Here is a 57,671-nt window from a genome sequence, read left to right as displayed (position 1 = left end):
AAGCGCTCGTTCAGGTCGTGGTTGTCGAGGAAGGTCACGTAGTGGCCTCCCGCCTCGCCGTGGGAGCTTACTATCTTCTTGAGGGTCTCCCTGCGGTTGTCGAAATGCGCCGCAAGCTGCGCCGGGGGGGCGAACCCCTTGCACACGTCCCACAGCCGCCTGCGCATGGGGAAGTCTATCGCGGCGTCCACGCCGATAATATCGTCCCCCTTTGTCGTATCCCTTCCGACGAACCTGGCGATCTTCGCCTCGTCGTCGTCCTGCCAGACCTCGCCGAAGGTGAAGAAGTTGGTCTTCCCTATAGAAAGGGCGTATTCGCGCATGGCGTTGCCGAAGGTGCGGGCGAAATCCTCCTCGACGTACTGGAGGGTGTCGATCCGGTAGCCGTCGATGTCGAATTTGGCGATGAAATACTGGTAAATACGGATGAGTGCGTTTCGCAGGCGGTACTCCTGAGTGCCTCCTTCGACGTACCCGGTGTCGAACTCCTTCAGGCTGCCGAAATCGCCTTCCGTTATCGCTCCGCTCTCGTCGACTTTGCCGCGTCTGCGGAAAAAGCAGTTGCACTGGAGCTCTTCGGGCCAGATGCCCTCGTCGGGAGTGAGGTTCTGAAGCTTTTCTATCTCTTCCCACTCCTTTTGCGCCACTCCCTGGCCGTCCTTCCACCTTATGGAGTACTGCCCCGCCTTGTTGAAGGGGGCCTCGTCTCCCATTCCCTCGTAGCTAAAGAGGTTTCCCGCGTGGTTGAGGACGATGTCGAGGATGACGCTCATGCCCTTCGCATGGGCGGCGTCCACCAGAGCGCGGAATTCCCTGTCGGCGATTGCGGGATTTTTCGCCGCCGCTTCCGGGTCTGAGCAAAAGCGCGGTTCTATGTGGAGAAAATCGTAAGCTGCGTAGCCTCCCCAGAACTTGTCGAACCACGGGGGGTTGGCAGTGACCGGCGAAAGCCAGATCGCTCCCGCTCCGAGCTTCTTGATGTAGTCGAGGCGCTTTTCAATCCCCGCGAAATTACCGCCCTGGTATTTTTCGCAGGGCTCGAAGAAGCGGGGCGGAGAGGAAGGATTGTCGAAGCGGTCTACGAGGATGAAATAAATCCAGTTGTCCCGCCAGTCGCCCGGACAGGCGTGGGTAGCGGGAGCCCTGGAGGCATTTTTAGCTCCAACCGGAGTCTCCCAAGCCTCAATTGCGCTTACAACTTCAGGATCGTAAAGAGAATTCATCTCGGCATACTCCCTCGCGTCGCCCATTGTCCGAAGAGAATGAAAGGGTAGCCCCCCCATCGCTAATAACTAGTACCGGTGGCCCAAATGTCAAGGCGAAGCGGGTTTTTTTCAGAAGAACGGAGAAACAAAAAAACCCGCGCTTGCGACGCGGGTTTTTTGCGGAAAAAGGGTCGCTCAGTTGACCTTCAGCTCGACGCCCTTCGATATCGCTTCCGGCTTTTTCGGAAGCATGACGACAAGGACGCCGTCCTCCATTTTGGCGGTCGCTTTTGAGGCGTCCACCGTTCCGGGCAGGGGCAGGGTGCGCTCGAAGTAGCCCTGATAGGTCTCCCTGAGGTGGTAGCGCTCCTCCTTCTTCTCTTTTTCTTCCTTCTGCTCGCCTCTTATGGTTATGGAGTCTTCCCGGACGGAGATGGTCACATGGTCCTTCGATATCCCCGGCATTTCGGCTTTAACCATGAAGCCGGTATCGGTTTCGGTAAGGTCCACGGCGGGCATGATCATCCCCTTTTCCGACAGCTCGGCGACCCAGCCGGCAGGCCTCTCGATGATTCCCCTGCCGAAGGGGTCGAAACCGAGCATGAAGTCGTCGAAAAGCCGGTCGACCTCGTTCCGGAGAGAACGCACGGGGGTGACGCTTTTAGGGGAGAGAAATTTTCCGATAGCCATGTTCAATCCTCCTCGCCCGTCAGGGCTGCTTGATTTCCCCCTTCGGAATTTAAAATTAATCAGAGTTTTTGGGCTGTCAAGGCGGACTTTCGCCACAAAAAAACCGCCGGTATTTCCGGCGGTTTTCAGGGCTTGCATAAAGGTGACGGGGCCTTTTTAGTAGCGGTTCGCGCTTCCCAGTACGTTCATGTTCTTATGCTTCAAGACTTCGACGAGGGCCGACCTCGCCGCGCCGATGTACTTTCTCGGATCGAACTCCCTGGGATTTTCTTTCAGGTATTTGCGGATTACGGCTGTCATGGCGAGCCTGCCGTCGGAGTCGATGTTTATCTTGCAGACCGCGCTCGCGGCCGCGCGGCGAAGCTGTTCTTCGGGCACTCCGAGCGCCCCGGCGAGATCGCCGCCGAAATCGTTTATCATCTTTACGTACTCGGGCATGACGCTCGACGCGCCGTGGAGGACAATGGGGAAACCGGGGAGGCGCTTTTCGATCTCTTCGAGGATGTCGAAGCGCAGCGGGGGAATCTCCGCCTGGCTCTTTACCTTGAATTTGAACGCGCCGTGACTGGTGCCGATGGAGATGGCGAGGCTGTCCACCTTCGTGCGCCCGACAAAATCCTCAACCTGCTCGGGGTGGGTGTAGTGGCTCTCCTCGGAGGAAACGTGCTCCTCGATCCCGGCTAGGACCCCCAGTTCGCCCTCGACGGTGACGTCGCGGGGGCGGGCGTACTCGACGACCTTTCTGGTGAGTGCTATGTTGTCTTCGTAGGAGAGCGAGGAGCCGTCGATCATCACCGAGGAAAAGCCGCTCTCGATGCAGGAGACGCAAAGCTCGTAACTGTCGCCGTGGTCGAGGTGAAGGCAGACCGGTATGCTGCTGCCCATCGCTTTCGCCATCTCGACCGCTCCCGCCGCCATGTGGCGAAGGAGTATCTCGTTGGCGTAGTTGCGCGCCCCTTTCGAGACCTGGATGATGACGGGGCTCTGGGTCTGCGCGCAGGCGGTGATAATCGCCTGGAGCTGCTCCATGTTGTTGAAATTGTAGGCGGGAACGGCGTATTTGCCCTCCATCGCCCTCTTGAACATCTCGCGGGTGTTGAAAAGCCCCAGAGTTTTGTAATCGACGGACATGGAAACCCTCCTTTTGCAGTATAATGCTCAAAAGAATAATTCATGCATTTTACCCCAACGCGGCGCTTTTAACCACCTGTGAGCCGCATCAAATAAATTCTAGTTTTAAAAGGGCGTAACGGTAAGAGGCATGGAAATAATATTTTTGACACAATTGTCAGAACTTTAAATTCCAAAGCTGCATAATTGTATCAAAAACCACCCTCTGCAATCGCAACATCACGTAATAACTGGCTTTTATATTTTGGCACCAAAGTTGCGTGTCAATTAGCAGGTATTGCTGCCAACTTCGCGACGGAGGAAAAAGGATGAAAAAGATTGAGGCTGTGATACGGCCCGCGAATCTCGAAGCCACCGTCTTCGCCCTGCGGGAGGCCGGGTTCAGATGTTTTTCGGTCACCGAAACGAGGGGCTACTGCAACGGCAAGCGGAAGATAGCGCACGCCGGAGGCGAGGAGTTTGAAATAAACTTCTTTGAAAAGGTTAAAATCGAGCTCGTGCTGGACGATTCTCTCGCCGAAAAGGCCATCGAGGTCATAACCGTCGCCGGTTACACCGGGAAGTCGGGAGACGGGATGATCTTCGTTCTCCCCGTGGACGAGGCGGTACAGATAAAGAGCGGCGAACGGGGAGTATCAGCACTTTAACCTAAGAGGCTGTTTAAAAAACGTCGAGAGAAGGCGGGGCTCGCAACAGTTTTTCAACAGCCGACTAAACAAAAAAACGGGCTCCCTCGGGAACCCGTTTTTCGCTTTTGGATTTTGGTTTTAGTTGCGGACGTTCGAGGCCTGGAGGCCCTTGGGGCCGTTCACCAGGTCAAACTCCACAGCCTGCCCCTCGCTGAGAGTCTTGAAACCATCCATCGTGATTGCGGAGAAGTGGACGAAAACGTCCGGCCCGTCTTCCTGAGAGATAAATCCGAAACCCTTCTGATCGTTGAACCATTTCACTATTCCCTTAGCCACGGCGTACCTCCTTTTGCAAAAGCCATGGGTAAGTCCTGCATACTACCTGCGCCGTTTTAAACGACGCATTGTACTTCGGGCTTACTTACATAAACGCCCGCTTCGGCGGGCGGCAACATGAGTAAAACGCGGTTTAATTCCCGAGGTAGATACTAATTCACCGGCGAGCCGAAATCAAACGAAAATATCGGGCGAGGCAGTAGCGGCGCTACGGCGAAGACATGACGACGCCGGGGAGCGAAAGGACGCGCCGGACCCTACTTCCAGTGAATGCAATGCACCGGGCATACGTCGATGGCCGCCTCGATCTCACTTTCCGTCGCCCCGTTCTGATTGTACACCTCGGATTTGTCGTTCTCGTCGAACCTAAAGACGCTGGGACACTCGTCGATGCAGGCCCCGCAGCTTATGCACACCTCTTTGTCCACCCAGAGTATTCTTGCCATCGCTTTTCTCCCTTACTCAAAGCGAGATTTATTTGAATAAACATTACCTCACAGGAAAAGGTTACCGTCGTCCACGCAGGGCGCAAGAAAGGCTGACGGATAAACTCGCGGCTAGGCCGTGCGGAATTCCGGTATTTGGCTATTGTTGGACACAGTCTACATTTTGCGGATCGGTAAAGAGGTTTCTGACGAATGAAACCGGCGAAAAATCGGTAATGCAATTGTATTCAAGACTTAAATAATCCGGGCGAATTTTGGACAAGGGCGCGACGTCTTCGATAAGGTTGTGTGCAAGATACAGACTGCCCAGATTATGGAGCCCGGAAAGAGGCGACAGGTCTGATATCTGATTGTTCTCCAGCGTGAGGGACGTTAAAGAAGTCAAATTTGAAAACGAGGACAAATCCGTGATGCCGTTGTCGCTCGCGTCCAGCACTTGTAATCCATGAAGGTAGCCGATGTCGGCGAGCAGGGAAAAATCGGTGACCCTGCATGACTTCAGCTTGATTATCGTCAGGATTGGCTTAGGCGTACCTGCGAGCGGCGACAGGCTTGTAAGCGGGTTTCCATTCAGTTCGAGGAGTTGAAGCCTGGACATTCCGCCAAGCGGGGTAATGTCTGCTATCTGGTTATTGCCCAGATAGAGTCTTTCCATCGAGGTCATATTCGCCAGCGGCGACAGGTCGGTTACGAGGTTGTCGTTAATTCTTAGATATTCAAGATACTTGAACCTCGCAAGCGAAGACAGATCCGAAATACGGTTGTAAGCAGCGCTCAGCCCCAGCAGAAAGGGCATTTCGCCCAGCGGCTCCAAGCTAAGGTTTAGGCCATCGAGACTCAGCATCACCAGAGGCAGCCCCTGAAGAGGAGCTAGGCTCATTATAGGGTTGTAGCCAAGGTCAATGTTTTTCAGTTTTGGAATTCTGCTCACGGGAGTGAGATCGGAGATCAGGTTATTTGAGAGCCTGATTTCGCCAAGACTGACTATTCCGCACGCCGGTGAAAGGTCCGTGACCCGATTGTAGGAGAGGTCTACCTTGAGAAGAAGGGGAAGTCCTTGCAGCGGGGCCAAGTCCGAGATGTTGTTGTGGCTGAGCCATAAAATCCCTGCCTCCGGCAGACCGGGCCCGGAAGGAAGGGCTTCGATCTGGTTGTACGACACATTGAGCATCCGGAGCTTCGGCAATTGCCATATCGGCCCGAGGTCAGTGATCCTGTTATTTTTAGCAGCAATAAACCACAGTGCAGGAAGACCGGCAAGAGGGGACAGATCACTTATATCGTTGTTGCTCAGTTCCACGTAACCCAACTCTTTTATCCCGGAAAGCGCGGCAATGTCGGATATGTTGGCTTTTTCGAGATACAACCTTTCAAGATGCGTTCGCGAAAGCGGGGTTATGTCCGTGATGGGGTTTGAGGAAAGCCCCAGTTCTTTCAAGGATGTATTTCCAGCCAGGGGCGAGATGTCGGCTATCCTGTTCCCTCCGAGAAGAAGGTTCTCGATGGGGCACAAAGCTAAAGGGGATATGTCGGTTATAAGGTTGTCTCCCAAATCGAGATATTTGTATCCCGTGCCATATAGCCCATCTCCTACTCTTTTCTGAAGTGGGGATATGTCTACAATCCTGTTTTGTCGCAACTCAAGATTGGTTAGTTGATTGCCCGCCAGAGGAGAGATGTCCGTAATCATGTTGCCATTCAATTTCACGTCACCCAAGCTGGACAAGTGCAAGGGAGGCAAATCGGTGATCCGGTTATTTCTGAGATAGAGATTTTTAAGGGTAACAAAGTCCGAAAGCGATTCGACCCGGCTAATGTTGTTATTGTCCAGCCAAATGGTAATGAGGGAAGGCAACTCGCGTAGCGATAGAACTTCAACCTTGTTGTGTGATGCGGCAATTTCGGATAAAAATTGTAACCCGTATACAGGAGACAGGTCCTTTACCTGATTTTCTTCAATACCAAGACTAATTAAATTGTCCAATCCGGAGACGGTGGAGATATCAGTTATCTTATTCTGGCGCAGTTCAAGCCATTTAAGAAACTTCATACCTGAGAGCGCGGAAATATCTACTATATCGTTGCCCCAAAGACACAGGTATTCAAGAGAGGTCAGCCCGCTCAAAGGCGAGAGGTCTTCAATTTTGTTATACCAGATGCTGAGGAACTTCAGATTCTCCAGCCCCGCGAGGGGGGAAAGATCCGTGATTTCGCCGCCACCTATGATCAACAGTTTATGCAGAGAGGGAATTTTTGAAAGGGGGTGCAAGTCATTTAACTTACCGTAATAAATGGACAATACGCCAAGCCCGGACAATTGCTCCAGTCCGTCGAGAGAATTTATCCCAACTTCAGAGCAATAAAGCTCCGTCAAGCCTGCAAGAGCCTCAGTGCTTGTATCTCCGCGGGTAGCTTTCATTACGCATGCGTCGAGGTTTGGGTCCGGGAAGTGGCCGCTGACGATTGGCGGAGGTTCAGGATTACCCAATTCTCTTACGAAATATTCGCTTGCAATCGAGGAATCGGCCATTCCGCTTTTTGCGGCAATGGCCTTTACGGTAGTTGTGGAGCTTACAAATATTACGTCTTGGAACACGGCCGATGCGGTTGTTGGATTCGTGCCGTCGGTGGTGTAATAGACCGACGAACCCGGGGTAGCGCTGGTTATTCTTACGGATACCCCCTCGTCGTAAAAATGCACTGGTCCAGGCTCTTCGGAAGGATCAATAACCGGGGTGGCAACCTTGTCCATGCCGGCTGTGGTGAAGGTCAGCACTTTGTCGGAAGACAGATGGTTCCCGGCGATGTCACTCACCCCTGTAGTCACCCTCGCGGTGTAACCGGTTGAATAGGCCAGAGGCTGGCCGGGGGTAAAGGTCGCCTTCTTTGTGTTTGCGTCGTAGCTTACAACTCCAGGAACCGGGTTTGACCCGATTACGAGGGTGAAGGCGGAAGAGTTTATGGTGGAACCATCCATCGCCTCGTTGAAGGCTATGATGACGCTGCTCTTCACATCTATATTATATTCGTTGGGGATCAGGTTGACAAAACGGACAAGCGGGGGTTCGTGGTCGGCATCGTCATTTATGATAGTTACTGAGGAACTGCAGGTGCTGCCCGAAGTATCCGTCACAGTGACGGACAGTTCGTTCGCACCCGATTGAAGAGGTATCTCGCCGGAGGCGAAAAAGGAATTGACCGTTGCTTTGCAGACGCCGCTTTCACCTCGGCCGGTAGACCATTTTATTTCCTGAACCCCATCCGGGTCCGTCGCGGTTCCGGTTAAAATAAAGCTGCTGCTCTTCAATACTGTAAAGGGACTTTGGGGAGGCCAGCTGAAAACTATCTCCGTGGCACCCGTATCGGTAGGTTTGCCCAGTGAATCCTGGGTTTCAATGTCCGGGGGCAAGTAGCTCTTGCCGCCTTCGACGCCGGTGCAGCCTGCGGCAATGATAAACAGAGCCAGAGAAACAAGCATGAAAACGATAGATCGATTGCCAGCCATGATGACTACCCTCCAAAAATTAATTTTTGGCCGCCGAAACATTGGGCTTCCTTAAGCGGACAACTATGGTCTTTTTTTTAAGCAATCACGCTAAACTTCTTTCTGCATACAAGCGCCAAAAAATAACTCAATACCTTACTCGTATCATTTTTTGGTGGATATTACAAGGAAAGCAATACCTTTAAGGGCTGCTTTTTTATGCTTAATATTATATGGGACATCATTAACCTAGGGATGCATTAAAGTTCACATGAAAGGGCACCTCCGATAAATGCAACTACTTGTTTTGCCGCTCTACGCAACTCAGTACCACTTCATCTCCCGCACTTCAATATTCTTGTCCTTCGATACCAGCTCCCTGAACTTCGCGATATTGCTCATGCCGTCCTTGCCGCGGTAGTGGTACGGAATGACGACTTTCGGCTTTACGGCGAGGACAAGCGAGGAGGCCTGCTCGACGCTCATGGTGTAGGGAAGGTTCATGCAGACGAAGGCGTAGTCTATCTTTTTGAGCGCGCGAGCCTCGGGGGTATCCTCGGTATCGCCGGAGATATATATCCGCTTTCCTTCCAGCGTTATCACGTAGCCGTTGTCGCGCCCTCTGGGATGAAACTCCTTCTTTTCCGGGCTGGTGTTGTAGGCGGGGACGGCCTCGATAGTTATCGTACCGGCCTTTACCGTCTCGCCGTTCTGAATCACCTCGCCGAAGCCGAGCTTGTCGATTACGGACTTCGGGCCGTAGACCTCGGCCCCGCGCATCCGAAGGGAGGTCAGGAGCTCGGGAACGAAATGATCGTAGTGTCCGTGGGTTATGAGAACCACCGCCTGCGGGCTCTGCCCGGCGTAGGAGGCGATGTCTCCGGTGGGATCGACGTAGATCACCTTTCCCTGCGCCTGTATGACGACGCTCGCGTGGGTTACCGGGGAAAAGGTTATCTTCTCGGCGGCCTCCGAAAGGGGCGCGAAAAACATCAGAAGAAGGATCATGGCTGCGATACCGATGATCGTGCTCATGGGACGCCTCCTGGAATGCTGGATACTTTGCCTCCCGGCAGCTTCACCGTACATTTTAGCGCAAAACCTCCCTGTTGCAGAAAAGGCGGTCCAATACGTTCCGCCGCCTAGTCTGGATTCCTTTACTTGAACTGGGCCAGAAAAGCCTTCGTAGAGCGGTCGTAGGTGCGCTCGGCCTCGGGGGTGAAGTAGCAGGCGACCATCTGGCCCTTCGCCCGGTGGTAGGCGACGCACTTGCAGCAGACTCCCCGCTTGTCGCAGGAGGTGTAGGTGCAGGGGCAGTCCTTCAGGTTTTTGTCTTTAGTACACTCCATTTTAATCCCCAAAAGGCTGTCGAAAAACGTCGAGAGAAGCCCCGGTTTCAAGGAGACGCGGAGCGAGAAGCGAGACATAACCGTTTGTTAGGCGAGCGCCCGAGCGAGCATGCGACGCAGAAAACACAGGCTCGCAACAGTTTTTAACAGCCTTTAGTCCTGAATCCTGAAAAGATCGTCAAGATCCGATTCCTCGATGAGAGGGCCGGTCAGGTCGCCGGGGCGTACGAATTCGCTGGTGAGCTTTCTCTTTTTGCCCGCCAGCTCCTGAATTTTCTCCTCGACGGAGTTCTTGGCTATCATCTTGTAGGAGAAGACCGTCCTCGTCTGCCCTATCCGGTGGGCGCGGTCGGCGGCCTGCTCTTCGACGGCGGGGTTCCACCACGGGTCGAAGAGAATTACGTAATCCGCTCCGGTGAGGTTGAGGCCGGTGCCGCCCGCCTTAAGACTGACGAGAAAGGCCTTGACCGATTCGTCTTCCTGAAACCTTCTCACGCGGGTTTCGCGGTCGCGGGTGCGGCCGTCGAGATAGAGGTGGCTTATGCCCGCCTCCTCGAACCAGGCGCGGAGAATCTTGAGCACCTGCACGAACTGGCTGTAGACCAGTATCTTATGTCCCTCTGCTACTACCTCGGTGACGAAATCGCAGAACTGGTCGAATTTGGCCGAGCCGACCCCCGCGCCGACCCCGCCGGGGATTACCGCCGGGTGGCAGCAGACCTGCCGGAGGCGCAAAAGCACGTCGAGCACGCAGTTTCTCGCCTTTGAGAAGCCCGTCTCTTCGACGGCGCGGAAGACCTTCTCCCTCCCCGCCAGAAGCAGGGAGCGGTAGAGCTTCGCCTGCGCCGGGGTGAACTCGCTGTAGAGGAGGTTCTCGATCTTCTCGGGCAGCTCAGGCGCTACCTCGGGCTTTAGCCTTCGGAGGATGAAGGGGCGTATCTTGCTCCGCAGCGCTCCGGCGGCGCTCTCGTCGCCCTTCGCGATGGGCTTGAGGTAATGCTCGGTGAAGTGCCGCTCGGAGCCGAGAAGCTCCGGCATGAGAAAACAGAACTGGCTCCACAGCTCGCCGAGATTGTTTTCAAGGGGCGTGCCGGTTAGGGAGAGCCTCCTTCGCGCGGGGAGCTTCCTCGCCGATTTGGCGGTGAGGGTCGCGGCGTTCTTTATCGCCTGCGCCTCGTCGAGCATCACGTAGTTCCACTCCACCGACTGGAGAAACTCTATGTCCCGCCGCATAACGGCGTAGCTTGTTATGACGATGTCGGAGGAGAGAATCTCGTCCTTGAGGAAGGCTCGCTCCGCGCCGTGGTAGCGCAGATAGGTCAGCCCCGGCGCGTGGGCGCGTATCTCCGCCTCCCAGTTGGGGACGACGGAGGTGGGCGCGACGATGAGGGTCGGGGCCTTTATTCCCGTTTCCCGCAGGTGGAGGAGCAGCGCTAGCGCCTGCACCGTCTTTCCGAGGCCCATGTCGTCGGCCAGCACTCCGCCGAGGTCCATCGATTCGAGAAACAAAAGCCAACGGTAGCCGCGCACCTGATAGGGACGAAGCTCACAGCCGAGCCCCCTGGGCAGCGGCGTCTTGTCGGATTCCCCCGCGAAAAACCCTTCCGCCAGCTTTTTCCACTGCTCTTCGTTTTCAATCTGGAGGTCTTCGGCGAGGGAGGCGAAATCCATAGCGGTCTGCGCCTGATAGTTCTTTATCCTCGCCTTACCGCCGGAGAGGTCGAGATGTCCCACGGCGGAAAGCCGGGTAAGCCACTCCTCCGGGAGGACGGCGCGGCTGCCGTCTCCGAGGCGCACGTAGCGGGAGTGGCGTTCGAGAGCCTTCATTATCTCCTCGAAGCGGGCCTCCTCGCCCTCGACGCTGGCGGTGGCTTCGAGGTCGAGCCAGTCGATTCCCGAGGATATCTTCACCCGAAGGCTGACCGGGGAGGAGCGGACGCGGTGAGTCTTCAGGGATTCCTTCCCGAAGACCTCCCAACCCTCGGGCAACGTCTTTATGCCGGTGAGGATGAAATCGAAGGCCTTGTCCCCCTCTATCTCGAATTTACCGGGCTCCGTGAGCTTGAATCCCAAGGCCCGCAGGGTCTTCACCGCCTCGAACTCGGCTTCGAGATCCCGCCGGAGCGACGGCCTCACCTCACCGGCTCCGAAGAGTATCACCGGGTCGGGATTGTCGGCCAGAACCTCGCAGTCGCCGTAGAAAAAGGAGAGCGAACCCTTTAGGACTCCCTCCTCCTCGTCCAGATAGAGGCGGGGAGAGGGGGTCTCGGAGATGCCGAAGGTTCTGCCGGATTCCAGCAGAAGGTCGATCTCGACCCCCCAGCCGTCGAGGGCGGAAATGCCGCTGGTGAGGAAGGAGGGGACTTCCGCCTGGGGGACCACCGTGCCTTCGGTGAGGAGGATGGAGAGGGAAAGGCCGTCCGCCGCTCCGATTACGCGCCGGAGTGTGCCGTCATACTCCGCCCACGGATAGCGCGAGCCGATTATTCTCGCCGGGGCGTCCCAGGGGCGGCCGCCGGGGAAGGCCAGGGAGCAGTCCACGAAGAGCCCCTGCTGGGTTTCCCTCACCTCCATGTGCGGCAGCACCGGCTTGGGCTCGAACGCCGCGCGCTCCCCGGACCCTTCCCAGTAGACGTAGAGAGTCTGGGAGAGGGCGCGAAGAGTGGGCTCGACGAGTTCGTTCGGTATGGGGACCTCGGCTTTGGATATGGGGCGCTCCGGATTCCTTCCGAAGATGACGTCGAAGACTCTGCGGTCGAGAGGGGTCATGGAAACCGGGGGATTTACGAAAATCTCGCCGGGAGAGAGCTTTCTCCCACGGCCGAGGGTACGGGCGTTTGGCCGGTGCTCGCGCCAGGAGATCGAGAGCGTCCAGAAATTCCCCCTGTCAAGCGAGAGCGAAAGCCAGTGGATGAAGGCGCGCTCGCCCTCCATCGGCACGCGGTAGGCCTTGCGGGGTGCTATGCGCTCGATAAGCGCGCGCCACTGGCTGCCCCTCGGCTGCCCCTCTCTGGCTCTGGCCCATTGCCGTGCAAGCGCCACCGCGTGGCTGCAGGGCTGTTCCCCGTTGCAGGTGCAGGAGGTTTTTGCGTATCGAGCCTCGATGCTGAGGGAGACGCGGTAGCTCTCTCCGTCGTCGAAAACCTTTCCCTCCACAAGCGACGCCGAAGGCCCCGCGTGCTCCGACATCTCCGCAACGCGGCCCGACTGCTGGAGGGAGCGTCCCCTCGCCCGCACCGCCGGGGAAGCGAGGGCTTCAATCTCAAGGGCCGTACGCCGCTGATCAACCGCCTGGGGCACCTGTGAACCTCCGATCGATTAAGGGTTTGTCCGTAAATAAAACCTTCGTTCTCGCATCCGGCTTTTGGCCCGCTTTTGCCGCTCATCAATCGCAAAACCTCGACGTAGAACAACTACGCCTGCGGTTTTGCTCAGTCTTCGCGACAAAATCGCTCTCAAAATCCGGCGCGATCTCCGAAATGCCTATTTACGGACAAGCCCTGAATGAGCAATTAGACATGATAGAAGAGGGAGGCGAAAAGGGCAACCCGCCCGGCCGGGTTTGCCGCTCCCCGGCAAATAAAAAGAGGCGGCTCCGCTGGGGGCCGCCTCCTCGTATTTCAATAAAGACCTTACTTTGAGCTTTCTTCGAGATATTCGGAAATGAGCGCGGCGCACTCCCTGTCGACGCTCAAAAAATAGATGGCGATATTATAATCCCCGTCATCCTGTCTCTCGCTGCGGACGACGACGCCTTCGCATTCGAGCCGTCCCTTCCCGCCGCTGTCAAGTGGAAGCTCCATCGCCACCTTCAGCTTGCTCATCGCGGGAATTTCATGCGAAACGACGCAGCTTAGTCCGCGCGTGGAGATATTTACCGATCTGGCCGGCAAAAGCTCGCCGCCGAGACCCTTAATCCCGAATTCAAGCTCCCTGTCGTAACGGGGATCTCTTCGTCTGTCCATCTTTAACGGTCCTCCGGCGGGTGGCCTGCCCGCACTAGGTTACAGGAATTTTATAATCTTATAATCGGTGGTGCGCTGGGCGGCCCTGAACCCGGCGTCTTTTATAATGGCCGTAAGGCGCTTTATATCGAGGCGGAAGCGCACCCCCGCCGCCGCAACGACGTTTTCCTCAAGCATGGTCGAGCCCAGATCGTTCGCGCCGAAGCTGAGGGCGACCTGCGCGACCTTCTCTCCCTGGGTGACCCAGGAACCCTGAATGTTCGAGAAATTGTAAAGCACTATGCGCGAGAGGGCAAGGACTCGTAAATATCTCACCGCGCTCGCCGGTCCCTGACCGGTCTCCCGGCCGAGTTCGGTATGAGAGGGCTGGAAGGTCCAGGGTATGAAAGCCGTGAATCCTCCGGTCTTTTCCTGAATTTCGCGAAGCCTGAAGAGGTGGAGGACGATATCCTCGTCGCTTTCCGAGGAGCCGAACATCATCGTCGCCGTGGTTCCCATCCCCATCGTCTGGGCGGTCTCCATCACCCTCGCCCAGTCCTTCCAGCCGATCTTGTTGGGGCTAATCTTCTCCCGGACGCTGTCCACGAGGACCTCCGCGCCGCCGCCGGGTATCGATTCGAGTCCCGAGGCGCGAAGCCTTCTCAGGCACTCTTCGAGCGGTATTCCCGAAATCTTCGAGATGTGAAGTATCTCGGCGGGGGAAAGGCTGTGGATGCGGACGGCGGGGAAGCGCTCGCTTATAGCGCCAAAAAGCTCCTCGAACCACTCGATCGCGAGGTCGGGGTGGAGCCCGCCCTGCATGAGAATCTGGGTTCCCCCCTGCTCGACCAGTTCCTCTATCTTTTTGAAGATTTCGTCCCGCGCGAGCAGGTAACCCTCTTCGGAGCCGGGGGCGCGCCAGAAAGCGCAGAATTTGCACTGGCAGACGCAGACGTTCGAGTAGTTTATGTTCCGGTCCACCACGAAGGTGACGATCCCCTCGGGGTGCTTTTCCCTGCGCACCTCGTCGGCCATTTTCGCAAGCTTCAGAAAGGGCTCCTCGCGAAGCAGGCGGAGGGCTTCTTGCGAATCTATTATCTTCATCCCTCCCCCCTTGCTACCGGCCTGTAGAGGGAATCGCGCTCTACGGCGGTCTTCCCCGCCTCCTCGATGAGGGCCACCAGCCCCGGGCGGGTCATTCCCTCCCTGCTGGTCGCACCGGCGTCGTGGGCAATCTTCTCCTCCACCACGGTGCCGTCGAGGTCGTTGACCCCGAAGTAGAGGCTTATCTGCGCTATCTTTTCCCCCAGCATCACCCAGTAGGCCTTTACGTGGCGGAAGTTGTCCAGAAAAAGGCGGGCGACGGCGAGGGTCTTGAGGTCGTCGCAGCCGGTGGTCTGCGAACCGCTGGCGAGATCGCTCCCCCTGGGCTGGAAAGCGAGGGGAATGAAGACCTGAAAGTTGCCGGTGCGGTCCTGAAGCTCGCGGAGGAGCACCATGTGGCGCACCCTGTCCTCCAGCGATTCCACGTGGCCGTAAAGCATCGTCGCGTTGGTCATAAGACCGAGGTTGTGCGCGGTCTCCATGATTTCGAGCCAGCGCCTGCCGGAAATCTTCTCCGGGCAGATTCTTTTTCGCGTTTCTTCGGCCAGTATCTCCGCCCCTCCGCCGGGCATCGAGCCGAGCCCGGCTCCGATGAGCCTTCTGAGCACCGTTTCGGCGGACACGCCGGTGATTTTCGCGAAATGGTCGATCTCCACGGCGGTAAAACCCTTTACGTGGAGGCCCGGATGGCGCGTTTTTATTTCGCGGATAACGTCGAGATACCAGTCGAGCGGAAGGGTGGGATGGAGCCCGCCGACCATGTGAATCTCCGTGGCCCCCTCGCCCGCCGCCTCTCCGGCCTTTCGGAGAATCTCTTCGGCGGTCAGGAGGTAGGCCCCCTCCTCGCCCTCGCTACGGCTGAAGGCGCAGAAACGGCAGCGGTTGACGCAGAGGTTGGTCGGGTTTATGTGGCGGTTGACGTTGTAATAGACGGTCTCGCCGTTCTTTTTGGCGTTAACCTCTCCCGCAGCCTCGCCCAGAGAGAGAAGGTCGTCCGTCCGGAAGAGGGCAACCCCCTCCTCCTCGGTGAGCCGTCCGCCGTCCAGCGCTTTTTTCAGAATATCGCCGGTGTTCATTTCGCGCCTTTAAGAATCAGCACGTCCAGAAGAACCGAGACGAAGACGACGACGCTTATTACCCCGTTCATGTTGAAAAAAGCGGCGTCGAGCTTCGAGAGATCGTCCGGTTTCAGGAGGGAGTGCTCGTAGATGAAGAGAGCGGCGACGGCAAGAAGCCCCGCGCCGTAGATATATCCCAGCCCGAAGAGGGGAATCTGCCATATCAGGATTCCCATCATCAGAACGTGAAGGATTTTCGCCAGAAAGAGCGATCCCTGGACGCCGAGGCGGGCCGGGACGGATTTAAGCCCCTCCTTCATGTCGAAATCGAGGTCCTGGAGGGCGTAAAGGATGTCGAAGCCCGCCACCCAGACCACCACCGCCACCGCGAGCGGCACGATCTCGAAGTTCCACTCGCCGCGCACGGCTATCCAGGCCCCCAGCGGCGCTCCGGCGAGGCAGACGCCAAGGAAATAGTGGCAGAGCGCCGTGAAGCGCTTGGTGAAGGGGTAGAGAAAGACAGCGCCGAGGGCCACCGGCGAAAGCTTGAGGCAGAGAGGGTTCAGCTTCCAGGCGGCGATTTCCAGCAGCACTGCGCCGCCTAGGGCAAGGAGCCAGGCGTCCACCATCGAGACCTTGCCGCTGGGGATATGGCGCGAGGCGGTGCGCGGATTTTTCGCGTCGATCTCGCGGTCGGCTATGCGGTTCCACGCCATCGCCGTAGTCCTCGCCCCCGCCATCGCTACGACCACCCAGAAAAGGACACGGACCTCCGGCAGCCCCCGCGACGCCAGCACCAGAGCGGTGAGCGCGAAGGGCAGCGCGAAGATCGTGTGCGAAAACTTAATCATTTCGAGCAGTTCCCGAACCCTGCCCGCGACTCTGGAGGCCATTTTCTTTAACTTCGTCCCGCTGAAATTCGAGGTTGGTTTTACGGGTTAAAATGATACCCGGTCTGGGCAAGAAGAGCCAAGGAAAGAAGTAGGGGGATGTTTTGGGGTTTTGGAACGCCGTCATTCCCGCGAAAGGCGGAAAGCAAGGATAGTTGCGTAGGTCGCGCTTGAGGAACGAAAGCCGACAAATTTTCCTTCGTCATTCCCGCGAAAGCGGGAAACCAGTGACTTTTTTTGTGTGCTTCGCACTTTTACAATTTGCGGGGCTTAGCGCGCCCCGCACCCGCGCCCCACTTTTTGTCGAAAAAGTGGGACAAAACTCGGCCCGAGAGGTTCCGCTCGCTCTTCGAGCGACCGGTCGCTGCGGCGGGGGCGTGAGGGGGCACTCGTTCGCTGCGCTCACTAAGACCCCCCCGCCGCCCTTTCCGCCTCCGCTCCCTGCGTCACCTACGGGCCATGGGGGGAACGTAAAGAAGGCTCGTCCAAAAACGAAATAACGAAATGTTTTTGGACTCGAAGGCAGATTGTCTACACGTATTCTTTGATTTGGATAGTTGTAAAAAATTTACCTTCGAGAACAAAAGCTCAAAACGATTTCGCTTTTGTTCGAGCCTTCTTTTCGTCTCCTTCGGGGCCCGTACGCGGCGCAACGAGTAGAGGCGTCGGGCCGGCGCGGGGTCTTAACGGAGCGAAGCGAAGTGGGTGCCCGGCATCCCCGTCGGTCAAAGAGGCGCAAGCACAGAGGGCCGCGATTCGCCCGAGCCGCTAGAAGCGAAGAGCCAGAATAGCAAGGGCGATGAGCGACAACGCGGCTCGGGATGAAGCGTGGCACGAATGCAGCCTCCTTGACCGACGGGGATGCATTGCCCAGCCGGAACGAAGTGGTCGCGCTTTTTAAAGCGCGAGCGACGAGTCCGGGCTGAGTTTTGGGCCACCTTTTACTCACTTAAAAGGTGGCTAGGAGCGCGAGGCAAAGCCTCGCAAGTTGTAAATCGGCGGGCCGAGCCCGCCCTACAAAACAAATATAAAAATTGCTCACGATGGATATTTCCAGTAAAATCACACGAAAATTCAAGATGGTGGGCCGAGCCCACCTAGGCTACACGGTTTATAAGTTGCCAACAAAAAAGGTAAAAGAATGAAAACTCCTACACATATTGACTCTTTTTATGAGAAATATGGTTATAAGATTGCAGATACGGTTCCGGGTATAGGTATTTATGAATTTAATAGAGGTGTTTATTACGGTGTAGATATCGTTGTATTTGATAAAACCATAAACGTAGAAATATATGAAAACAAATATAAAAGTGCTGGATACGCCGTCAGAATTGTAGAGTATAACAGCAAAGAAGATATTGCCAAACTGTTATTCAACTCGTTTTTTACGCCCGGTATAATCCACGAGAGATTGCGAAATCAATATAATAACTATATCGATAAACGATCATTAACAATAGGAGGTAAATATGAATATATACCATGTTTGTATACAATAGACAACGTTAAGTTTGATGATAAAGGGATTATTAATAGGATTGCAAGTTTTCTTTTTGATAATGGTCCTCAGTTAGTTATAATAGAAGCTGCGGCTGGTTACGGCAAAACCTCTACTGCCTATGAAATTATGAATGATATGCTTTCAAATCAAACAATAGGCAATCCAATATTTGCCGAGTTAGCTCGCAATAGATCTGCGAGAATATTTAAATACGTTCTTTTAGATGAAATAGATTCTATGTATCCAACTTTGAACTCAGGCTTAGTAAAAACGCAGATACAGGAAGGACTTATTCCTGTAATTATAGATGGTTTTGATGAATTACTAAAAGTTAACATAGCCGAGGGACGGCAAGCTGATTTTGAAGATGCACAGTCGATGCTTGACACAATAGCCGAGATGCTAGTAGGGCAAGCAAAAATTATTCTAACAACACGAAGAACAGCTATTTTCACTGATGATGGTTTTGAGGCTTGGATTAACCGTTGCCAAGAATCATGTTCTTTTGGACTCCATATAATTGAATTAGAAGCACCTTCAACAAACGATTGGATCGGCCGGGAACGGTCTGAAATTCTTAAAAAAACTAATTTTCCTTTGGAATCTTTGTCCAACCCGGTACTGCTATCCTATATACGCAATATGCCAAAAGAAAAAGTGGAGGAAGAAGCGAAGGCACCTGATGGATTGGTTGAAAGCTATTTTTCATTTATGTTTGAACGAGAAAGAGAAAGGCAAGTATTGCCTTTAACTAGCAGTGAACAGAAAGAAGTTCTTACGGCTATAGCCAAAGGAATGGTGTTAAACAATTCATCGGCTTTAGATAGATCATTTTTTAAATTGCTTATCGAAGAGCACAACATTGTCATTACCTTACAGAATGCCATCGATCGTAGCGGACCTAGTGAAGTACAAAAACTTGATGAATTAATAGATAAGATAATAAATCATGCCTTTTTTGATAGAATAAGCACTGCCGACAGAAGGATAGGGTTTTTAAATCAATTTTTATTTGGTTATTTTATTGCACACGCAACCATTAATAGTGACGAAGAATTCTTATTAGAATTAGCGGTTACGCCATGGCTAGAACTTGGGCCAATGTCATTCTCAACAAAATCGTTTGAGCTAAGAAAGAGATTGCATGATAAGGTTATGCTTACCCTCGATACTTTACTGCCTGCCAAATTGAAGATTACGATTGATGACAAGTTAATAAAATTTTTAAGTAGTAAACTATACAACGATACGATAAATAGCCTTTCATTAGATCAATTCGACTTCTCAACTAATACTATAGAAACATGCACCTTCTTGGATACTGTTTTTACTAATTGTAAATTTGATTTTAAAAACTTTATAAATGTTAATTTTATATCCTGTTCATTTCATAATTGCTATTTTGAAAATGTCGAACTTCTTAGGCATGAGGATTTTATTGGTTGCAATGAAACTGGAACAAAGTTATTTGAGATACAATATACGGACAGATCTATCACTGAGCAGCATGACGAAACATATACAGATTTGGAAATAAAAGTTTTAGAGCAATTTTGGCGACCTGGTAGAGCTCAAGCAGAAATGAGAAAAAAGGTTAGAACTCTTTTTGCAGGATTTAGCTCAAAAGAAAAAAACAATCTTCCAGATGCAATTAAGAAACTTCAGAGAGAGAAGCTGATTAATATCGATCAGAATGATGCAAATTTAATTATAGAAAATATTGGTAAAATTGCAGAAATTTTGGGAAGGAATTAAACCATGGGACTTGAAAGAGTGAGAAAATCCCTAGAGAGTGATATGCAATTAAAGCTACAGCAAAGCGGCCTTTTTTACAGAATATTTAGTAGAGAAAAATCAAAGGAATCCGCAGAAAGAAAAATTGACAACAAAAACTATAAAATTACTGGAAAAAAAATAACAGACATTATCGGTTTACGTATAATGCTATATTTTGCAGATGATGTTGATGCAGTGAGGGGTTATTTAAAAAGAAAATTTTTTCAGGTTGAAGAAGTTTATGACAAACCAGAGAAAGATGTGTTTGGACCGGTTAGGCTAAACATTTTATTTAAAATACCTGAAGACTTAGAAAAAGAATTCAAAGCCATAATGAAATTAGAATTTTGCGAATATTCAGATATAATTGAAAGTTGTTTTGAAGTCCAAATACGCACCATTCTTTCCGAAGGCTGGCATGAGATAGAACATGATTTAAGATATAAACGCATTAATGATTGGGCAGGGCATGATGACATTAGTAGATTGTTAAACGGAGTATACGCTACACTAACAACAAGCGAATGGTCAATGATAGAAATGTTTAACAAGTTATCATACCTATATTATAAAGAAAAAAAGTGGGAATCAATGTTGTGGCATAAGTTTAGGCTAAGGTTTAATAGTAACAAATTATCAACCGAGCTTAGCGAATTGTTCGATAATGATAACGAATTTGCAAAAAAAGTCTATAGACTGGAGAGAGAAGAGGCGATTAAAGTATTTTTGGACCTTGGTGTTTCTTTACCCTTCAACATTAACAATTTTATATACATACTTAACGAAAAATTAAATTTATCAGATAGCCTATCTATACATGTTCCGGTTTTGATAAAAGAAAAGCTGAATTCTCCTTAAAGCCTCTGTTTCTACAGCATAACATTCCGATTCTATTAAGAGGTAACAGATCACACGCCTTCATCTTTATATGTTTTTACTGTACTTCCCCACTACACCCGCAAATTTGAGTCCGGTTTTTTCCCCGGCATCTGAACAGGCGCTCAACCCAGCCTTTTCCTCCTACCCCCTCGGCGCGTAGAGTATTACCGCGACTCCAACCAGGCAGATTCCCCTATTTCCCTATGAATATCTGCAATTTGAGCCCGAGTTTTTTTACCCGGTAGCTGAACTGGCGTTCGCTGAGGCCGAGTTCCTTGGCGGCACGGGCCTGTATCCAGTCGTTTCTTTCGAGGGCGCGGAGCATCTCGTCGCGTTCGAGCTCCTTTAGCGATTTTTGCGCGGGGGATCTGGGGGCTTCTTCTTCGGCGGGTTTCGGGGGGGCGGGCGCTTCGACGGCCACGGCGGAGGCGGGCAGAGGGAGGTCTTCCAGACCGATTACTTCGCCTTCGGCGAGGATTGCGATTCTCTCGACGAGGTTTTCAAGTTCGCGCACGTTTCCCGGCCATTTGTAGGAGATCAGCGCTTCGCGGGCCTCCGGGGTGAGTTGCAGCGGCTTGTTGTATTCCGTCGCGAACTTTTTCAAAAAGAGGTCGATGAGGGAGGGTATGTCGCCCCGGCGCTCGCGCAGGGCGGGGATGTGCAGGGGGATTACGTTGAGGCGGTAGTAAAGATCGCCCCGAAAAGCGCCTTCCTTTACGGCTTCGACGAGGTTTTTGTTGGTGGCGGTGATTATTCTCACGTCTACCTTGCGGGTCTGGTTCGAGCCGAGACGCTCGAACTCGCGCTCCTGCAAGAAGCGAAGGAGCTTGGTCTGCAGCACGAGGGGCAGTTCGCCTATCTCGTCCAGAAAGAGGGTTCCCCCGCAAGCCTCCTCTATCCTGCCGGGCTTTGTCTTGTCCGCGCCGGTGAAGGCCCCCTTTTCGTAGCCGAAAAGCTCCGATTCGAGGAGATTTTCCGGCAGGGCGGCGCAATTGAGCTTCACGAAGGGATACGAGGCCCGGTCGCTCATCTCGTGGATTATTCTGGCCACAAGCGTCTTTCCCGTGCCCGATTCGCCGAGAAGGAGCACGGAGGCCTTGCTATGCGCCACCTTCTTGATGATGCTTTGCACCTCCTGCATCGAGGGGCTGGAGCCGACGAGGAAGAAGTTGTGGTATTTCTCGGATATCTCCGCCCTGAGGGACTTGTTGGCGATGACCAGCCGCTCTTCGCGCTCCTCGACCTCCCTGTTCAGCCGTACTATCTGCGCGATAAGCGCCGAGACGACGGTGAGAAACTCGATGTCCTCCTCGAAGGAGACTTCGTTGCCGAAGAGCCTGTCCACGTTCAAAACGCCTATCGGAACCCCGCCGAGCAGAATCGGGACGCCGAGGAAGGATATGCGCTCGCGGTTTATCTCCCTCGCCCCGGTGCGGTTCAAAAAAAGCGGCTCCTGACGGATGTCGGGGATGATGTAGGGCTGCGCGGTGCGGAAGATGTGTCCCGTCACGCCCTCGTTAATCCTGTAGACGCCCCTCTGGCGCTCCTTTTCGGTGAGGCCGTGGGAGGCGACGATGGCAAGGACGTTTGACTCCTTCCGGCGAAGGGTTATCGTCGCCCGCTTCATCGAAAGCGATTCGGAAAGAACCCGGAGCATGTCGCTCAGGGTGCGGTCGAGATCGAGCGCCTGCCCGACCAGCTTGCTGAACCCGTATAAAACGCGCAGTTTTTTGGCGTTCAGATCCGATTTCATGGCTGCCTTTTTTCCGCCGGATAAAAGCCCAGCGCGAGATTTTGGATTTCAGCGGTTTCGAGAGAGGTTTTTTGCGCCTGCGATATAGTCTTCACCCGGAAAAGCAGCGACGCAAGCTCGTTTTCATTCAGCGCTATTCCGGACTCGAACAGCTTTGACCGAAGGCCCGCGCGCCCCGAATTTTTGCCGAAGACAATCTTCCGGCTCCGGCCGACGATCGAGGGGTCGAAGGGCTCGTAGGTCTCCGGGCAGCGAAGGACGCCCTGCACGTGCAGCCCCGACTGGTGGGTGAAGACCGCCTCCCCCGCCACCGGCTTCGAGGGGGAGATTTCGCGCCCGGAACTCCTCGAAACGACGCTGAAGAGCTCGGGAAAGAGGGTTTTCGCCAGCCCCGTATCTATCTTCTTCAGCTTTTCGAGCGCCATCACCACCTCTTCCAGCGCGGCGTTCCCCGCCCTTTCCCCCAGCCCCAGAACGGTAACGCTGAGGTGCGAGGCCCCTCCGTCGAAGGCGGCAAGGGCGTTGGCGGTGGCCAGCCCGAAATCGTTGTGTCCGTGAAATTCGACGGGGAGCTTAACTTCATCGAGACAACCAGCAACCAGACTTTTCACGCCTTCGGGCAAAAGAGCCCCCACGGTGTCGGAGAGGCGGATTCTGTCGGCCCCTGAGGAAGCCGAGACCCCGATAAAGCGCCGGAGATCTTCCCACTCGGCGCGGGAGGCGTCCTCGAACGCCGCGCAGACGGTAAGCCCCAGCCCTTTCGCTCGCGCCACCGATTCCCCTATTCTCCCGAGAGCCCACTCCACGTCCTTCCCTAGCCTCTCCCTGAGGTGAAGCCGGGAAGCGGGGATGCAGATTGAAACCGCCTTTACCCCGAGACAGGCGGAGGCGTCGATGTCCTCGTCCCGCGCCCTGCACCACGCAGAGACGGTTGCCTTGAGGCCGAGATTCGCCAGCCTCTTCACCGCCCCGGCCTCTTCAGCTCCGCCGACGGGGATGCCGGCCTCGATCTCGCTCACCCCCGCCGCGTCGAGAAGACGCGCTATCCGCACCTTTTCCTCCAGGGAAAAGGCGACTCCGGGAGCCTGCTCGCCGTCCCGAAGGGTGGTATCGCTGAAAAAAACCTTGCGTTCACCGGCCTTTGTCATCTTTCATCCTGATAAGTCGAAGGGACGACGTGATCGCTGCAAAACCTGGCGACCTTGCGTTTCCTGCAGATATCCCGGAAGGACCAGACCCGGCTGACCGTCCCCTTCCGTATGACCACGACCTCGTCGGCGAGACCCTGCAAATCGTCCGGGTCGTGAGTGACGAATATGCAGGGGACGGAAAAACGCTCTACGACCTCGCGCACCTGCTTTCTCACCCTGCGGCGAAGCTCCTGATCGAGGGCGCAGAAGGGTTCGTCGAGGAGCAGGAGAGAAGGATCCGGTGCAAGCGCTCTGGCAAGCGCCACCCGCTGCCTCTGCCCTCCCGAAAGCTCGCAGACGCTTCTGCCGGAGAGGGCTGAAAGCTCAAGAACTTCGAGCAGTTCCCTCACCCGCTCTCGCCCGGCGGAGTCGCACCGGCCGAAGATACCCCGGGAGACGCCGAAGGAGATGTTTTTTTCCACCGAAAGGTGGGGAAAGAGAGCGTAATCCTGAAACACGTAGCCGATCGAGCGGTTTTTCGGCAAAACGTCTATCTTCTGCTCCGAATCGAAGAGCACTTTGCCCTTCACGGAGATTTTTCCGGCGTCGGGGCGCGCCAGCCCGGCGATGGACTGGAGGGTCATCGTCTTTCCCGCGCCGGATTCGCCGAAGAGGGCGACCACGTTCGATCTGGCGCAAAAATCTATGGAGAGGTCGAACTCTCCTACCCGTTTCTTAATGTCGATTGCGATATCCACGAAATTCCTCAGGGGACCTTGAAACCGTGAGAGGAAAAGACCGCGGCCCCTTCCTTCGAGGTTAAAAATTTTATGAAACTTTCTAAACCGCCGCTGTTTTTTGAAGAACTGACCGCACCGGCGACGTAAAGCACCTCTTTAGCGCTCTTGACGGGAATAATCCTGTAGCCCGCGTCGAGCTTCTTAGCGTCGGAGAGGTAAATGAAAGCCGCGTCCGCCTCTCCGCTCTTGAGGTACTGCACCGCATGCTCGGCGGAAGAGGCCAGAACCGTCTTCCCGGAAATCCCCTCCCATATCCCGGTTCCAGCAAGGGAGTCGCGCGCGTAGCGCCCGAGGGGGACGTACTCCGGGTTTCCGGTGGTGATTCTCTTGACTTCGCTTTTGGTCAAATCTTCAGCCGAGCTCACCGAATCCCCGAGAGAGGAATTAACGGCCAGAACGAGGCTGTTTTTCGCGACCGTCACCGGGCTGCCGGAGACGAGACCCGCTTTTACAGCCTTTTCCCAGGTTTCCACATCGGCGAAGATGACGCCGTCCATCGCGCCGCCCTCAAGGAGCTGGCGGTAGAGCGCGCCCGAAGCCCCGAAATTGAAGCTGATTTTCACCTCCGGGTTTGCCTTCTCGAATAATCCTGCCTCTTCCTTAAGCACGGTGGAGAGGCTCGCCGCCGCGCCTACCCTCACCTCTTGCAACTTTGCCGCCGAAGAGGGAAGGGCAGTTCCAAAGAGGGTGAAAGCTGTTAGTAAAAGCACCGCGGACTTCATTTTCCCCATCTCAGTGGGTCTCCTTCGTTTCGAGCTGATCTACCAGCAGCAGCATCGCCATTCCCACGGCGGCGATAAGGGCGCTGAGGCCCAGCGCCTCCATATCCCGCCCGCCCTGCACCGCCTCGTAGATGGCCAGCGGCAGGGTCTGGGTGAGCCCCGGTATGTTTCCCGCGACCATGAGGGTCGCGCCGAATTCGCCCATCGCCCGCGCCGTACCGAGGACGGCTCCGGCAACGATTCCCCGCCGCGCCAGCGGAAAGGAAACGCGCCAGAAAAGCTCGGCCTCGCTGACGCCGAGGGTGCGGGCCACGTCCTCCAGCCGGGGATTCACCTTGTCGAAGGCGGTGCGGGCGGAGCGGTAGAGAATCGGAAAGGAGACTACCGAAGCCGCGATGACTGCCGCCCAGACGGTGAAGACAAGCGACGACCCGGTAAGCTGAAAGATAATCTTTCCTGCGGGCCCCCTTCTCCCCAGCGACCACAGGAGCGCGAAACCGACGACGGTGGGCGGCAGGACCATCGGCACCGACAGGAGAGCGTCCACGAAGCGGCGCCCCTTGCTTTTCCACCTGCTGACGCGATAGGCCAGAGGGGTTGCGACCAGCAGGGTCAGAAAGACCGCCGCCGCCGCCACGAATACCGTCCTCCAGACCGCGTCCAGCATTTAAAAAATCTCCGGCTGTTTCAAAATACGAACGTACCCACACCCATCACTATTTCAAGAGTCGTGCCCAATAGCCGCAACCCATTGTTTTATCAGCCATTGCGCGCGAAACGGCCCGGAAAGTTAATTTCACTTTTTAGTAGATTTGGTGGCTTCTTACGTCATTTTTGTATTTTTTGAATTGTCGAAACACACAATTGTAGCAATGGCGGGCGCTTCGTTCCCGGCCCGCAGGAAAGAGAAAGAGCTTACTTATGGGTGGTTTTAATCAAGCGGGAGGTATCGTAACCGTTGGCGGTGAGCTTTTTGATTATGTCCTTGTAGGCCCTCTCCGGCAGAGTCTTTTCCCTGGCCAGAATCCAGAGTTTTTCCCTACCCGGCTCCGAAATGACGGCGTACTTGTAATCCCTGTCAAGGACCACGATCCAGTAGTCGCCGGTCAGCGGCCAGAGGAAGGTGACCTTGAGCTTGGCGTTGGTTGCCGGGTCTTCCACGACCGCGCTTCCCGTAAGGCTCTTCTCCTCCCCGTGCACGTCGCACAGATTGCTAACCTCCACGGTGCCGTCGGGGTTGACGGTGTAAGAGGCGCGGGAATTTATGCACCCCTCCTGATAGGGATTGGGAAAGCGGGCTATTTCGTACCAGAGGCCGGAAAACCTCTTCAGATCTACGTACTTTACGACCTCGGGCGGGTTCTCCGGCGGAGCGTTGAAGATAGAGGGTATCGGAAGAAACGCCAGGGCGGCGCCGGAAATAACCAGAATGACAAACGCTACGAAAATTGACCTGCGGAGGTTTTTCAAACACGCAACCTTTCGGGAACGATGTTATGCCGCATATTTTACCCAAATCATCCGCAAAGTCACTCCATTAACCCGCAGAAAAATTTCGGGCCCTGCCTTCCACCGCTCTCAAGCGCCCGGCGCGCAACCCTTCGGTCCGCCTTTTTTCAAAACTGAAATGCCTCTCCTAAAGGCCAAAGGGCCAGAGATAAAGGCAAAGCTCCCGGTGACCGATTCACACACCTTTGATTAAAACCAAGTCGCGGGTTTTTTTTGCATTTGGATACATTCTACTTTTGCATCTTTACATTCAGAATGCCGATGCTATGGTCTACGCATAAGAATTATACTTTTTAATTATAATATATTATATTTAAATATTAATTATTTAAAATAAAAGACTAAACCTTATAACAATACGGTCGGCAGACTATTTAATTGTTTTTTTGCCAAGCTGCATTCTCCCATTTACTTGCGTCCGCTTCGGAAACAAAACTGCTTCTCACCTCAAAAATCACGAAAGGAGTAAACATGGCTAACATTTCAAACGTAAGCCTTGCCGTAGTTACAGGAACTGGCGGGGCAAGCCGTCAGGTCACCGTCTCCTACACCATTTATTTCACCTCGTGCGAGGTAACCGCCAAAAGCGCTTTTGTCGAAAAAGTCATTCTTCGCGCCAGCGATGTACCTGAGGGGGGCGCGGATTCCGACCTTGCCACCCTTAAAAATGCTTGCGTGCGCGCAGACACCGCCTCTGTCTCCAGGACAGTGACAGTTTCGGTAAGCAGGTCGACGCTGGACGAAGACAAGGATATTTTGGTCCTCCCCTTTGTAAGGGCAAATGCGGATGAGATTTACGCGCACGTTTCTTTGACCCCGTTCGTCACGAGAGGCGCAACCGGAAACTCGAACACTGTTACGGGTCAGTTCGGCTTACTGGGAAGGGACTGATCTCCATACAGCGCGGACGCTTACTGCAACGGCCTCTCTGGAGGCCGTTTTTTTTATATCGTAAGCCTGCGGGGGGTATGCGCCCTTCGCGGCGCAGGCAAAAAAAATCAGCCGCTGCGAAGTAAAATTTGTTTTATTCGTGTTGCGGGAGGGCTTCGGTAAGGAGTATATTTTTCCAGGAATATTTCCTTCAGCGGCAACCCGAAATCCCCACATTCGGAAGCTGTTTTCTATGGAGAGCCGGCCATGAAGCTGGATACTTCTCAAGCCCCTATTGGGCTAAGAGTCCTTGTAGTCGACGACGAGCCGGCCGTGCGCGAGGCTACGGCCGCCTGCCTCCTCGAAAGGGGCTGGGGCGCGACGGCGGTCACCGACGGGAAGACTGCTCTGGAGGCCCACGCCAGGGAGTGCTTCGACCTCATCTTGATGGACGTGCAGATGCCGGGGATGGACGGCTTTGAAACCACCAGGCGGATACGGGAGCTGGAAGCCAAAACCGGTGGCCATGTGCCCATAATCGGCCACACCGCCCACGGCCACAAGACGGGAGTGGAAAAATTCAGCGTCGCGGGCATGGACGACTGGATAGCGAAGCCCGTGGCGGCGCAAGACCTTTACTCGGTAATCGAAAGATGGCATTCAACCGGGCTCAGGCCGCCTTTGCAGGACTCGGCCCAGAAAATTCTGTCGGATATGATGGACCGCAAACGAAAAAAACGCGAACTCGTGGTGACTCTCATAAGCAGCATGAGCGAAGGGCACAAAGAGGCTTGCAAGTCCTTTTCAGAGGGCGATTGCGAGCAGGTGGAGTTCTGGTCGCACAGGATGGCGGGGGCGCTTGCCGTCTTCGGCTTCGACAGGGCAAGGGATATCGCCCGCCAGATCGAGGCGCTGGCGGCCGGTTCGCGCCTCGACGGCGTCGGCGAACTGCTGGGCGGCCTTAACGAAGAGCTCGAAGCTATTAAAATTTCCCTGGCGGAAAACAACAGCTAGACGACCCTGCCGTCGCGCCGCCTCGCGGGGAAGCGGCGCAACGTCCGGAGATTTAACGGTTACCGGTTCATCGGCTCCATCTTTTCCATGGACGATGACTCGGGCTTCTTCTGCATTCTTCTCTTTATGTCCTGCATGGCCCTTTTCATGGCTTCTTCGTAAGTTATCTTCTCGCCGCCATGACTTTTTATGAAGTTATCAGCGCCCTCGTCGGAGGCGAAGGCCCACTTGGGCTCTTTGGTCATTACCCCTCTTTCGCTGCCGCCGGCTACCCAAAAAGCCTTGCTCGCATCGACCAGTTCCTTCGTATCGTAGTCGGCCACCATGATCCTCTTTACCTTCAGCGCGGGCGCGGGATCAAGTTTCGCGGCAACGCAGTTGAGGCTGCAAAGAGACGTTTCGGTGCCGTCCTCCCACTCGATGACCGCCCTGCTGTGAGAGAACTTATCCCGGCTCATCTCGCAAAGTTCGCAGGAGGGCCCCTTTTCGATGTCGGGGCGGCCCTCGGCCAGCGCGAAAGAGGCCGAAAATAAAATCAGTACGATTCCTAAAAGCCGTGAGATTTTCATGTGTCTTTTTCTCCCTGGGTTTTGGCCGAAAGGCTACACTTCCTGTTCACACGAGCATATCTGCCCGTCCTTCATTTCAACTATCCGGTCCGCCATCTTCGCTATCTCGGGGTTATGGGTGACCATCACCACGGTAAGCCCCTGGTTGACGTTGAGGTCCTTCAGGACCTGACCTATTTCCAGCGAGCGCTTTGTGTCCAGGTTCCCGGTGGGCTCGTCCGCCATGAGTATCTCCGGATCGTTCACCAGCGCGCGCGCTATCGCCACCCTCTGCATCTCTCCGCCGGAAATCTGGTCGGGAAGGTGGTTTTTGCGGTGGTCGATGCCGAGAACTTCCAGAAGGCGGGCGGCCCTGTCCTCGACTCCGGGCTTGCGGTAGAAGGTGAGCGGCAGGATGACGTTTTCCCAGACGGTAAGGGTCGGTATGAGATAGAAATTCTGGAAGATGTACCCGAAGACCTCGCGCCGTATCAGGGTAAGATCGCTCTCGGAGAGGCGTCCGGGAAGGCTGAATATGGTCTTCCCCGAGAGCGCCAGCTCCCCGCCGGAGGGGTTGTCGAGACAGCCGAGAAGGTTGATGAGCGTGGTCTTGCCCGAGCCGGAAGGCCCTACGAAGGAGACGAACTCCCCTCTTTTTATCTGCAGGGTGACATCGCGGACGGCGTAGACCTCCTCGCTGCCTCTGCGGTAAGTCTTGGTCAGGCCCTTCGCCTCAAGTGAATATCTGGAGCAGATCATCTTCCCGCCTCGCTTCTTATGGCTTCGAGCGGCCTGACCCTTCCCGCCCTCCATGCCGGGTAAAGCCCGCTCAAAAGGCCGATGACGACAATCGCGGCGAGGGTTACCCCGGCGTGGACCGCGTCTATCTGGACAAGCCCGCCGCTCGGAGCGTAGGGAAGTATTCCCCTTATGAGCACCTCGGTTACCTTTGAAAGGGCGAGGGCGAAGAGTATCCCGAGCACTCCGCCCGTTGAGCACAGGATGAAGGTCTCGATCCAGATGAGCTTGAAGATGTCCCGGGGCATCGCTCCCACCGTCTTTAGAATCCCTATCTCCTGCACCCTTTCGAGAACGGACATGAGGATAGTGTTTATGACGCCGACCATCGCAATCGCGACGGCGATAATCGCAATCGAAAGGACCATCACCTTCGCGGTGGAGACCAGCCCCATTATCGTCTGCTTTACCTGCGCCATGCTGACCACCTGGACGTCGGGAAGGGCGTAGAGTTTGTCCTCCAGCTTGGTCGGGTCGGCTTCAGGCTTCACCTTTATGCCCAGCGCGGTCAGTTGCCCCTCCTTCTGGAAAAGTCTCTGGACCGTGCGGAGGGGCAGAAAGGTCGTTCCGTCGTCCTGCGTCCCGGTTCTCTTCAGTATACCCACGACCTTGAACTCGGCGTTCTTCTCGGGGATGAGAATCATATCTCCCACCTCCCGCTGCTCGAGTTCCGCCGCCTCGTAGCCCATTACCGCTTCGGGAACGTCCTCGCCGGTGAACCACCCGCCCTTCTGGAAGTGCAAAAAGGGCTTCATCGAGGGAAAGGTTTTGGGATCCACCCCGAGATAGGCGTTTATTCCCCCGCTTTCACCCTTGTCGGGGTCGAAGACAGCCTGCATCAGCATCGGGGTGGTCTTGTCGACCTCGGGCTCCCCGGCCACGGACCCGATGGCGTCCTCCTGCATGTAGCGAAGGCCGGTTCCCCCCTTGAGCATCATCGTGGCGGCTTCGTAGGGGCAACCCTTTGCGGTCAGCAGCACCTGAAACCCCATGTTGTCGATGTCGCGGGCCAGCGCCGCCTCGAATCCCCTGTTGAAGCCGAAAAGGCTGACGAGGACCCAGCCGGAGAGGGCGATTCCCAAGATGGTGAGAAGGCTTCGCGCCTTTTTCCGCCAGAGGTTTTTATAGGCTATCTCAACGCTTCCTATCATCGGGCGGACTCCTTGGGGGTATCTTTGTCGAAACGGTTTCCGAGTACGAATTCGTCCATGAGAATCAGGTTTTTCTTTACGGCGCGAAGAGCGGCGCGAAAGTCGGTCTCCGCCTCGGGCTCGGGGTTTTTAATCTCGGCGACCTTGCCCGAGGCTTTGTGGGTGACGACGTCGTAGAGGTAGAAATCGTTCAGGTTCAGCCCGGCGAATTTCTGACCGAAGGCCGGGTCGCGAAGCCCCTTCGCATAGCGGCTGGTGAGCTTTTGTATATAGAAGCTCTTTATCGAACCATTCAGGTCCAAAGCGAGAAAGACCTGTATCCCGCCGAACTGCCCCTTGTGGTTGACCCCGTGGATGTAGCCCACCTTTTCCTTGCCCGAAAATATCTCATAGATGGTGTAGGGAACGTCGGGGGTCTCGTAGAGCCCCTTGAACTTGTCTCCAAGCCTTTTTTCGATCTTTTCGAGGAGCTTTTCGCCCCCGAGTTTCTCAATCGACATGTAAAAGGTCTTGTAGCCCGTCGAACCGGGGAAGAGCCTCGCCACGTCCCTGTCGGGATCGTTCAGGTCGCAGCCGACGGCTGCGAAAGCCGCGGGGCTGAAAAACAAAAGCAGAAGAAATGCCGCAACCAGAAAACGGAGCCCGCAGCAGCTTTTCAGCAATTCTCTAGAGTTGCGCATAGTAATAAGCCTGCACCAAAAATCTGTTGTCGTCGGTAAGCTCGTCATAAACGTACATTCCACGAAGGGTGAGATCGGCGGTGGTCTGGTTCGAGACGCACAACGACGCCTGACGGGTGGTTTCGCCGCCGGTAAGGAGCCAGGCGGGCTGGAGTTCGACCTTCCACGCCCCCTCGCCGTCGAGAATAAGCCCGATGCGCCAGGAGACGCCGTAAGCCTTCTCGTCCCAGAGTTCGCCCGCGATCATGTCCAGGCGGTGCTCGAAATTGTCGGCGAGGACAGTGAGGTCGAAGGCCGCCAGACGAAGCGGTTTGGGCTCCGAATCCAGCAGCGTGTAGCCCATCGTCTCCAGCGTTTCGCCGAAACCGAACGAAATGCCCGCGTTGTGGTTGTCGCGGGTCAGAACGCCGTAGGAAACCCTTCCGGCTCCGAAGTAATTGCCGCGAAGATAAATCGGAGCGCCCGTCCCCGTCGTCAGGCTGGCAGCAACGTTGCCCCATTCAAGGTCCCGGTATATCCCGGCCCCCCAGTCGCGGTCGAAGCCGAACCCCTGCATCGCCAGCGTGCGGAGCAAGAGGCCGTGGCTGTCGAAATAGGAGGAGATGCCGAGCGCCGGGCGGTTGTGCCCAATCCAGAGGTCAGTAAAGTGGGATTTGAGCTTTACGTAGGCGTTGTAGACCTGGGGCTCGAAGCGGTCCTCCCCCTCCTTGTTCCAGGCCAGCCGCACCTGAAGCGCCGCCGTGGCGAAGTCACCCTCCTCCCCCGAGAAACGGCCGAGATAATCGAAACCCACGCTGGGCTTTTGCATTATCTCTTCCTGGGTCATGGAGTAGTAGATATCCTCCTCGGCGTCGGAGGAGTAGCCTCCCACCATCTGGGCCTCGCCGTAGAGGAGATAGCTCGAAGCCACGGCGGGAGACGAAAGGGCGATAAGTCCGAGAACGGATAAAACCAGCCGCCTGGTGTCCCGTGCGACTAGTGGCTTCCGGTAATATGGGCGTCGATTCGCCCGATCCGGCCCGCTCGGCGGTCGTTTGAAAAGTTGAAAAATCAGTCTCTCGACCATTTAAATCTCCTGCCATACATCATAAAAGCGGGCCGGGAACCGCGCGAAGTGAGGAGTCCGAATACCCGGCTGTATTCGGGCGACGAACGACAAAGCGGATCGGGATGAAGCGACGTCCATACAGGAAGAGACTAGCCGCATGGGACACTAGACATCGAAGTCGATATGCCCGCGGAAGATTACCGTCTCACCGGAGAGGAACATTATCTGTATCTCCCAGTCTCCGGGCATGACGACATCGACGGGGAGCAGATAGTCGCCTTTTTTCGAGATTTTAAAGGGGTGGTCCCCCGTGTAGTGGGCTCCGCGCATGGAGGGCATATCCGAAGAGCCTTTTATTACGAGCGCCGTCGTCCTCTCTTTGTCCGCCCCGTAAAGCTTTATCTTGAGGACGAGCGGCCCCATCGCCGGAGTCTTGTCGAACTCCCAGGTGAAGTAGAAGTTGTCGTTGATTTCTATCTTGTCGCCCGCGTCGCCAAGCTTGACGGATTCGGGCCCCCCGCTCTTCGCGGGCTCGACCTTGTCCGCCGCGCGGCACTCCGAAAGCGCCAGAAAAAAGGCCAGAAACAAAAGTGCGAATCCGGCGAGCAAACGTGAACCAACTCCGGTTAACTTCATTTTCAACATTCTCCGCAAAAATAAGGTGAATTGAATAATACCAGTTTACACCCTGGCGCAGGAAAGGGAAGCAACCCCTTTCCTGCGCTTTCTTGAATTTTCCGGCTTTGAATTTATCACACTCTTTTAGTGGCAGTCGTGGCAAGCCGCGGGAACGCTGTTGTACTTGCGGGTGTAGTTGTGGCAGCGGTTGCAGACATCCCCCACCGCCGAATTGAGACTGAAACCTACACCGGTGTGAGGATCGCCGTGGGTCCAGGTCACTCCGTCGGGAACGCGCGCTCCGGAGGGGCCGAAGTGGCACCTGGTACAGTTGCCGATGGTTCCGCCGTGGCAACCTTCGCAGTCAAGGGTGCTGTCGCCGTGGAACTGGGTTCCGGTGGCCATGAAAAATTCGCGGCCGAGTGAGTGGGGGGCGCCGTCGTCTTCTCCACCGCAGGCTGCGACAAACACCAGCGACAACAGGGCCAGGATTCCAAGTAATTTCTTCGTTCTCATTTAGTCACCTACCTTTTGCTGCCAGCCCCGGACTTCCCGGGGCCGACGCAAGTTCGAGGATTAATTTTTAATGGCAGTTGTGACAACTGCTCGGCGGATTGCCGTAAGTTCTGTTGGTGTTGTGACAGGCGTTGCAGACCGACGCAAAAGACCCATAGTTGTCGTGGCTACCGAAAGTGACGTGGCTGCCCGCGGGTGAGTAAGTCGGGTTGGTTATGGTCCCGAAGTGGCACTGCGAGCACTTGTTGGCGAAGGTGTGGCAGTTCGAGCAGACCAGAGAGCTAAGGCCGTGGAACTGCGGGTTGTTGCTGCTGTCCATCCAGGGCTGGCCCAGCGGATGGGTGGCTCCCGGCCCGCCGGGGTGGCAGCTTCGCGTCTGCCCGAGAGCGTTTGTAAAGGAGGCGGCGAAACAGCTCGGCGACCCCGCCATCGGCGGGGTTCTCCCCTGGGTGTAGTCATGGCAGAGCGAGCATGTCGTGGGCATATTGTCCGCGTTGCGGTGTGAATAAGTGCCCGCGCCCTGCCAGTTGGTGGGATGAGCCTTGGCCGCGGTATGGCAGGCTGCGCAGGCTGTGGCGCTGCCGCCCTCGAAGAACCGCGTTCCGGGCTGGCCGTGGCATTTCTGGCAGTAGGCCAGGTCTTGCTTGGCCACGGGGCCGTGGGCGGAGGGCAGCGCGAACTGGGCGGGAGGCGCGTGGGGAATCCCCGGGCCGCCTTCGTGGCAAGGCCGCGTCTGGCCGAGCGCGTTGGTGAAGGTGGAGTTAAAGCAGCTGGGCGCGCCGGAAAGCGGTCCCGTTCCCGCCCCGGTAGTCCTGTGGCAGAGACCGCAGGCCGCGGTCAGATTGCCGGCCGTCTGGTGCGAGTAGGTCCCCGCGCCCTGCCAGTTGGTCGGGTGCGCTCTTGCGGCGGTGTGGCAGGCGGAACAGGCGACCTCCGCCGTGCCGCCGCCGAAATTCGTCGAACCCGGCTGCCCGTGGCAGAGTTGGCAGTAGGTCAGGTCCTGCTTGGCGGGGACGCCGTGCAGGTTCGCGGCCGCGAAGGGCATCGCGTGGGGCACGCCGGGGCCGCCGGGATGACAGTCGCGGGTCTGGCCGTTGGCGTTGGTGAAGCTAACTGCGAAGCAGCTCGGAGCGTCGGGGTTGGGCGGCGTCCTCCCCTCGGTTACGTCGTGGCAGATGGTACAGGCCGTTCCGGCGTTGCCCGCGGTCCGGTGCGAGTAAGTCCCGGCTCCCTGCCAGTCTGTGGGATGGGCGTCGGCCGCTGTGTGGCAGGTCGAGCAGGCGGTGTCGGCGGAGCCGCCGCTAAAGCTCGTCGTCCCCGGAGTCCCGTGGCATATCTGGCAGTAGGAGAGGTTTTCCTTTGCCGGACCGCCGTGCAGTTCCGGGGCCGCGAAGATCCTGGCGTGGGGAATAAACCCGTTGGGATGGCAGGTGCGGGTCTGGCCGTCCGCGTTGGTAAACTCGGCGGAGAAGCAGCTTGGCGAGCTCTCCAGAGGCGGTGTCCGTCCCTGTGTCACGTCGTGACAAAGTACGCAGGCCGTATCCATGTTGCCAGCCGTGCGGTGAGAGAAGGTTCCGTCGCCCTGCCAGTCCGTGGGATGGGCTTTCGCGGCTTCGTGACAGGTGGAACAGGCGACAACCGACACCCCTGACTCGAAGCTTGTGCCCGGCCTTCCGTGGCACAACTGGCAAAGCTTCAGGTTTTCTTTCGCCGGGGCGTAGTGCAGGCTGGAATCTGCCGGTGCATAGGATTCATGCATCGGAAAAGCGCCGTCGTGACAGCCTGTGCAGGTAGCGTTGCCGGGCCCCTGGCCGAAGGAGCGGGTAAGTTCGTGGCAGCGCACGCAAACCGCCGCAACGTCAACGAGCGCGCTCTGGGTGTGGCTCATCCAGCCGTGAGGCCAGTCCACGCCTTCCGGCACCTTCGCTCCGCCGGGGCCGAAGTGGCATTCCGAGCAGAAGGTGGAGATTTCGTGGCATTCCTGACAAAAGGGAAGGTCAAGTATTTCGGGATTGCCGTGAAACTGCGCCCCTTCGGAAGAGAGCCACGTTCGCCCCATCGGGTGGGGCAGAGGGGCCGCTTCGTGGCAAAGGTGGCACTGGTCAGGCTGATCCGTGTAGCGTTTCGTTATCGCGTGGCAGCGGTCGCACACGTCGCCGACGGACTTCAGAAGGTCGAGGTCGTGGGGGAAGCTGCCGTGAGACCAGCCGGAATCCGGCGGAACCTTCGCCCCTCCGGGTCCGAAGTGGCAGGTGAAACAAAAACTCTCCGGGTCGTGGCAGTCCGAACAGTTAAGTGAACTGCTTCCGTGGAAATCCGCGCCTCCCGTTATGAGCCATTCACGCCCCAGAGGATGCGGAGCGCCGATCGGGACTTTCGTGTCGGAACAGCCAACCGCAAACGCAAGGAGGAGGAGAGCTGTAAAGCCGAAAACAAGTCTGTTTCTCATAATAACCCTCCCCTTCTACTTTCCGTGGCAGACGGCGCAGGAGGCGGCCGCCCTGGGGTTACCGTGGCAGGAAAAGCAGGACGCGGGATCGAGCCGCCCGTCAATCCTGTGGCGGGTGCGGTAGTCGCCCCGGTGAGGCATCTGGCGGTAGGTCTCGTCTGCGCGTTTCGTGGAGGGCTTAAGCTCGGTGCTGGTGACGTGGCAGTCGTTGCAGTAGCTCTGGGCATGGCACATCCCGCAGACCCTCTCCTCCTGATACGCTTCGTTCTTGTGGTTCCCCTGAGCGAAGGCCAGGGTGTGGTCAAAACGCTTGTAGACAAGCCCCCCCTTGCTTTCTTCGTGGCAGGAGGAACAGACCGGGCGATTCTTCGAGAGTTCCTCGGGGTGGCTGGCCGGAAGGGAGTAGCCGCCCTTGAGACCCGCGCAGGCGCAAAGCAGAAATAACGCGATCGCTGTCGCCGTGAATGCTTTTATCCGCATGTCGATGCTCCCTCTATTTAAAAATCTCTCTTTCGGCATGGCAAAATCCCTCCTACTTCGAGAAGGCGTAGTCGACGGTGAACTGCCCCCTCACGTCCTTGTCGAAGTTCGGATCCTTGCTGTACTCGCCGGAGAGTTTTAGCGCCAACGAATCGCTGAGGAGTCTTGTCCCGCCTCCGAGTGAGACGAAGATCGACCTGTCGTCCCCGAGATCTCCGTAAATCTTCTCGCCGTACTTGGCGTAGACCGCCTCCCCGGAGACAAAGAAGGGGGCCTGATCGTAGTAACCGTAGATGCGGCCGAGGCTGTACTGGTCCTCGTCTGCGTCGCCCTGCATCCTTCCCGCTTCCGCTCCGAACTGCGTCAGTCCGGAGAATCTCTGACTCCCCGTAACGGCGTAGTACCTCGCCCCGTCGTCGCGGACTTCGTACTCGTACTGCTTGTACTTTGCGCCGAGTCCGGTTTTGGAGGTCACGTCCCAGAGTATCTCCAGACCGGCGATTCTCGCCTCCTCCCCGCTTTCGTCAAAGGCCGGGATTCCGCCGAGAGGATCGGTAAAGGGCGTCGAGCTTCTGGATCCGGTGTCGAAGAAGGAGTCGTACATGACTTTCTGGTAGAAGGGCTTGAGGGTCAGCGAGGCGAGGCGCAGGCGGGCTTCGTAATAATGCTCCTGCCACTCTTTTTCCTCCTGGTTTCTCACCGAGCGGCCGTAAATGGAGAGCGGCCCGAGAGCGGTGATCGAGGAATCCACGCCGACAAGCTCCTCCTGTTTTTCGCCGTCGTCCTCCACCCGCTTGTAGGAGACGCCGATGTCGTAATACCCCCCGTAATGATGTGAAACTCTTCCGCCGAAAACCTTGTCCCCGGTGGTTCCCTCTACGGTCTCAAGCACGACCGGCTTGCCCGCGTACGCGGAAACGGTGAAAAATCCGGTCAGGTCGCTCCCCACTTTCAGCCCGTCGATACTTACGTCCGACACACCCTCGAAGACGTACTGGCGGCCGAGTTTTGCGTCAAAGTTGCTCTCCTTCGCCCGGTACTGAACGTAGCCGTACAAGATCTCGCCTTCGGAGGCGTCGTCGTAGAAATCCCCGAAATCGTAGCGGCCCCAGCCGTACAGATGGGCGGAAAGGCCGTTGGAGCCGAGGTTTCCCGCGTCCACCTGGAGGTATTCATAGCCGGGAATTCCGTTTTTAGTGTCGCCGCCGGGCAGTTCCTGTTCAAAAAAGCGGACAATCAGCTCCGAGTCGATCTTCACCTCTGCCGCGTTGGCGACCGTTAGCCCCAGTGAAGGAGCGGCGGCCACCACCGCGAGTGCAAAAAGCGCTGATGATTTTTTTGTCATGACTGCCTCCTGGAAACACCTTGCAAACGACAAGTTAATTTAAAGAAAACAAACCGTATGAAAACTCATTTGGCCGCATCCCCCCCAATCCTGATTTCAATCGCGACGTTTGCGCCCGCGTATTTTGCGTTGACCAGGTCGCCGATCTTGATGTCGGAGAATTTCGCGGGCTTGCCGTCTTTGGTCAGCGCCGTTTCTTTCTTTACGTAAAGGAGCGTGGTCTTTCTGGATGCGTCGATTATTACGAGCGTACCGTCCGCCTCTATCAGCGATACGGCCCCCGAGAGAACCGTAGTCTTGTATTTCTCCGTGGGAGGGGCTGCCTTCGGATCCTGCGCTACGGAGGGCTGGCCTCCCGCGCCGGTGTCGGAATATCCCCGAAGCGCGCAGCCGCATACCGCAAAGTTTACCACCAGCAATACCAATGCAAGGTTGACCCCTTTAAATAGGGGTGTTTCGATCGTTTTTTTCATGCTTTGCCCTTTCAGGCAAAAAAAGGGCGGACCCCTGAGGGCCCGCCCTTTGTGAAACAGAGGCTACTAAACCTTTCTTTCTCTGGCGCGAAGGGCCATGGCAAGGGCGAATACCATCGCCATGAAGCCAAGCGCCATCGGAGCGGAGGCTTCACCCTCATCCGAGCCGAAGCCAAGCGAGGAGATGAAGCACCAGCCGTTGCTGCTGTCTGAACCGTCTCCGGTTTCGACTTCAACTGCGGCTTCAAGGTTGATGTCGGCGGTGACCGTCTCCCCCGCGCCTACGACAGCGCCGGTGGTGATCGTCGGAGAACCTGCGGCCGTAGCCGCCGAGGTGACGGTAAAGGTTCCGGCGGGGACGGTAATCGTGAATACGCCAGCCGCATTGGAAACACCGGTGAAACCGCCGGGATCAGCGGTAACTGTGACGCCGGCAACGGGCAGGCCCGTTACGGGGTCGGTGACGGTGCCGGTGATGGTTCCGTTGGGGGCGGGAGTAATAGTGGTAGTGCCGGCGGGAACGGTGGCTCCAGCGGCTACGGTTACCGGGGTGGCGGTGGTTACGTTGCCGAAGCCGAGTACCGTCGTGGTCACGGTGTAAGTTCCCGGCGGGACGGCAAGAGAGAAACTGCCGGTGGCGCCGGTTACGGCGGTGAAGCCGCCGGGGTTGGCGGTGACGGTGACGCCGACGGCGGGAAGACCCGTGGCCCCGTCGATTACCTGACCGGTAAGTATGCCGTTTGCGGCGGCGGTAACGGTTACGTTAACGGCGACAGCGCCTCCGGCGGCCACGATGGCGGTGCCGGGAACGGCGGTAAAGCCGAGCGCAGTGGCGCTAACGGTGTAGGTCCCGGCGGGAGCCTGTATGGAGTAGGCGCCCGTCGCGTCGGTAATCCCGGTGAAGCCGCCGGGGGTAAGGGTAACGGTAGCGCCGACAACCGGAAGCCCGGTGACGGGGTCGGTGATTACGCCGGTGACGGTGCCGTTAGCGCCCGCGGTAAGAGTCACGTTGGCGGGGGCGGCGTTGGCTCCGGCGGTTACGACGGTAGCCGTGGCGGTTGTGGTGGTTGCAAAGCCGAGAGCCGTGGCGGTTATGGTGTAGCTGCCGGCCGGGACGGCTATCGCATAGTTGCCGTTAGCGTCGGTGACCGCCGTAATCGCGGGGGTGCCGGCGGCGGGGGCGGGAACGGGGTTGGCGGTGACGATGACTCCGGCTACCGGAAGACCGGTGGCGGCGTCGGTTATCGTTCCGGTAAGTACGCCGTTAGCGGCGGCGGTGATGGGCAGCGGAACGTTGACGGCGGTGGCGGCTCCGGCGACGATGGTGGCCGCGCCGGTTGCGGTTCCGAGACCGGTAGCGGTGGAGGTTACGGTGTAGGTCCCGGGGGCCAGGGCGAAAGCGAAAGCGCCCGCGGCGTCTGTCATAGCGGTGATTGCGCCGGGATTGACGGTGACGGTAGCCCCTAAGACCGGAAGCCCGGTGGCGGGGTTGATGACGGTTCCCGTCAGGTTGGCGTTAGTGGTGTAGTTAACGGGCGCTGAAGCGGCCTCGAAGGCGGCGACAGAACCGAAGGCGCGAGCCTGCGCGACGACCGCGAAGGTGCCGGGCGCGGTCGGGATCCACATGAAATTGCGCATCATCGAATAAGGCTGGACGACTACGCCGTTGACCAGGAACTGGTACTCGAAAGCGTCCGCCGAGCGGAGAGTCGGCTGAAGGCTGGTGGTTCCCTCGGCCGTAAAGGTGACCGCCGCGTTGCCCGCGGTTACGGGAACGGCGGGATTGGCGGTGGCGGTAACCCCGGTCGCGGGGGTTACGACGATGAGAGGTCTCATCATGTCGTGCTCTTCGTGCGACAGGATGTGGCAATGCCAGACGTAGTTACCCGCGATGTCGAACTTGGCGATGATGCGGGTGACGGTGTTCGGGAACATCTGGATGGTGTCCTCAAACCCCGCTTCCTGAGCGGGAGGAGGCACCACTGTGCCTGGTACGAGGGTCCAGCTCGGGGGAACGAAGGGCGTAGCCGCCGTGGCGGCCACGGGGGGCACGAAGGACAGGGGATCGAAATCCTGCCTCTCTATGACCTGAAAGTGCACCAGATGCAGATGCATCGGATGAACGTCGGGGGTGGTGTTCGCGACTTCCCAGATCTCCGTGTCGTTAAGGAGCGGCAGTTCGGTCGGGTAGGCCATGAACTCGATGCCGTTAAGGGTCAGCATCAGCCTTCCGTAGATGTCGGTCCCCTCCATGAGGGCGAGTTTGCGGGGAGCGGCGGCGGTCGCTACGGGAAGCGTGATCGGCGTAGTGCGGAGCGAAGTTATTAAAGCCGGTGACGTAGTATCGGGCGTAACGCTAAGCGGTACGGTGACGTTGAAGGCCATGATCCGGCCGGTGGTGGCAGGATTCGCGACGAGCAGCGGATCGACCGGGAGTCCCATGAAGGGCGCGTCGGGGCCGACGTTCTGCAAGATGACCTGGCTGCCGGGGACGGCGTTCTTGAAATCGACGAGCACGTCAACGCGCTCGCCGGGCATCAGGATAATCTGGCTGAGGGCGACGGGAGCGTTGAGGAAAGCCTGATCGGTTCCTATCTGGTAGAAAATTACCCCCGGATCGCTGAACTGGAGGATATAGGCGCGGGAGTCGCAGCCGTTCAGAAGGCGGAGGCGATAGACGCGGGGCTCGACGTCCAGCTTGGGCCATACTATGCCGTTGGCGAGGTTGATGTTGCCGAAAAGCTCCGGGGTGATGGAGGGAATCGGCAGGCCGGTAACCGGATCGGTAACCACCGGGCAGGTCGCGGGATCGACCACGGGAAGACCGGTGACGGGATCGATGACGGTTCCGCAAAGGGGGCTGAGAAGATCGCGGACGGGCATGTCGGGAATGGCCAGAGAGCCGTCGGCGTAGAAGTTGCGGTCCTGAATGGCGATCGGAACTTCGTAGGGGTACACCGGCAGGGTTCCCGCCAGCTGTAGCGCATCTTCGTTGGCGTCGCGTATCAGGTAAAAACCCGCAAGACCCGCCCAAACGTTGGTGTGGGTGGTGCCCATAGCGTGGTCATGGTACCAGATCGTTCCGGCTTCCTGGGTATTGGGATATTTGTAGGTGCCGGGAAGGCCGTAAGGATTCGGATCCCAGAACGGGGAGACCTGTGCGAAATTGGGGCCAAACCAAGGGAGAGGACCGCCGTCGCTGTCGCCTGTTACGTGCGCGCCGTGGACGTGAGTGACTATGCGCACCGGCGGGCAGGGAATGCCGGGAGTGCCGCAGCCGATGGTGGTGTCAACGGGCAGAAGGCTGGTCGCGGGAAGTTCGTTGAGCCAGCGGACGCGGGATTCGACGCCGGAACGAATCTCGAAGGTCGGGCCGGGGTAGGTGTGCAGACCTGTGGTAGCGCCGACCCTTGCGTCGCCGTAGCCCCAAAAAGTGGTGCTGAGAGGAAGTCCCGTCACTTCGTCAATGAGGCCGGTTTGCTGCACTATCTGACGGGCCGAAACCTCGTAGTAGTCAACTCCCGGAAAGGTAGTCGTGTCTTTGGTCAATATAAAACCGGGTATGAGGGGATTGGGAAGAGCGGTTGCGAACTGCGGCTGCAGGGCCGGGTCCAGCAGCGGCTGCGAGTGGTCGGGATCGATTATCGTCCCGTGTGCGACGGTCCCGATTCCGCCCGAGAAAAGCATGGCCGCGCATAAGCCGACCATAGACTTTCTCCACCTTGGCAATCTGTTCATCTTGTTCCTCCTTGCAGTCATTCTGCCTGTTACCGGCGGGTGGCCGCTGCCCCCTTGGGCCTTTGAGCGCACCTCCCGGTTTTTTTTCCGCTTCCACGGTTTTTAAATGTAAAGCGACGCGCAGGAAATGTAAGGCCGGGAAGGATGATTTTTGTGTAGGAATATTCAGCCCGCTGTAGGAATTTTCCTACAGCGGGCCGGGAATTGAAGCGCTACGAAGTGGAGCGAAAGGAGATTATTTACGGGCCGGGTTTGCCGGAAAACCTAAGAAACTTTCAGGATCCGGGATTTACTGCAAAAGTTTGTTCGTAATTCCGTAGTGGATGATGTCGGCGTTGTTTTTCATCTGCATCTTGGCGAGGAGCCGGGTCCGGTAGGTGCTCACCGTCTTGACGCTCAGAGACAGCTCAATGGATATCTCCGTTATCGTCATGCCGGAAGCTATCATCTGAAAGACCATGAACTCCCTGTCGGTCAAACTCTCGTGAGGCGGCTTTTGGGTATCGCCGCCGACGTAGGAAGCCAGATGCTCCCCCAGCGCCTCGCTTATGAATTTTCTCCCGGCTGCCACCTTGCGGATCGCCCCGATAAGATCCTCCGGAGCCCTGGCCTTGTTCAGATACCCCGAGGCCCCGGCTTTCAGGCTCCGAAGGGCGTAATCCTCTTCCGGGTACATGCTTACGATAAGGATCGGGAGCTTCGGGTGCTCGCTCTTTAACTGCGCAAGAACTTCAAGTCCCTGCCTGCCGGGCAGCCCGATATCCAGAAGAATGACGTCCAGAGCTGCCTTGCGGGCTTTTTCCAGCGCCAGCTGCCCGGTATGGGCTTCGTCAACCACGACGATGTCGGCCTCGTCGGCCAGAATGTGTTTTATTCCCTGAATCACCACCGGATGGTCGTCTACGATCAGAACGCGGATCATATTGAATTAACCATTTTACTTGTGACTCCCTGCCAAATCCGTTACGAAAATATGCTCTCGCTCCAGGCATAACTACCGCGCGGTCAGCTTCCCGTTACGAGAAAACCCAAAGGCTCCTTCCAAACGTAACTGAAACTGACCGCGCGGGTCACTGACCTATTTATTTTTTAATCCGCGCAGGACTTGCGGAAGTCGCTTACGGCCTTGATCGCCTTGTCTACGTCGCCGTAAAGGATATTGCAGTCCTTCTCGAAACCGCGGGGAGTTTCGCAGTACCGCAGCCTTCCCGCCAGAGAGTGGAGCTGGTCGAAGACCGGATCGAGTTCCTTGCTGCATCCCTTGGTTTCCTTCAGAAATTCGCTGTCCAGTTCTTCGAGTTCGTGAGCGAGGGCCTTGAACTTGACCTTGAAACGTTCTTCCGCCGCCAGGTCGACCTCCTTCTCGAAGTGTTTGAGGTAGTCGCCGATGCTCCAGTTTTCCATCCTGCTCGCCATGATCGTTCTCCTTTTAAGGTTTTAACGTTGCGTTATGTGTTGCTCCAATGATTGCATTAAAAAAAGTAATCCAAAATTTCCGGCAGTCAAAAAAAACAGGATTTTGGTTAAATTTCGCGCCTGATGGCGAATCAAAAAGCGGGGGTTATAATTTCCGGGAGGCAAACGATGAAGAGGAGCTTGTCAGATGCGGGACCAGAACGTAATCATAGCCGGGGCGGCAGGAGAGGGCATCCAGTCCATAGGAGAGGTTTTTTCCGATACCCTGTCGGCCTGCGGCTACGGCATCTTTTCGTGGCAGGAGTTTGAGTCCCGCATAAGGGGAGGGCAGTCCAGCTTTACCCTCCGCATCTCGGATAACGCGATAAACGCCCCGAAATTCGAGGCCGACATTCTCCTCGCGCTAAATGAAAAGGCCCTCGCCCATTACAGAGGCAGACTCCGGCCCGGCGGTGTTTTGCTCTACGAAGGCCTAGGGGAAGAGGAGCCGGGGGCTATAAACGTGAGGTTTTCAGCGCTGGCGAGGGAGTGGTTCGGAAACCGGATTTACGCGAATTCCATCGCCGCGGGGACTCTTGCGGGACTTCTTGGAGTGAGCCTTGCGCCTCTCCTTGAAAACATAGAAAAAAATTTCAAGGGCAAGGAAGCGGCGGTCATATCCAACAACCTCGAAGCGGCGAAAAGAGGTTACGACCTCGGGAAAGGAAGGCGAAGCGAAGCTTCTTCGGCCCCCCTTCCCTGCCTCGGGGGAAACGCCTGCCTCCTCACCGGCCACGAAGCGCTCTCCCTCGGAGCGGCGTGGGCGGGCTGCCGTTTCATCTGCGCCTACCCCATGAGCCCCTCGACCACGATCATCACCTTCATGGCGGAGCGTCAGGAAGCGCTCGGCATCTTCGTCGAGCAGGCGGAGGATGAGATAAGCGCCATCAACATGGCCATAGGGGCGAGTTACGCCGGGCTTCGCGCCATGACGGCCACCTCCGGCGGCGGTTTCGCCCTGATGAACGAGGGAGTGAGCCTTGCCGGGATGACGGAAACCCCGGTGGTCATTGTCGTCGCCCAAAGGCCCGGCCCCGCCACCGGCCTGCCGACGAGGACCGCCCAGGGAGACCTTCTCTTCGCGATTAACTCCGGCCACGGAGAGTTTCCGAAGGCCGTTCTCGCACCCTGCGACGCAAAGGACGCTTTTGAGAAGGCGGTGCGAGCCTTTTACCTCGCGGAAAAGTTCCAGACCCCGGTAATAATCCTCACCGACCAGTTTCTGGCCGATTCGCGCTTCTCCCTTTCCGACACGGAGTTCCTGAAAAAAAATCCCGGCAGGGATGTCGCCGACCCGGAAGCGGTCGAAACTCCCTATCTTCGCTACAGGTTTACCGAAAGCGGAATCTCTCCCCGCCTTTTCCCCGGCCAGAGCAAGCACCTGGTGTGCGTGGACAGCGACGAGCACGACGAGGCGGGCCATATCACCGAAGACCTCGCCGGTACCGCCCCCTCGATGGCGGCAAAACGGCTCAGGAAACTGGAAGCGATGAGGGCGGAAATGACGCCGCCCGAGTGGTCGGGGCCGAAGGACGCCGGAACGGTTCTGGTAAGCTGGGGCTCGACGAAAAACAGCGTGCTGGAGGCGCTGGAGCTTCTGGCGGATAAGGGAGTGATTGCGGCCAGCCTCCATTTTACGGAACTATGGCCCCTTCCCCCCTATGATTTTCCGGCGAAAGTCCGGCTCCTTTGCGTGGAATCCAACTCTACCGGGCAACTGGAAAGGCTGCTGGCGGGCGAATACGGGGTTTCCTTCGACGGTTTCGTCCACCGCGCCGACGGCCTGCCGATGGACGGAGCGTTTATAGCCGGTAAAGTCCTCTCGCCGGGACCAAAAGGAGGGAACGGCTGATGGCTACCCTTGAAGAGTACAAGAGCGGCGCCGAAATACAGTGGTGCCCCGGCTGCCCCAACCATCTGATACTCAAGGCGGTCAAGAGCGCCCTCGTCGATCTCGATCTTTCGCCGCACGAGGTGTGCCTGGTCTCGGGCATCGGGCAGGCCGCCAAGCTCCCCCATTACCTCGAATGCAACTTCTTCAACGGCCTTCACGGGCGCGCGCTGCCCGTAGCTCTGGGTATTCTGGCCGCCAATCCGCGCCTCACCACCCTCGTAACCACCGGCGAGGGCGACTGCTACGGCGAGGGGGGCAACCACTTCATACACACCCTCAGGCGGAACCCGAATCTCACCCTCATCGTCCACAACAACAGCTTTTACGCCCTGACCAAGGGGCAGGCCTCGCCGACGACGCCGCTTGGCGAGATACGGAGCCTCCACCCAAAAGGGGTTCCGATGCCGCCCCTAAAGGTGCTCGAAATCGCGGTGATTCAGGGGTGCGGCTTTGTCGCAAGGGGCTTCGCGGGCGACCCGGAACAGCTTCGGGGACTTATAGCGGAGGGCGTCCGCCACCGGGGGCTCTCCCTCATCGACGTGATTCAGCCCTGCATAACCTGGGGGAAGAAACCGCTGGACTGGTACCGGGAAAAGGCCGTTCCCCTCCCCGCCGGTTACGACTCCTCCGACCGCTTCGGAGCGCTGCGCGCTATCGGTGAGAACGAAAGGTTTTACACAGGCGTCCTCTACCGCTCCCCGCAAAAGCCCGTCTTCGGCGAAGCTTTTCACAGGCTGATGAATAACGTGCCGCTGACCGGGCTGGAGCCGCCGGACGAAAAGACGCTGAGGGAGGTGCTGGCCCCCTTCTGCAAGAGGCCGCCGGGAAGCGTTTAAACTGCGGCGAGCCCGGAGGTTTGTGGTGCGTTACGCCGCTTCGCGGCTAACACACCCTACGGCTCTCGACGTTTATCAAAAGCCTCCTGGTTGTGTCATCTCTTCGCCTGAGACAAAGAAATAGAGTTCTCCGGCGGGCAGTACCCTCGCCGCGGGGAACGGACTCTCTACGGTTCCACGGTCCTTTTCTATTTCCCGGACAATCCCCTCCTTCTCCCTCCCGCAGAGAAAAAGGACGCACCGCGCGCGGTTAATAACCGGAAGGGTCAGGGTGACGCGGTCCACGGGGGGATTCGCGAGAGGATAGCTCACCGGCAGAGCCCACCTTTTGGTTTCGCCCAGCGCCGGATGGCCGGGGAAAAGCGAGGCGGTGTGGCCGTCGCTACCCACGCCGAGAAGGACGAGGTCGAAGACCGGAAAGCCGCCGAAAAAACCGGCGAGTTCTTCTTCCCAGAGTTTCGCCGCCGCTTCCGGCGAGGGCGCGTCAACCGGAGGGCGGTGGATGTTCCCCTCGGGTATGGGAACCTTCGAGAGAAGCAGCCTTTCAGCCATTCCGGCGTTGGCGGCGGGGCCGCCGCGCGGCGTCAGCCTTTCGTCCGCCCAGAAAACGTGGGTCTTGGCCCAGGGAAAAGCTTCAACCCTCTCTTTTTTGGCGAGATATTCGTAGAGCAGCCGGGGCGTGTTCCCTCCGGCGAGGACCAGAAGAAACCTTCCCCTTTCGGAGACGCTTCGCGCCGCTCTCCCGGTTATGAAATCCGCCGCCGCAAAGACGAACCGTTTATTCGTGGGAAAGCGTCTTACGGTTCTCAGAAACTTCGCCATACCCTGCCGTCTCTCCCCAGAAGCACGTCCGCCGCATCGGGGCCGCCCGACCCCGCCGGGTAAGTTCTGAGACTGCACTCCTTTGTGCCGGCGTCGCTGGCCTTCCAGGTGTCGAGAAGGCCGGTGAGGATGGACCATGCCGATTCTATGCCGTCGCTCCTGACGAAGAGAGTCTGGTCCCCGAGCATTACGTCGAGGAGGAGCCTTTCGTAAGCCTCCGGAGGCTCTTCGCCGAAAACCGAGCGGTAGTCGAAATTCAGAGTGAGCGACCCCATGCAGAATTTAGGGCCGGGGCGCTTGGCCTCGATGGTGAGGGAAATCCCCTCCTTCGGCTGCACTCCGAGGACGAGGACGTTCGGGGAAAGGCCGCCTTCGTCCTCCTCTTTGAAAAGCGAGTGGGGAACGGGCTTGAAGATCACCGCTATCTCGCTCAGTTTTCTTTTAAGCCGCTTGCCCGAGCGGAGGTAGAACGGGACGCCCGCCCAGCGCCAGTTGTCGATAAGAAGCTTCATGGCGACGTAGGTTTCGGTCTCCGAATCCGGCGCTACGCCCTCCTCCTCCCTGTAGCCCCTCACCCTCTCTCCCTCCACCTCGCCCGCCTCGTACTGCCCCCGAACGATCTGCTTGCGAAGGAGGGCGGGTTCTTTGGGAAAGGGTCTTATGCTCTGGGTAAGCTTTACCTTTTCGTCCCGGTAGCGGTCGGCCCGAAAGTGGGGGGGCGGCTCCATCGCGACCAGAGACAGAAGTTGGAACATATGGTTCTGGAACATGTCCCGGAGGCACCCCGCGTCGTCGTAATAACTCCCCCGGTGCTCTACACCCAGCGCTTCGGCGGCGGTTATCTGGACGTGGTCCACATGGTTCCGGTTCCAGACAGGCTCGAAGATCGCGTTCGCGAAGCGCAGCATCAGGATGTTCTGCACGGTCTCTTTGCCAAGGTAGTGGTCTATCCGGTAAATCTGCCGTTCCAGAAGGTAGCTCTGAAGCTTCGCGCTGAGGGCTATCGCGCTCTCCAGGTCTCTGCCGAAGGGTTTTTCAACCACGACCCGCTTCCAGTTCGAGTTGTCCTCCGCTTCCATAGTCAGGCCCGTTTCGCCCATCTGGGCGATTATCGGCTCCTGTAAAGCCGGAGGGACGGCGAGATAATAGAACCTTCTGTTGCCGGTCTTGTGCGCCCCGTCGAGGCCGCCAAGCCTCCCCGCCAGAGTCCAGAAAAGGTCGGGGTCGCGGTAATCGCCCGGCGCGTAGTAGCAGCGTTCGGTAAAGGCGGCGAGCTTTTCCTCGCAGGATCCTTCACCGAAGGCGAGGAGCTTTCTGAGGCTTTCGCGGAAAGAATCGTCGTTTTTCGGGCTGTCGCCGTAGCTCAAAACCCCGGCTACGTAAAAATCCTCCGGCATCAGCCCCCGGCAGAAGAGGCGATAAAGGGAGGGGAGGAGCTTTCTGTTCGCGAGATCGCCCGACCCTCCGAAAATGACTATTCCGCAGTTCTCGGGCCTGGTCTCGACGCAGTGGACCTCGCGGAGTTCGGCCAGAAGGCGAAGCGCGTCTTCCAAGGTTTCACTCCCCGCTCTTGTACTTGTGCCCGCCGAACTCGTGGCGAAGCGCGGAGAGGAGCCTGTTTCCAAAATTCTCCCCGTCCCCGGAAGCGAATCTCTGCATGAGGGAGGCGGAGATTACGGGAACGGGAACCCCGAGTTCAGCAGCCTCGGCGACGGTCCAGCGCCCCTCGCCGGAATCGGACACCTTGGGCGAGACGCCGGAAAGGGTGGGATTTCCCCCCAGCGCCTCCGCCGTAAGATCCAGCAGCCACGAACGTATTACCGTGCCGTGCCGCCAGATATTAGCCACCTCTTCGAGGTCGAAGTCGAATTCTTTTTTGGCGAAAAGGAGGTTGAACCCTTCGGCGTAGGCCTGCATCAGCCCGTATTCGATGCCGTTGTGGACCATCTTTACGAAATGGCCCGCCCCGGCGGGCCCGACGTGGCCCCAGCCTTTGTCCGGCGCGGGCGCGAGGTCGCGAAGCACGGGTGCAATCCTGTCGATGGCGCTTTTTTCTCCTCCCGCCATGAGGCTGTAGCCGTTTTCAAGCCCCCACACCCCTCCGCTGACGCCCACGTCCACGAAGAGAATCTCTTTTTCCGCCAGTTCCTTCGCCCTTTGCATTGAATCCCTGTAATGGCTGTTTCCCCCGTCGATTATGAGGTCCCCGGGGGCAAGAAGGGCCGAGAGCTTTTCAATGGTCTCGCCGGTGGGAGCCCCTGCGGGAAGCATAAGCCAGACCGCCCTCGGCGGGGCGAGTGTATTCACCAATTCGGCAAGGCTCCGGGCCGCAGCCGCGCCCTTGGCCGCCGCCCCCCTAACAGCGTCAGCGCTCGCGTCGTAGCCGGTCACCCTGTGGCCCCGCCCCAGAAGACGCCCTGCTATCCCTCCGCCCATCCTGCCAAGACCCGCGATGCCGATTTCCAATTTGGCTCTCCCTTTAACGGATTATGGTTTCCCTGCTGACTCCGGCTGTCTTTGGCTGTTTTTCGCTACGCGACTTTGCATGGCTGGAATTATACTCCCCCGGAGTTTTTTGTTTAGCTGCGCACAAGTTCTTTTTGGGGTATTTTGGGAGCCTGTATTGCATGGTCATGGGAAACGTCCGGTTTTTCAGCTTCGAGAGAGCAATTTCGTAAGTTTTTGATCGAGGAATGACAATTATGCAACACCGCTTACCCAAAAGCCGCCTCCCGCTAACAGCCCTCTGGATTCTTTTCCTGCCCGCCCTGGCTTCGGCGTCCGGCTCGGAGGGTGGAGGGCTCGGCGAGGTGCTTCCGCTCTTCAGCGGCGTCCCCTTCGCGGGAATACTTCTCTCCATCGCGCTCTTTCCCCTTCTGGCCCCCCGCTTCTGGCATCACCATTTCGGCAAGGTGACGGCGTTCTGGGGACTCGCGCTGGTCATCCCCTTCCTGGCCTCTTACGGCGGCAGCGGCCTTTACGAGGTTATCCACGTCTACCTCGCGGACTACGTGCCCTTTATAATCCTCCTCTGGGCGCTCTTTTGCGTCTCGGGGGGAATTCTGGTCAGCGGAAGCCTCGCCGGAACACCGGTTGTCAACACCACGATGCTCCTTCTCGGCACCTTCCTGGCTTCCTTAATCGGCACGACGGGCGCGGCGATGCTGCTGATACGCCCCTTCCTCCGGGCTAACTCCTGGAGGAAGCGAAAAGCCTGGCAGGTCGTCTTTTTCATCTTTCTCGTCTGCAACGTGGGCGGTTCCCTGACCCCGCTCGGCGACCCGCCGCTCTTCCTGGGTTTCCTCCACGGGGTGCCCTTCTTCTGGACTCTGGCGCTTCTGCCGCTGATGCTCACCGTTTCCCTGATCCTTCTCGCGGCCTTCTTCTTTACCGACAGCTACTATTACAAAAAGGAAACCGCCCCTCCGGTGAGCTGCTCCATACCGCTTCGCATCGAGGGACTCCACAACGTTCTTTTTCTTCTCGGCATTGTCGGAGCCGTGCTGGTCAGCGGTATCTGGCATCTTGGGGAGGTAAACATCTTCGGCGTTCACCGCCCGGTGGCGGACCTTCTGCGCGACGCGCTCCTCATCGGCCTCGGATTCGCCTCCCTGAAGACGACGAATCGCAGCATAAGGACAAGAAACGAATTCAGCTGGGCGCCGATAATCGAGGTGGCGATACTCTTCGCGGGCATCTTCGTCACGATGATACCGGTCATACTGATTCTGAAGGCGGGAACCAAGGGCGAGATGGCCTTCATCGTCGAGGCGGTCAAGTCTCCGGCGCACTTCTTCTGGGCTTCGGGGGCGCTCTCCAGCTTTCTGGACAACGCGCCGACCTACCTGGTCTTTTTGAACACCGAACTGGGTAATTTCTTTCCCGGCATGGCCGAGCGCGAAGCCATAACCGCCCTCATTCGCGACAACGGAGTCTACCTGAAGGCGATTTCGGCGGGCGCGGTCTTCATGGGCGCGAATTCCTACATCGGAAACGCCCCCAACTTCATGGTCCGCTCGATAGCGGAGGAAACGGGAGTGGAGATGCCGAGCTTCTTCGGGTACATCTTCAAATTCTCCCTGCCGATACTGATACCCTCCTTCGCTCTCGTCACTTTCATCTTCTTTATGTAGGAGAAACAAAGATGAGACCCCTGCGGAAACTGCTCTTCCCCACCCAGTTTGAAAGCCTTGACTACTCTTCCCTCGAAAAGCTCCTGCCGCTCACGGTAGCGGGGCTTCGGGAGGTGGTCTTTTTATATGTGGTAGACCGCGACGAGGTGGGTTTCGTCCCCTACGGCGGCTTCGACAAGGAGCTTGCGAAGGAACTGAAACTGAAGGCGAACCTGAAATTCGAGGACTGGGGAAAGGAACTGGAAGCCAGGGGGCTCAAATGGAAGGCGGTAGTGGAGATAGGAAATCCCGAACCCAGGATAATCGAGGTCGCTTCGCGCGAGGAGGCGGACGTTATCGCTGTCGGCAGGCACCTCGGCGCGCTCGACTCGCTTATACCCTCCGGCACGGAGTTCGGTATTCTCCGCGATTCTCCCGTTCCGGTTCTCTTCCTCGTTTCACCCGAAAACTGCGAGGAGGGAGAAGAGCCTCTCCTCGGCCATATACTCCTGGCGACGGATTTCTCGCCCCATGCGGGCGAGGCGCTTGATTTCATGGAGGGATTACAGGAGGCGGCGGGCAGGGTTTCGCTGCTTCACGTCATCGAGGATTGCGACTTTGACGCTGTCTCGAAGAGCGGGGAGCCGGTGTGCGAGGCCGAGTGCAGGGAGCCGCTGGAAACCGCCGAAAAAGGACTTCGCGCCAAAGGCTTCGACGTCGAATCGCACCTTCTCTACGGCGACGCGGCAACGGAAATACTTCGCTTCGCCCGCGAGCGCGGCGTTACGCTGATAATAGCCGGGTCCAGGGGGAAGCGCACCTTCGAGGAGTATTTTACCGGCTCCGTCTCCACGAAAATAGCCGAAGAGACTAATATTCCGGCGCTGTTTGTGCCGCTTGGCGGAGAGAATTAGTAATGGTGTGTTAGCCACGCAAACAGCGTAACGCACCACACCTTCCCGTCATTCCCACGCAGGCGGAAATCTATTCCCCCCGTCATTCTCGACCGAAAGGTCGGGAATCCAGAGAATATGAGTTTTTGCTCATATTTTCTGGATTCCCGCGCGTTGCGCGAGAATGACGGGAGGTGTGATCAGTCGGAGATAAAGTCCAGCCTAAAGCGCAATTTAAGCAGATTCTGAAAAGATTTGACTGCCTCGAAGCCGATTTTCAGGCTCATTTTTTCGATGTTGTTGAGTTCGTCAAGGTTTATGAAGTTGGAGGGAGGCTTTCCAGCCTCTATCTCGCTTATCTGGCTTCGGAGACGCACCGTCGAAAAGAAGTTGAAACTCGTGAGGAGATCGGCTCCGTCGCCGCGTGACAGAGAGCCGCTCTGGCAGAGCAGGTCTATCTTTTCCCGCGTCCCGCCGGTCAGAAATCCCCCCTCAAGGGCCAGAACCTTGATTCCGTCGCTTATGGGAAATATTCCGCCGCTCTTTACGTCCAAAAGCCCCTTGTGCTCCCCTTCCTTTTTCAGTTTGAGCTTGCCGAAGATGCCGAGGGGCGGCTCGAAATTGACGACGTTCTTGGCCATGTGCGCGAGAAAGATGGCGTTTTCGCTTCCCCGCCTGATTATGTGTTCCTTGATCCTAAATTCGAGATTCGGATCTCCGTAGACGGTGCGAACGTCCGAAAACATGCTGTAATGGAGGATGCTGTCGTGGCTCGGGACGGCTATCCATTTGTCGACGACGGATTTCCACTCGCCGAGGCTCCTTCTCCAGGGAGGGTTTTTCGCCATCGTCCCGCCGGGACAGGGCGGAACGCCCACCTCTATAAGAGAATCCACGAGTTCGTTTGAAAAGGAGGCTATCTCCGAGACCTGGGCCACGGTCAGATCGTCCGCGTAGATTATCGCGTTGTCCTGATCGGTCTTCAGGGTCTGCTCCATCCTGCCTTCGCTGCCCAGAGCTACGAAGGCGAACCCTCCAGGCAGGTTTCTGAACCTCTCTCTTTTCAGAATCTTTATTATGCGAAGAAGAAGGGAGTCGTTCATGTGGGCGATGAGCCTGACTATGTCGGGAGTTTTTACGCCGGTCTTGTGGAGGGAGATGACCAGCATGGTTATCTCCTTTAAAATCTTCTTCAGGTCATCGATGGACTGGGCGTGCTCGATGTCCCGTATCAGGAACTGGGGGGTGTTGGCCTGAAGGCGCAGGATATCCGAATCCGTAATGATGCCGCACAGTCTTCCGCCGGGATCGACCACCGCGATCCTGTGGATCTTGTGCTTGCTCATCTTGTAGACGGCCTCGAAAAGGTCGTCGTCTTCCTCTACAAAGACGAGAGGAGAGCTCATGACGTTCTCGGCGGTTATCTCTCTCGCGTCGGCTCCCACCAGTATGACCTTGTTCCGCAGGTCCTTGTCGGTGATTATTCCAACCGGTTTTTCGTCCGAGACGACCACCAGGCTTGAGACGTTCTGGTCGACCATCTTTTGAGCGACCATTGCCGCGGTGTCTTCCAGAACGGCGGTCTGCATCCGCTTCTGGCAAAACTCCCGGGCCTTTATAAAGAAGACGTTTCCTTGTTCCATGAACTCACTTTTTGAAAGGAAAAGAAAAGGGCGTACCGGATAGTACGCCCTTTTCAACTAAAAGTTAACCGGTGCCAAGGCCGAAGCCCTGATAATTACTCGGCGCCGATTCCGAGGTAGGTGCGAAGCTTCTCGTCTTCAAAAGCTTCTTCCGCGCTGGGCTCGCTGGTCATCAGGGAGACAACCCAGCCGACGAGGAAGGAAGCGGTCATGGAGATGATCGCGGGGTTCTTCATCGTCCAGACCTTGGGATCGTTGGCCAGCCAGCCGAAGAGGCTGACGGAAACGGGCTTGCCGTCGGCGCCGGGGAGCGTGAACTTGAAGACGTCGCCCCAAACCGTGGAGCTGGCGAAAATCAGCCCGACGGAGAGGAAGGTGCCGACGAGAACCGCGGAGACCGCGCCTGCGGTGGTGAACTTCTTCCACAGAATCGACATGATGAGGGCCGGGAAGTTCGCGGAACAGGCTATCGCGAACGCGAGGCCGACCATGAAGGCGACGTTCTGGCCCTTGAAGAGGATGCCCAGAAGGATGCCGGCTACGCCGAAAACCATCGTGGCTCTCTTCGCCATCTTCATCTGCTCTGCTTCGGTTGCATGGCCCTGCTTGATGACGCTGACGTAGATGTCATGCGAGAAGGCGGAGGCTCCGGCCAGGGTGAGGCCCGCGACGACCGCGAGGATCGTTGCGAACGCGACGGCGGCGATAAAGCCCAGGAAGGGCGTGCCGCCGAGGAGTTCCGCGAGCATGGGAGCGGCCATGTTGCCGCCCTTGTCGATAGCGGTGATGACTGCGCGGCCCAGCATCGGGGTGCCGTCGGGGTTGGTGGCCTTGATAAGAGCGGAAGCGCCGAAGCCGACGATGGGGATTATGCAGTAGAAATAACCGATGAAGCCGGTCGCGTAAAGAACGGATATGCGGGCGGCCTTCGCGTCGGGAACCGTGAAAAAGCGCATGAGGATGTGCGGGAGGCCGAGGAGACCCAGCATCAGCGCGAGGCCCAGCGATATCGCGTCGATCGGGTCCTTGACGAGACCGCCGGGTTCGAGGGCGGACTGACCGTACTGCTTGGCGACTTCCATGTAGAGGTTGCCGGGGTTGAAACCGAACTTGGAGAGAACGAGAACGGTCATGATCGAGACGCCGAAGAGAAGCAGGCAGGCCTTGATGATCTGGACCCACGTGGTCGCGAGCATGCCGCCGAAGAGAACGTACATCAGCATGACGCAGCCGACGATGATTTCGGCGACTTCGTAGGGGATGCCGAACATCAGCTTGATCAGGTTGCCGGAGCCGACCATCTGGGCGATGGTGTAAAAAAGAACGGTAAGAATGCCGCCGATGGCGGTGGCTATGCGGACGGGCCGCTGTTTGAGGCGGAAGGAGAGAACGTCGGCGAAGGTGAACTTGCCGAGGTTACGAAGCGGTTCCGCGATGAGGAACATGAGGGCGGGCCAGCCGACCAGCCAGCCTGTGGCGTAGATCATGCCGTCGTAACCCTTGAGGGCGACGAGGCCGGCTATGCCGAGAAAGGACGCGGCGGACATGTAGTCGCCGGAAAGCGCGAAGCCGTTCTGAAGGGCGCTGACCGAACGGCCGGCGGCGTAGAACTCGCTCGCAGTCTTGGTCTTTTTGGCGGCTACGTATGTGACGTAGAGGGTGGCCGCGACGACTATGAAAAAGAAAAATATCGCTGACCCGGTTGGCTCGCCAATCGAAGTCTGGATTCCTGTAGGCATATCGATCCTCCTTACTTAAGCAGCTGGTCTTTAAGACGCTGGACTTCAGGGTCATAGACCTTGTTGGCCCAAACGACGTAAATGACCGTGAGTATCCACGAGAAAACGATAACCGCCACGCCCAGCGGGATGCCGATGGGAGTGACTTCGCCGATCTTCGTGGAGAGGAATGCCTTGTTCCAGCCGATGAGGGCGATATACCCGTAATAAATGATGAACAGGGCTATTGTAAGAATGATGGATACGGACCATCTTTTGGCGACAAGCCGCTTGAAATCGGGGGATTCCAGCAACTCATGTGTTGATTTTTTGGCCATTTCAGCCTCCCATAATCAGTGCCCGTGATATTACGTCCGATTGAATAAAGACAAAATTTATGATGTTCGTGTTCCAAGGCAACAACGTCGGCCCAAAAAATCTTTTAAAACCTCCTTTCATGTCCAAGGGCTGGCCCTTATTTCCCTCCGCTCTCCCCGGCCCACGGGCTCTGGTCAGGGGCGGGAACGGCGGGAGAATCGGGCCATTATCTTTGCCTATCTAGAGACAAATATAAAACGTTGTCTCGTTTTGGTCAAGATGTTTTTCATCCACGTTCTGCCAAAAAGACTAATGCGCTTTATTTCCCTTATTTTCCGGGCTTTTTTTAGATTAACACTCATAAAACGTAATTTTCTCGCCAACCCGGAATCGTATTAATTGTGAATTCATTCTCAAGTTTGCCACGCCAAACGGTTTTGGCAAGGTTTTAAAGAATTCCAGCGGGGGAAAAACAAAAGGCGGGATAGGTTTCATGACCTATCCCGCCTCCTATACTTTTGTATCATGGCGCGAAATCCGCGCCCTTTTCTTAAACTTGATTTTAAATGCGGCTTACGCAGCGAGGAGCATCTCTATTTCTTCCTCGATGATCTGATCCAGTTGGTGTTCAGTGGGCTGAATAAGGCCGCTGGAGGAGGATAGCCCGTAAGCGGTCTCGATGAGTTGAAGCGTTTTTTTCACGCCGGAATGGAGCGCGATTACCGTCCGGTGCAACTGGACCGCCAGTTCCCGCGCCCCCTTCTCCTGCTGGCAGCCTGCAATCGCATGAAGGCGAAGGACCTTCAACTCCTGCCCCGCGTCACGGGGATTGTCTTCCAGAATGCGAAGAGCGCCCTCATAGTCCCTTTCCCGGAGCTTCAAAAGCCCCATGGCATTCTGGAAAATTTCCCTGTCCTTAGGGCGTTTCGCCGCCTGTAGGCCACTGCTGAAAATCTCTTCAGCCCGCGCGAATTCCTTTTTATCCAAGGCAATCATGCCAAGCAGGTGAAGATCGTAGAAATCATTCACTGAAAGCAGCGAGGAAGGCACCGGGACCAGATCCAGCACTTCGTTAAAACGCCTTCGCTTGCGCAAAAGATTTGCAAGGCCGTGGCGAGGTATCCTGTCTCTGGGCCAGCGCGCCGCCGTCTGCCGGTAGAGGGCTTCCGCTTCCTCCAGCTTGCCCTGTTTCTGGAGAGTGTCCGCCAGTCCGGCGTGGGGCACGGCATTATCGGGCCAACGCGCCGCAGCCTGCCGGTAGAGGACTTCAGCTTCCTCCCACCTGCCCTGTTTCTGGAGAGTGTCCGCCAGTCCGTTATGGGGCACGGCATTATCGGGCCAACGCGCCGCAGCCTGCCGGTAGAGGACTTCAGCTTCCTCCCACCTGCCCTGTTTCTGGAGGGTGTCCGCCAGTCCGGCGTGGGGCACGGCATTATCGGGCCAACGCGCCGCTATCTGCCGATAAAAAACTTCCGCTTCCTCCAACCTGCCCTGCTTCTGTAGGGTGTCTGCCAAGCCATTTTGGGCTACAACCTCATTGGGCCAACGCACCGCCGTCTGCCGGTAAAGGGCTTCCGATTCCTCGTACCTGCCCTGCTTCTGGAGGGTATCCGCCAAACCGCATTGAGCCACGACGTTATCGGGCCAACGTGACGCCGTCTGCAGGTAAAGGGCTTCCGCTTCCTCCCACCTGCCCTGTTTCTGGAGGGTGTTCGCCAGTCCGTTTCGGGCCACGGCATTATCGGGCCAACGCGCCGACGCCTGCCGGTAAAGGGCTTCCGCTTCCTCGTACTTGCCCTGCTTCTGCAGGGTGTCCGCCAGTCCGTTGTAGGTCACGGCGTTATCGGGCCAACGCGCCGCCGTCTGCCGGTAAAGGGCTTCAGCTTCCTCGTACCTGCCCTGTTTCTGAAACG

Annotated in this window: 49 protein-coding genes (1 of these 49 running past the window's edge); 9 read left to right on the top strand and 40 right to left on the bottom strand. The window is 56.9% G+C overall.

Annotated features, from left to right (window positions below):
* The 3 genes from EPN96_09525 to EPN96_09515 form a co-directional block, all read right to left on the bottom strand.
* Window positions 1-1,283: the 5' portion of an alpha-amylase gene (locus EPN96_09525; protein TAL16363.1), read on the bottom strand. 556 nt of this gene lie to the left of the window's left edge; the window shows 1,283 of its 1,839 coding nt (coding positions 1-1,283); its start codon is at window positions 1,281-1,283; its stop codon lies beyond the left edge, outside the window.
* 117 nt (window positions 1,284-1,400) lie between these two features.
* Complete coding sequence (locus tag EPN96_09520; GenBank protein ID TAL16362.1) at window positions 1,401-2,033, bottom strand: Hsp20/alpha crystallin family protein; 633 nt, start codon at window positions 2,031-2,033, stop codon at window positions 1,401-1,403.
* An 18-nt stretch (window positions 2,034-2,051) separates the two neighbouring features.
* A complete protein-coding gene (locus EPN96_09515; protein TAL16361.1) occupies window positions 2,052-3,026 on the bottom strand; it encodes a class II fructose-1,6-bisphosphate aldolase in 975 nt (324 codons plus the stop codon).
* Between the two features lie 308 nt (window positions 3,027-3,334).
* Between EPN96_09515 and EPN96_09510 the strand changes: the two genes are divergently transcribed.
* On the top strand, window positions 3,335-3,673 hold the full coding sequence (locus tag EPN96_09510) for a P-II family nitrogen regulator (protein TAL16360.1): 339 nt from the start codon (window positions 3,335-3,337) through the stop codon (window positions 3,671-3,673).
* Window positions 3,674-3,793: 120 nt separating this feature from the next.
* Here EPN96_09510 and EPN96_09505 read toward each other — a convergent pair whose 3' ends face one another.
* The 10 genes from EPN96_09505 to EPN96_09460 all read right to left on the bottom strand — a co-directional run bounded on the left by EPN96_09505 (window position 3,794) and on the right by EPN96_09460 (window position 16,269).
* Window positions 3,794-3,991 (bottom strand): cold-shock protein, encoded by a 198-nt coding sequence (locus EPN96_09505; GenBank protein ID TAL16359.1) that lies wholly within the window; start codon window positions 3,989-3,991, stop codon window positions 3,794-3,796.
* Window positions 3,992-4,248: 257 nt separating this feature from the next.
* Entirely contained in the window at window positions 4,249-4,437 is a 189-nt protein-coding gene (locus EPN96_09500) for a ferredoxin (GenBank protein ID TAL16358.1), read from the bottom strand.
* Between the two features lie 139 nt (window positions 4,438-4,576).
* On the bottom strand, window positions 4,577-7,984 hold the full coding sequence (locus EPN96_09495; GenBank protein TAL16357.1) for a hypothetical protein: 3,408 nt from the start codon (window positions 7,982-7,984) through the stop codon (window positions 4,577-4,579).
* A 261-nt stretch (window positions 7,985-8,245) separates the two neighbouring features.
* Window positions 8,246-9,010 carry an MBL fold metallo-hydrolase gene (locus EPN96_09490; GenBank protein TAL16356.1) on the bottom strand — a complete coding sequence of 255 codons (765 nt, stop codon included), beginning with the start codon at window positions 9,008-9,010 and terminating at the stop codon, window positions 8,246-8,248.
* Between the two features lie 68 nt (window positions 9,011-9,078).
* Window positions 9,079-9,270, bottom strand: a complete 192-nt coding sequence (locus EPN96_09485; GenBank protein ID TAL16355.1) for a hypothetical protein — start codon at window positions 9,268-9,270, stop codon at window positions 9,079-9,081.
* Between the two features lie 153 nt (window positions 9,271-9,423).
* The gene (locus EPN96_09480) at window positions 9,424-12,570 is read right to left on the bottom strand and encodes an ATP-dependent helicase (protein TAL16354.1); all 3,147 of its coding nucleotides are present in this window, start codon (window positions 12,568-12,570) and stop codon (window positions 9,424-9,426) included.
* Between the two features lie 332 nt (window positions 12,571-12,902).
* Complete coding sequence (locus EPN96_09475) at window positions 12,903-13,235, bottom strand: PilZ domain-containing protein (GenBank protein TAL16353.1); 333 nt, start codon at window positions 13,233-13,235, stop codon at window positions 12,903-12,905.
* Between the two features lie 39 nt (window positions 13,236-13,274).
* Window positions 13,275-14,318 (bottom strand): dehypoxanthine futalosine cyclase, encoded by a 1,044-nt coding sequence (gene mqnC, locus EPN96_09470; GenBank protein ID TAL16352.1) that lies wholly within the window; start codon window positions 14,316-14,318, stop codon window positions 13,275-13,277.
* A complete protein-coding gene (gene mqnE, locus EPN96_09465; GenBank protein TAL16351.1) occupies window positions 14,315-15,394 on the bottom strand; it encodes an aminofutalosine synthase MqnE in 1,080 nt (359 codons plus the stop codon). Before mqnE ends, mqnC begins: the two co-directional genes overlap by 4 nt.
* Entirely contained in the window at window positions 15,391-16,269 is an 879-nt protein-coding gene (locus EPN96_09460; GenBank protein ID TAL16350.1) for a 4-hydroxybenzoate octaprenyltransferase, read from the bottom strand. Before EPN96_09460 ends, mqnE begins: the two co-directional genes overlap by 4 nt.
* Window positions 16,270-17,407: 1,138 nt before the next feature.
* On the opposite strand from EPN96_09460, the gene EPN96_09455 reads away from it, so the two are divergent.
* Window positions 17,408-19,525, top strand: a complete 2,118-nt coding sequence (locus EPN96_09455; GenBank protein TAL16349.1) for a hypothetical protein — start codon at window positions 17,408-17,410, stop codon at window positions 19,523-19,525.
* Window positions 19,526-19,528: 3 nt separating this feature from the next.
* Window positions 19,529-20,404, top strand: a complete 876-nt coding sequence (locus EPN96_09450; GenBank protein TAL16348.1) for a hypothetical protein — start codon at window positions 19,529-19,531, stop codon at window positions 20,402-20,404.
* Window positions 20,405-20,618: 214 nt separating this feature from the next.
* Here the strand turns inward: EPN96_09450 and nifA are convergent, their stop codons facing one another.
* The 6 genes from nifA to EPN96_09420 form a co-directional block, all read right to left on the bottom strand.
* Entirely contained in the window at window positions 20,619-22,178 is a 1,560-nt protein-coding gene (gene nifA / locus EPN96_09445) for a nif-specific transcriptional activator NifA (GenBank protein TAL16347.1), read from the bottom strand.
* A complete protein-coding gene (locus EPN96_09440) occupies window positions 22,175-23,326 on the bottom strand; it encodes a hypothetical protein (protein TAL16346.1) in 1,152 nt (383 codons plus the stop codon). Before EPN96_09440 ends, nifA begins: the two co-directional genes overlap by 4 nt.
* Window positions 23,323-24,078: an ATP-binding cassette domain-containing protein gene (locus EPN96_09435; GenBank protein TAL16345.1), complete on the bottom strand. Its 756-nt coding sequence runs from the start codon at window positions 24,076-24,078 to the stop codon at window positions 23,323-23,325. The genes EPN96_09440 and EPN96_09435 overlap by 4 nt, the downstream gene beginning before the upstream one ends.
* Window positions 24,075-24,839: a molybdate ABC transporter substrate-binding protein gene (modA, locus tag EPN96_09430; GenBank protein TAL16344.1), complete on the bottom strand. Its 765-nt coding sequence runs from the start codon at window positions 24,837-24,839 to the stop codon at window positions 24,075-24,077. Before modA ends, EPN96_09435 begins: the two co-directional genes overlap by 4 nt.
* Window position 24,840: 1 nt before the next feature.
* A complete protein-coding gene (gene modB / locus EPN96_09425; protein TAL16343.1) occupies window positions 24,841-25,497 on the bottom strand; it encodes a molybdate ABC transporter permease subunit in 657 nt (218 codons plus the stop codon).
* A gap of 248 nt (window positions 25,498-25,745) precedes the next feature.
* A complete protein-coding gene (locus tag EPN96_09420; GenBank protein ID TAL16342.1) occupies window positions 25,746-26,300 on the bottom strand; it encodes a hypothetical protein in 555 nt (184 codons plus the stop codon).
* Between the two features lie 510 nt (window positions 26,301-26,810).
* On the opposite strand from EPN96_09420, the gene EPN96_09415 reads away from it, so the two are divergent.
* Both EPN96_09415 and EPN96_09410 read left to right on the top strand, forming a co-directional pair.
* On the top strand, window positions 26,811-27,230 hold the full coding sequence (locus tag EPN96_09415; protein TAL16341.1) for a hypothetical protein: 420 nt from the start codon (window positions 26,811-26,813) through the stop codon (window positions 27,228-27,230).
* A 246-nt stretch (window positions 27,231-27,476) separates the two neighbouring features.
* A complete protein-coding gene (locus EPN96_09410; GenBank protein TAL16340.1) occupies window positions 27,477-28,223 on the top strand; it encodes a response regulator in 747 nt (248 codons plus the stop codon).
* Window positions 28,224-28,282: 59 nt separating this feature from the next.
* Here the strand turns inward: EPN96_09410 and EPN96_09405 are convergent, their stop codons facing one another.
* From EPN96_09405 to EPN96_09340, 14 genes are all read right to left on the bottom strand, one after another.
* Window positions 28,283-28,792: a NosL family protein gene (locus tag EPN96_09405; protein TAL16339.1), complete on the bottom strand. Its 510-nt coding sequence runs from the start codon at window positions 28,790-28,792 to the stop codon at window positions 28,283-28,285.
* A gap of 33 nt (window positions 28,793-28,825) precedes the next feature.
* A complete protein-coding gene (locus EPN96_09400) occupies window positions 28,826-29,530 on the bottom strand; it encodes an ABC transporter ATP-binding protein (GenBank protein ID TAL16338.1) in 705 nt (234 codons plus the stop codon).
* Window positions 29,527-30,720 (bottom strand): ABC transporter permease, encoded by a 1,194-nt coding sequence (locus tag EPN96_09395; protein TAL16337.1) that lies wholly within the window; start codon window positions 30,718-30,720, stop codon window positions 29,527-29,529. The genes EPN96_09400 and EPN96_09395 overlap by 4 nt, the downstream gene beginning before the upstream one ends.
* Window positions 30,717-31,400 carry a hypothetical protein gene (locus EPN96_09390; protein TAL16336.1) on the bottom strand — a complete coding sequence of 228 codons (684 nt, stop codon included), beginning with the start codon at window positions 31,398-31,400 and terminating at the stop codon, window positions 30,717-30,719. The genes EPN96_09395 and EPN96_09390 overlap by 4 nt, the downstream gene beginning before the upstream one ends.
* Window positions 31,387-32,466, bottom strand: a complete 1,080-nt coding sequence (locus EPN96_09385) for a hypothetical protein (GenBank protein ID TAL16335.1) — start codon at window positions 32,464-32,466, stop codon at window positions 31,387-31,389. The genes EPN96_09390 and EPN96_09385 overlap by 14 nt, the downstream gene beginning before the upstream one ends.
* 147 nt (window positions 32,467-32,613) lie before the next feature.
* Window positions 32,614-33,084: a hypothetical protein gene (locus EPN96_09380; GenBank protein TAL16334.1), complete on the bottom strand. Its 471-nt coding sequence runs from the start codon at window positions 33,082-33,084 to the stop codon at window positions 32,614-32,616.
* A gap of 126 nt (window positions 33,085-33,210) precedes the next feature.
* Window positions 33,211-33,582 carry a hypothetical protein gene (locus tag EPN96_09375; GenBank protein ID TAL16333.1) on the bottom strand — a complete coding sequence of 124 codons (372 nt, stop codon included), beginning with the start codon at window positions 33,580-33,582 and terminating at the stop codon, window positions 33,211-33,213.
* A gap of 67 nt (window positions 33,583-33,649) precedes the next feature.
* Window positions 33,650-36,031, bottom strand: a complete 2,382-nt coding sequence (locus tag EPN96_09370) for a hypothetical protein (GenBank protein ID TAL16332.1) — start codon at window positions 36,029-36,031, stop codon at window positions 33,650-33,652.
* 15 nt (window positions 36,032-36,046) lie between these two features.
* The gene (locus EPN96_09365) at window positions 36,047-36,550 is read right to left on the bottom strand and encodes a cytochrome C (protein ID TAL16331.1); all 504 of its coding nucleotides are present in this window, start codon (window positions 36,548-36,550) and stop codon (window positions 36,047-36,049) included.
* 13 nt (window positions 36,551-36,563) lie between these two features.
* Window positions 36,564-37,856: a hypothetical protein gene (locus tag EPN96_09360; protein TAL16330.1), complete on the bottom strand. Its 1,293-nt coding sequence runs from the start codon at window positions 37,854-37,856 to the stop codon at window positions 36,564-36,566.
* A gap of 65 nt (window positions 37,857-37,921) precedes the next feature.
* Complete coding sequence (locus EPN96_09355) at window positions 37,922-38,329, bottom strand: hypothetical protein (protein ID TAL16329.1); 408 nt, start codon at window positions 38,327-38,329, stop codon at window positions 37,922-37,924.
* 66 nt (window positions 38,330-38,395) lie between these two features.
* Window positions 38,396-42,088: a hypothetical protein gene (locus tag EPN96_09350; protein ID TAL16328.1), complete on the bottom strand. Its 3,693-nt coding sequence runs from the start codon at window positions 42,086-42,088 to the stop codon at window positions 38,396-38,398.
* Between the two features lie 268 nt (window positions 42,089-42,356).
* Entirely contained in the window at window positions 42,357-42,989 is a 633-nt protein-coding gene (locus EPN96_09345) for a response regulator transcription factor (protein TAL16327.1), read from the bottom strand.
* Between the two features lie 167 nt (window positions 42,990-43,156).
* Window positions 43,157-43,483, bottom strand: coding sequence for a hypothetical protein (locus EPN96_09340; protein TAL16326.1), 327 nt, complete (start codon window positions 43,481-43,483; stop codon window positions 43,157-43,159).
* Window positions 43,484-43,670: 187 nt separating this feature from the next.
* On the opposite strand from EPN96_09340, the gene EPN96_09335 reads away from it, so the two are divergent.
* Both EPN96_09335 and EPN96_09330 read left to right on the top strand, forming a co-directional pair.
* Complete coding sequence (locus EPN96_09335; GenBank protein TAL16325.1) at window positions 43,671-45,374, top strand: 2-oxoacid:acceptor oxidoreductase subunit alpha; 1,704 nt, start codon at window positions 43,671-43,673, stop codon at window positions 45,372-45,374.
* On the top strand, window positions 45,374-46,252 hold the full coding sequence (locus EPN96_09330) for a 2-oxoacid ferredoxin oxidoreductase (protein TAL16324.1): 879 nt from the start codon (window positions 45,374-45,376) through the stop codon (window positions 46,250-46,252). The genes EPN96_09335 and EPN96_09330 overlap by 1 nt, the downstream gene beginning before the upstream one ends.
* A gap of 75 nt (window positions 46,253-46,327) precedes the next feature.
* On the opposite strand, the gene pgl is transcribed toward EPN96_09330, so the two are convergent.
* The 3 genes from pgl to gnd are packed head-to-tail and all read right to left on the bottom strand — an operon-like array spanning window position 46,328 to window position 49,540.
* Window positions 46,328-47,074 (bottom strand): 6-phosphogluconolactonase, encoded by a 747-nt coding sequence (gene pgl / locus EPN96_09325; GenBank protein ID TAL16323.1) that lies wholly within the window; start codon window positions 47,072-47,074, stop codon window positions 46,328-46,330.
* A complete protein-coding gene (gene zwf / locus EPN96_09320) occupies window positions 47,059-48,627 on the bottom strand; it encodes a glucose-6-phosphate dehydrogenase (GenBank protein TAL16322.1) in 1,569 nt (522 codons plus the stop codon). Before zwf ends, pgl begins: the two co-directional genes overlap by 16 nt.
* 4 nt (window positions 48,628-48,631) lie before the next feature.
* Complete coding sequence (gene gnd / locus EPN96_09315) at window positions 48,632-49,540, bottom strand: decarboxylating 6-phosphogluconate dehydrogenase (protein TAL16321.1); 909 nt, start codon at window positions 49,538-49,540, stop codon at window positions 48,632-48,634.
* Window positions 49,541-49,776: 236 nt separating this feature from the next.
* Between gnd and EPN96_09310 the strand changes: the two genes are divergently transcribed.
* The gene (locus EPN96_09310) at window positions 49,777-51,207 is read left to right on the top strand and encodes a sodium:proton antiporter (protein ID TAL16320.1); all 1,431 of its coding nucleotides are present in this window, start codon (window positions 49,777-49,779) and stop codon (window positions 51,205-51,207) included.
* A gap of 11 nt (window positions 51,208-51,218) precedes the next feature.
* Window positions 51,219-52,100, top strand: coding sequence for a universal stress protein (locus tag EPN96_09305; GenBank protein ID TAL16319.1), 882 nt, complete (start codon window positions 51,219-51,221; stop codon window positions 52,098-52,100).
* A gap of 179 nt (window positions 52,101-52,279) precedes the next feature.
* On the opposite strand, the gene EPN96_09300 is transcribed toward EPN96_09305, so the two are convergent.
* The 4 genes from EPN96_09300 to EPN96_09285 all read right to left on the bottom strand — a co-directional run.
* Window positions 52,280-53,722 carry a CBS domain-containing protein gene (locus EPN96_09300; GenBank protein TAL16318.1) on the bottom strand — a complete coding sequence of 481 codons (1,443 nt, stop codon included), beginning with the start codon at window positions 53,720-53,722 and terminating at the stop codon, window positions 52,280-52,282.
* A 95-nt stretch (window positions 53,723-53,817) separates the two neighbouring features.
* On the bottom strand, window positions 53,818-55,461 hold the full coding sequence (gene actP / locus EPN96_09295) for a cation/acetate symporter ActP (protein TAL16317.1): 1,644 nt from the start codon (window positions 55,459-55,461) through the stop codon (window positions 53,818-53,820).
* 11 nt (window positions 55,462-55,472) lie between these two features.
* Window positions 55,473-55,778: a DUF485 domain-containing protein gene (locus EPN96_09290; protein ID TAL16316.1), complete on the bottom strand. Its 306-nt coding sequence runs from the start codon at window positions 55,776-55,778 to the stop codon at window positions 55,473-55,475.
* 553 nt (window positions 55,779-56,331) lie between these two features.
* On the bottom strand, window positions 56,332-57,671 hold a 1,340-nt coding region (locus EPN96_09285; protein ID TAL16315.1), incomplete at its 5' end, for a tetratricopeptide repeat protein.

The organism is bacterium (genome assembly GCA_004322275.1).
In the GTDB taxonomy this organism is placed as follows: Bacteria; Desulfobacterota; Deferrisomatia; order Deferrisomatales; family BM512; genus SCTA01.
Note: the sequence above shows the minus strand (reverse complement) of the source record. Positions and strands in the feature narration are given on the sequence as shown.

Excerpts from the sequence above, each read along its gene's own strand:
- EPN96_09520 (TAL16362.1), bottom strand. The coding sequence starts at position 2,033 with ATGCAAGCCCTGAAAACCGCCGGAAATACCGGCGGTTTTTTTGTGGCG.
- EPN96_09515 (TAL16361.1), bottom strand. The coding sequence starts at position 3,026 with ATGTCCGTCGATTACAAAACTCTGGGGCTTTTCAACACCCGCGAGATG.
- EPN96_09510 (TAL16360.1), top strand. The coding sequence starts at position 3,335 with ATGAAAAAGATTGAGGCTGTGATACGGCCCGCGAATCTCGAAGCCACC.
- EPN96_09500 (TAL16358.1), bottom strand. The coding sequence starts at position 4,437 with ATGGCAAGAATACTCTGGGTGGACAAAGAGGTGTGCATAAGCTGCGGG.
- EPN96_09495 (TAL16357.1), bottom strand. The coding sequence starts at position 7,984 with ATGTTTCGGCGGCCAAAAATTAATTTTTGGAGGGTAGTCATCATGGCT.
- EPN96_09490 (TAL16356.1), bottom strand. The coding sequence starts at position 9,010 with ATGTACGGTGAAGCTGCCGGGAGGCAAAGTATCCAGCATTCCAGGAGG.
- EPN96_09485 (TAL16355.1), bottom strand. The coding sequence starts at position 9,270 with ATGGAGTGTACTAAAGACAAAAACCTGAAGGACTGCCCCTGCACCTAC.
- EPN96_09475 (TAL16353.1), bottom strand. The coding sequence starts at position 13,235 with ATGGACAGACGAAGAGATCCCCGTTACGACAGGGAGCTTGAATTCGGG.
- mqnC (TAL16352.1), bottom strand. The coding sequence starts at position 14,318 with ATGAAGATAATAGATTCGCAAGAAGCCCTCCGCCTGCTTCGCGAGGAG.
- mqnE (TAL16351.1), bottom strand. The coding sequence starts at position 15,394 with ATGAACACCGGCGATATTCTGAAAAAAGCGCTGGACGGCGGACGGCTC.
- EPN96_09460 (TAL16350.1), bottom strand. The coding sequence starts at position 16,269 with ATGGCCTCCAGAGTCGCGGGCAGGGTTCGGGAACTGCTCGAAATGATT.
- EPN96_09455 (TAL16349.1), top strand. The coding sequence starts at position 17,408 with ATGAAAACTCCTACACATATTGACTCTTTTTATGAGAAATATGGTTAT.
- EPN96_09450 (TAL16348.1), top strand. The coding sequence starts at position 19,529 with ATGGGACTTGAAAGAGTGAGAAAATCCCTAGAGAGTGATATGCAATTA.
- nifA (TAL16347.1), bottom strand. The coding sequence starts at position 22,178 with ATGAAATCGGATCTGAACGCCAAAAAACTGCGCGTTTTATACGGGTTC.
- EPN96_09440 (TAL16346.1), bottom strand. The coding sequence starts at position 23,326 with ATGACAAAGGCCGGTGAACGCAAGGTTTTTTTCAGCGATACCACCCTT.
- modA (TAL16344.1), bottom strand. The coding sequence starts at position 24,839 with ATGGGGAAAATGAAGTCCGCGGTGCTTTTACTAACAGCTTTCACCCTC.
- modB (TAL16343.1), bottom strand. The coding sequence starts at position 25,497 with ATGCTGGACGCGGTCTGGAGGACGGTATTCGTGGCGGCGGCGGCGGTC.
- EPN96_09415 (TAL16341.1), top strand. The coding sequence starts at position 26,811 with ATGGCTAACATTTCAAACGTAAGCCTTGCCGTAGTTACAGGAACTGGC.
- EPN96_09410 (TAL16340.1), top strand. The coding sequence starts at position 27,477 with ATGAAGCTGGATACTTCTCAAGCCCCTATTGGGCTAAGAGTCCTTGTA.
- EPN96_09405 (TAL16339.1), bottom strand. The coding sequence starts at position 28,792 with ATGAAAATCTCACGGCTTTTAGGAATCGTACTGATTTTATTTTCGGCC.
- EPN96_09400 (TAL16338.1), bottom strand. The coding sequence starts at position 29,530 with ATGATCTGCTCCAGATATTCACTTGAGGCGAAGGGCCTGACCAAGACT.
- EPN96_09395 (TAL16337.1), bottom strand. The coding sequence starts at position 30,720 with ATGATAGGAAGCGTTGAGATAGCCTATAAAAACCTCTGGCGGAAAAAG.
- EPN96_09390 (TAL16336.1), bottom strand. The coding sequence starts at position 31,400 with ATGCGCAACTCTAGAGAATTGCTGAAAAGCTGCTGCGGGCTCCGTTTT.
- EPN96_09385 (TAL16335.1), bottom strand. The coding sequence starts at position 32,466 with ATGGTCGAGAGACTGATTTTTCAACTTTTCAAACGACCGCCGAGCGGG.
- EPN96_09380 (TAL16334.1), bottom strand. The coding sequence starts at position 33,084 with ATGAAGTTAACCGGAGTTGGTTCACGTTTGCTCGCCGGATTCGCACTT.
- EPN96_09375 (TAL16333.1), bottom strand. The coding sequence starts at position 33,582 with ATGAGAACGAAGAAATTACTTGGAATCCTGGCCCTGTTGTCGCTGGTG.
- EPN96_09370 (TAL16332.1), bottom strand. The coding sequence starts at position 36,031 with ATGAGAAACAGACTTGTTTTCGGCTTTACAGCTCTCCTCCTCCTTGCG.
- EPN96_09365 (TAL16331.1), bottom strand. The coding sequence starts at position 36,550 with ATGCCGAAAGAGAGATTTTTAAATAGAGGGAGCATCGACATGCGGATA.
- EPN96_09360 (TAL16330.1), bottom strand. The coding sequence starts at position 37,856 with ATGACAAAAAAATCATCAGCGCTTTTTGCACTCGCGGTGGTGGCCGCC.
- EPN96_09355 (TAL16329.1), bottom strand. The coding sequence starts at position 38,329 with ATGAAAAAAACGATCGAAACACCCCTATTTAAAGGGGTCAACCTTGCA.
- EPN96_09350 (TAL16328.1), bottom strand. The coding sequence starts at position 42,088 with ATGACTGCAAGGAGGAACAAGATGAACAGATTGCCAAGGTGGAGAAAG.
- EPN96_09345 (TAL16327.1), bottom strand. The coding sequence starts at position 42,989 with ATGATCCGCGTTCTGATCGTAGACGACCATCCGGTGGTGATTCAGGGA.
- EPN96_09340 (TAL16326.1), bottom strand. The coding sequence starts at position 43,483 with ATGGCGAGCAGGATGGAAAACTGGAGCATCGGCGACTACCTCAAACAC.
- EPN96_09335 (TAL16325.1), top strand. The coding sequence starts at position 43,671 with ATGCGGGACCAGAACGTAATCATAGCCGGGGCGGCAGGAGAGGGCATC.
- EPN96_09330 (TAL16324.1), top strand. The coding sequence starts at position 45,374 with ATGGCTACCCTTGAAGAGTACAAGAGCGGCGCCGAAATACAGTGGTGC.
- pgl (TAL16323.1), bottom strand. The coding sequence starts at position 47,074 with ATGGCGAAGTTTCTGAGAACCGTAAGACGCTTTCCCACGAATAAACGG.
- EPN96_09310 (TAL16320.1), top strand. The coding sequence starts at position 49,777 with ATGCAACACCGCTTACCCAAAAGCCGCCTCCCGCTAACAGCCCTCTGG.
- EPN96_09305 (TAL16319.1), top strand. The coding sequence starts at position 51,219 with ATGAGACCCCTGCGGAAACTGCTCTTCCCCACCCAGTTTGAAAGCCTT.
- EPN96_09300 (TAL16318.1), bottom strand. The coding sequence starts at position 53,722 with ATGGAACAAGGAAACGTCTTCTTTATAAAGGCCCGGGAGTTTTGCCAG.
- actP (TAL16317.1), bottom strand. The coding sequence starts at position 55,461 with ATGCCTACAGGAATCCAGACTTCGATTGGCGAGCCAACCGGGTCAGCG.
- EPN96_09290 (TAL16316.1), bottom strand. The coding sequence starts at position 55,778 with ATGGCCAAAAAATCAACACATGAGTTGCTGGAATCCCCCGATTTCAAG.